Origin of the sequence: Erwinia pyrifoliae DSM 12163, assembly GCF_000026985.1 — a bacterium.
Classification (GTDB): domain Bacteria; phylum Pseudomonadota; class Gammaproteobacteria; order Enterobacterales; family Enterobacteriaceae; genus Erwinia; species Erwinia pyrifoliae.
This window is the reverse complement of record NC_017390.1, coordinates 3,232,947-3,289,875: the sequence shown is the minus strand read 5'-3', so window position 1 is coordinate 3,289,875 and position 56,929 is coordinate 3,232,947. Positions and strand designations below refer to the sequence as shown.

Below are 56,929 nucleotides of genomic sequence, written 5' to 3'. Positions count from 1 at the left end.
TACCAGGGAGAACTGCTAAATGCGGAACAACCAGTATGGTTCACCAGCAGCGATCCAGAGCTAAAAATTGAGCATATGCAGGCATTCAGTCTTGCCACTTTTATGAAAAAAGACGAAGCAACGGGTGTGGTTAAAGAAGATAAAACCAGGAAAATGAAAATCTGGTTGCAAAATGAGTGTGGGGAGTACTCCATTGATCAAAAGCCCGTTTGTGAAATCCCCGGAAAAACCCGCCTTATGTATTCAGTAAATATGAGTCAACAGAGTGATGCTACCCCGTCAACGAAAAGGTACTGGCTGATTCTAACCCAGCATAATGAGCAGGGGTTGAAAGAGGAAGAGGTGATCACCTTCTTTGAAAGCACGGGTCAATAAACTTTGCTGTAAAGCCAGGCAGGAAAGGCCTGGCCAACCAGAGGAGGGCGCTTTTTCTGTGTCCTCCTCTGAATCTACTGCATCTATTCAGCCAGGAACAGCTCCAGCAGCGAGTTCAGGAACAGTTTGCCTTTCTCGGTGACCTGCCAGTGTTCAGCCGTTTCCGTCAGATAGCCTTTGACCAGCGCCGTGTCGATCTGCGCCCGGATGCTGTGCTCTGGCAGGCCGGTATAGCGCGTAAATTCGGCGCGCGGCGCGGCTTCCAGCAGGCGAAAGCGGTTCATAAAGAACTCGAATGGCTTCTCTGCATCGGCCACCTCAACACGTTTATCCAGATAATTACCGGCCATAAAGCCACGCGGATGGCGGGTTTTGCTGGTGCGGATTATCGTCCCGTCTGGCTGAGTCAGCTTACCGTGTGCGCCGCAGCCAATGCCGAGGTAATCACCGAAACGCCAGTAGTTCAAATTGTGCTCGCAGCGATAGCCGGGTTTCGCATAGGCGGAAGTTTCATACTGCTGATAACCAGCGGCGCTCAGTAACTGATGGCCCTGCTCGAAAATATCCCACAGGTCGTCTTCATCAGGTAAGCGAGGCGGCCTTGAGGCAAACAGCGTGTTCGGCTCGATAGTCAGCTGATACCACGACAGATGCGGCGGGTTCAGGGCAATCGCCTGGCGTAAATCGTCCAGCGCTTCTGCCAGCGACTGATCGGGCAGGCCGTGCATCAGATCAAGGTTAAAGCTGCGCAGGCCGAGGCCGGCGGCAAGCTCCGCCGCGCGGCGGGCTTCATCCGGGCCGTGAATGCGCCCGAGACGTTGCAGTTTGGCCGGGTTAAAGCTCTGTACGCCGATGGAAATACGGTTAATCCCGGCACGTTGATAGCCGCTAAAGCGATCGGCCTCGACCGCGCCGGGGTTGGCTTCCATCGTGATTTCGGCGTTGTGCGCCAGCGTCAGCCTTGCGCGCACGCCGTCCAGCAGCATCTGCATCGCCTCACTGCTTAGCAGGCTGGGCGTACCGCCACCGATAAAGACAGTACTGACATCGCGACCAGAGGTCAGGGGCAGGTCAATATCCAGATCGTTCAGCAGATGCTGCACGTACTCTTCGTGCGGCACCTCGCCTTTTAAGGCGTGTGAATTGAAATCACAATACGGGCATTTCTGTACGCACCAGGGAATATGGATATACAGGCTTAAAGCGGGCAGATTAACCATGTTTCATCGCGCTCAGCAGCAGGTTCAGCGCTTTCCCGCGATGGGATACGGCCAGCTTCTCACTTTTGCTCAGTTCGGCCGCCGTTTTGCCCAGATCCGGGACAAAGAAGATCGGATCATAGCCGAAACCGCCAACGCCAGACGTGGTGCGCGCAATCACACCCGTCCAGCTGCCGTGGAACACCAGCGGCGTGGGGTCGGCGGCATGGCGCAGATACACCAGCACGCAATGAAAATGCGCCTGGCGTTCGCCGTCCGCTACGGCATCCAGCGCCGCCAGAAGTTTGTCCAGATTCTGCTGGTCAGAGGCATTTTCACCCGCATAGCGAGCCGAATAAATACCCGGCGCTCCGCCGAGTATATCTACCGCCAGGCCAGAATCATCGGCAATCGCCGGTAGCCCGGTCATCGCCGAGGCGTGACGCGCTTTCAGGATGGCATTCTCGATAAAGGTCAAACCGGTCTCTTCGGCTGACTCCACGCCGAGTTCCGTCTGCGCCACGATATCAAGACCAGAGGCCGCCAGCAGGTCGGCCAGCTCACGCACCTTACCGGGGTTGCCGGTGGCGAGTACAACTTTTTGCATAGTAAATCCAGAATGTTTTCATGTGATCGACCGCCTACATCATTGCAGCAGCAGGGCGGAAAATAAATCAGCCCCGGAGGCTGGTAAAAATCAGTGACCGGGGCGCTGCAGTGACAGGGTTAAAGGGGATTTTAGAATTGCGCCCAGCCTGGAATATATTCCAGCCCCAGGAAATTAAGCATATACAGGACGAGGATCACCGCCATCGCCGAGAAGTCGATGCCGCCCATCGCCGGGATAATACGGCGGATCGGTGCCATTAACGGTTCTGTCAGCTGTAGCAGCACGTAATCAACCGGGTTACGTCCCTGGCTTATCCAGCTCATCAACGAGCGTACGATGATAACCCAGAATACCAGTACGCCCGCTGCCTTAACCAGCAGCACCAGGCCCAGATAGAGGAAAGTCGGGTCCGGGATAAACAGACGCAGCATAACCGGGACTGAAAGAACGCTGACGATAAACGCAATCAGCAGAGAGGCAGTATCAAGCGGCCCGATGGAAGGGATGATACGCCGCAACGGCTTGACGATGGGCTGGGTGATTTTCACCACGAACTGCGAAAACGGATTATAGAAGTCGCAACGCGCCCACTGCATCCAGATGCGCAATAACAGCACCTTGATGTAAATCGCCATCACCGTTGTTACCAGAAAGATCAACGCTAGCATGAGGTTCCTCAGTTGTTGTGTGTAGCGGCGGCGCTAACGTCGTCGCGCGCGCCGAAAATTGCGGTGCCAATACGCACCATGGTACTGCCTGCCGCAATCGCGGCGTCCATGTCGTCGCTCATTCCCAGCGAGAGGGTGTCCACACCGGGATAATCCTGTTGCAAATGTTCAAATGCTGTCGCCATCTGCTGACACACCGCCAGCTGACTATCATAGTTGTCTTGCGGTGCCGGGATGGCCATTAAGCCGCGCAGCTTCAGGCGCGGCAGCGCAGCTATCTGCAGCGCCAGCGCTGGCAGCTCTGCCAGCATAATGCCTGATTTGCTCGGCTCTGCACTGATATTTATCTGAATCAGAACATTGAGCGGAGCCAGAGTATCAGGTCGCTGCTGGCTAAGACGGCTGGCAATGCGCAAGCGGTCGACGGTATGACACCAGTCAAAGTGCTCCGCCACCAGACGACTCTTATTAGATTGCAGCGGCCCGATAAAGTGCCAGACAAGGGAAGGGTTCGCCAGCAGCTGGATTTTGTCTACCCCTTCCTGCACGTAGTTTTCACCGAAGCAGCATTGTCCGGCGGCGACCGCTTCTTCGATGGCGCTCGCAGTTTTGGTTTTGCTCACTGCAAGCAGCGTAATCTCTTGTGAAGCGCGGCCGCACTTAGCTGCTGCTGCTGAGATCCGCTGCCGTACTTGCTGTAAGTTGTGCTTAATCGAAGTCATAGTCAGGGAAAAAATATGGATATCGAGGACATGGTGGCCCTTAGTGTAAAGCATAATGCGGGGGATCTGCACCTCTGCAGTGGACATTCGCCATTCTGGCGCTGTGATGGGCGCCTGGAGGCGATGGCCGATCGGCCCGTCATACAGGATAAATGGCTGGAAAGCGTTGCTGCGCGCTGGCTAAGTTCCGCTCAACATCAGGAATTGACGCTGAACGGCCAGGTGGATTTTGCCCTTACGCTGGGCGACGGCGTGCGTCTGCGCGCCCATCTTTTTCGCCAGCGGTACGGGCTGTCGCTGGCGCTGCGTCTGATTGCCAGCCAGTGCCCGCCGCTGGCATCATTGCACCTACCGCAAGTCACTCAATCTCTGTTACAGGTGGAAGAGGGGCTTATTCTGATTACCGGCGCGACCGGCAGCGGCAAGTCGACCACGCTGGCCGCGCTGATCGACGAGATCAACCAGCGGCAGCGGCGGCATATTCTGACGCTGGAAGACCCGGTGGAATTTCTCCATCACAGCGCGCAGTCGCTGATCCAGCAGCGTGAGAAAGGCCAGCATTTTACCCGCTTTGAAGCTGGATTGCGTGCGGCGTTGCGCGAAGATCCCGATGTGATCCTGCTGGGGGAGCTGCGCGATGCGGAAACCATCCGGCTGGCGTTGACGGCCGCCGAGACCGGGCATCTGGTGCTGGCAACGCTGCATACCCGTGGTGCCGCGCAGGCGGTGGATCGGCTGGTAGATGTTTTTCCGGGCGATGAAAAAAATTTGGTACGCAGCCAGCTGGCGGGAAGCTTACAGGCGGTGATTGCCCAACGCCTGGTGGCAGCCGTTCAGGGCAGGGTGGCGCTGTTTGAAGTGCTGGTGAACGGCCCGGCGGTGGCTAATTTAATCCGCGAAGGGAAAACCCATCAGCTGCCCGGCCTGATGCAGACCGGCTGCCAGCAGGGGATGCAGACCTTCGAGCAAAGCCTGGCCGGGCGGCAAAAGATGGGGATGGTAGCTATCTCGCCGTCGGCCTGACCAGCCGCGTTACTGATCCAGGCGAATCCATCTGCGCCCGGTCAGCATGGTGAAAGCAATAATGGTTATGCCTGCCGCAAGGTGCATGGCGAAATCGAACAGATGCAGGTTAACCCCGTGACATAAAGACAGCAGCACAGATGACATAAATGCTGCGCTGCAGCCAGCCAGTGCCAGACTCCGGACGGGGCAGAGCGATCGGGTACGATAAAGGCACACAATGGAAATCACCATCATCGGCAGGCTGGCACTTAGCATAAACAGATAGCAGTGCACCCCCTCGCCGAACCTGCCCGTCGCTGCCGGATCGTTGGTTGACGAAGCGTTTAGCAGGTTTACAGCCAGCCAGAGGACGGCAAGCAGGGCGGCCCACCTGAGACCAGGCGGCTTGCGACCGGCAATGCTAAGACTAAACGCACCGGCAATGGTGCCGACACCGATGATAAACGAAATCAGCAGCGCGATCAGCGCGGGCAAAGCTCCCGGCTGCGACCAGTCGGTAAATTTGCTGTGAAATGCCCAGCTGCTGAGCATGCCGCAGGGAAGCACTGCGATAATCCAGGCGGCAACGCGCCAGCCTGTTGGCCAGGTGCGTTTTACCGGGCTTGCCCTGTTGCTGAGCTGGTCGATCAGCCGATCATGATTTCTCATGGTTACCCTTGCCGTACTTACGAAGATTGAGCATTGCGCGATACAATAACGATTTAACTGCAGAAACGGACAGATTACTTTGTGCCGCAGCCTGCACCAGGCTTTGTTGGCGCAGATGCACCATTTCCACCATCTGGCGCTGACGCAGCGGAAGGCTATCGAGACACCCACTTAACGCTTCACTTTCTTCGCTCTCCGCAAACTCACAACCGTCTGGATAAGCAGGCTGGTTAAGCAGCGCATCATCGTCCTGCACCTCCTGACGGCGACCAGACTGGCGCAGTGCGTCAATCGCCCGCGCCGAAGAGATGGCCGCCACCCATGGCAGAATGGGGCGCTGCGGATCGTAGGTATGGCGCACGCGGTGGATCGCCAGCAATGTCTCCTGAACCACGTCTTCAACCAGCGCCTCATTGCGAATTTTTTTACGCACGAAGGCCCGAATGGCGGGAACCATCGCTTTCAGCAGGCGGTTGTAGGCTTTTCTGTCGCCCGCCTGTGCGCGGGCCATCAGCGTGGGCCACGCCTGTATCTGGTTTTCAGCCTCTGCCATTGCCAACCCTGTAAAGCCTGAGACGCGCCGGGTGCCGACGTTAAGGTTAGGGTACATGGCGATGGTGATCCGCCCGCCGGCTCACGCTTTCTTTCCGCCAGCAGCAGCGTGTTCGAGCGCGGAGATAACAATCCGTGGCGTCAGTACCTGCGGCAGCACCACCGGTTTGCCCCCGTCGGCCGGATAAACTACATACAGCGGCAGGCCGCCACGGCCGAAATCACTGAGCGCCAGTTCGACATCGGGATTATATTTTGTTGAGTCGGCGACCATATAAATGGTGCCCGTGCGCGCCATTGCGGCCTTTACCGCCGGAGTCGACAGCGAGGAACGATCGTTCACCTGACAGGTGATGCACCATGATGCGGTAAAATTGACCAGAACGGGCTGACCCTGGCCTTTTACCGCGTCTACCTTCTGCGGCGACCAGACGACCGTGGCTGCGGCTTCAGCGGTCTCAGTCTGGCTAACCGGGCGTGAAAACGCCTCAATGTGTGCCAGCGGCGGTACAGTCAGCAAAATGAACGCTGCGCTGGCAATATGCATTGCCCAGTGGCGTTTTCCCATCATACGCCGCTGCTGCGCCTTGCCGTACAGCCAGGCGGCAAAACTTAGCGCGATGCAGCAGGCCAAAATTGCCGCCAGTGCCAGGGAACCCGCCTGGCGCTCCAGCACCCATATGAGCTAGGCCACCGCCGCCAGCATGGGAAACGCGAGCCCCTGTTTCAGCGTTAACATCCAGGCGCCAGGCGCGGGTAATACGCCTGCCAGTAGCGGGAAAAAGGAGATAAGCGTAAACGGCGCGGCGAAGCCAAACGCCAGTGCAAGAAAGATAACCAGGCTGATTAACGGCGGCTGAGTCAGCGCATAGCCGATGGCGCTGGCCATAAACGGTGCGCTGCAGGGCGTGGCGACGATAATGGCCAAAGCCCCGGTCAAGGCAGAACCCGTCAGACCGCCGCGAGTACCGCCCACTTCGCCTACGCGCTGCAACGAAAGGCCAATCTCAAACAGGCCGAACAGATTGAGCGCTGACGCCAGCATGACCAGTGCCAGGAGGGCAATCACCAGCGGTGACTGCAACTGAAACCCCCAGCCCACTGCCGAACCGCCGGAACGGGCCAGCAGCAGCGCGCCAGCCAGTGCAAGCATGGTCACCACCACACCAACCAGAAAAGCCAGGCCTTCTGCTCTGGCCTGGGCTGGCTTGTCGTGGTGACGGATCAGGCTAAGCGCCTTGAGCGAAATGACCGGAAATACGCACGGCATCAGATTGAGGATAATACCGCCCAACAGGGCGGCAGCGATGGCAGTCAGCATGATAAACCTACTCAGACAGGGGAGTTAAGCCGGATTGGCCTGACGGTATGTTTTGACCGCGTCGATCGCTTTCTGGATGTGCGCTTCCGGGTTTTTATCGCTATAGTTCAGCAAAATTTTGCCGCCAGGCGCAATCACATACGAAATGCGGTCGGACAGCGTTTTCCCATTGAACCGCATGGTACTCTGATATTCTCCGGCCACTTTTGCACCCGGATCGGCGGCCACCGTGAATTTGTCACGGCACTCCAGCTGGGAAAATTGAGCGATTTGGTCAACATTACCGGCGGTAACACCGATGACGGTCGCCCCCTGCTTTTTGAACTCATCGGTCGCCTCGGCGAAAGCGTGCGCTTCCAGCGTGCAGCCGGCGCTGAATGCTGCCGGGAAGAAGTAGAGCACCACCGGGCCTTTCTGCAATGACTGCCGTAGCGAGAATGTGGTCGGCTTCCCAGCCAGTGCGGCCTTCAACTGAAAATCGGGGGCTTTCTCACCCACCTGCAGGGCGGCGAGCGCAGAGGTGACGGGCAGAGTAAGGCTGAGAATGGCTGCGGCAGCCAGCGCGCCCAGGTTTTTTTTCATATGCATGACGATTTCTCCGGTTTGGGCCAGGCATGAGCGCCTGATGAACTTAACCTTAGTTTCGCTGATGCCACCGCAAAGGTTGCGGTCAGGAGAAAATATTTTTTTGCAGTCTAACCCAGGCTGTTTGCCACCGTCCTGCCATCCTTACTCATAGTGATTCTCAAACCAGCTTTCCAATATGATTACCGCAGAAAGCGAGTCGACGTTGCCTTTGCTAAGCGCACGAAAACCGCCGCGTTCAAACAGCTCTGCCCGTGCTTCTACGGTGCTCAGACGTTCATCGTGCAGGTCAACCTGTACGCCGAAGCGCCCGTGCAGGCGGTTGGCAAATTTACGCGCCCGTACCGTCAGCGGCTGTTCGCTACCGTCCATATTGAGGGGAAGGCCGACGACAACCCGGTCTGGCTGCCACTCTTTCAGCAGGGCTTCGATCCTGTTCCAGTCCGGAATGCCGTCCTGTGCTTTCAGCGCGTTCATTGGGCGGGCTGTGCCAGTTAACTGTTGGCCGATGGCAACGCCGATGCTTTTAGTGCCGAAATCAAAGGCCATTAAGGTTTGATGACTCATCATGCATGCCCTGCTTCACTGGCAATGTTATGAATATCGACGCCGATACTTTTTGCTGCCTCGCGCCAACGTTCAGCTATTGGGGTATGAAACAGGATATTGCTGTTAGCAGGCGTAGTTAACCAGGCATTCTCCAGCAGTTCCTGTTCAAGCTGGCCCTTTTCCCAGGCGCAATAGCCCAGCGCAACCAGCACGTTATCAGGCTGTTCGGGCGTGCCGAGGGTTTCCAGCACGTCACGCGAGGTGGTGATCACCGTGTTATCCGACACGCGAATACTGGAGGTAAACAACGTCTGTGCCGAGTGCAGAATGAAACCGCGATCCTCTGCCAGCGGGCCGCCTGCAAATACCGGCTTGTCCAGTTTTATGGCTGGATCGCGCGCGTCAGGTGAAATGTTGAGTTTTTTCAGAATGCCTTCGACCGTCAGATTTTCCATGGGTTTATTGACGATCAACCCCATTGCACCGTCAGTACCGTGCTCACAAATATAAACTACCGAACGCTTGAACAGCGGGTCCTGCAGCGTTGGCATGGCAATCAAAAAATGATGCTGTAAATTCATACTTAATAGTTCTGTAGTCTGGTTAACGCCCGCGCTAAACCGGCGGGCGTTAAAGGGTTAGCCGTGGGGCCATTGGCCCCCGCAGTAACAATCAGGCGAGGCGTTTCTCAATCGCATCCATCAGCATAGCGGTAACAGAGATCGGAAACGCGGCTTCAATCTCACGGATGCAGGTTGGGCTGGTCACGTTAATTTCTGTCAGCTTATCGCCAATAATATCCAGGCCGACAAAAATCAAACCTTTCTGCTTCAGGATCGGGGCGACGCGACGGGCAATTTCCCAGTCACTAGCGGTCAGAGGTCGCGCTTCACCACGGCCGCCGGCCGCCAGGTTGCCACGCGTTTCACCGGATTTCGGGATGCGTGCCAGGCAATACGGCACCGGCTCACCGTCTACCACCAGCACGCGCTTGTCGCCGTCTTTGATCGCCGGCAGGTAGTTTTGCGCCATGCAGTAGAAGCTGCCATGCCCGGTCAGGGTTTCAACAATGACCGACAAATTCGGGTCTTCCTGCTTGATACGGAAAATCGACGCGCCGCCCATGCCGTCCAGCGGTTTAAGTATGATGTCATGATGCTGTTGCCAGAATTTACGGATCTGGCTGGCATTGCGGGTAACCAGCGTATCCGGGGTCAGATCGGCAAACCATGCGGTGAACAGCTTCTCGTTACAGTCGCGCAGGCTCTGCGGCTTGTTAACAATCAGCGTGCCTTTTTCTTCAGCACGCTCAAGAATGTAGGTGGCGTAGATAAACTCGGTATCAAATGGGGGATCTTTACGCATCAGCACCACGTTCAGGCCGGACAGCGCAATATCCTGCTCATCGCCGAACGCAAACCATTGGCTATCGTTTTGCTCAACGCTTAGCAGGCGCGTACGCGCCCGCCCTTCACCACCGCGCAGATAGAGATCGTTCATCTCCATATAGTGAATTTCGTAACCACGGCTTTGTGCTTCCAGCAACATAGCAAAGCTGGAATCTTTTTTGATATTGATGGAGGTTATTGGATCCATCACTATGCCAAGCTTAATCATTCTTTTCTCCGCTTTGAGCTAAACCCGTTACAATTCAAGCTGCAGGTGCGTTGGCTGCATGGTCTGGCCCTTGCCACTGACGGGGACGCCGTCTACGGCGTTTAAATCTGCTCACGGCAGATTTGTGATTCACCCGAATGACTTACCAAAGGAAGTGGCCGGAATTCATGGGTTTGTCGCCTGGCTGCCACCCGAACTATCAAGGGTAAATTGTTAAGACATTTCAAATGCACGCAGTATTCAGATAAGTTATTCATCACCTTAGCACTCATCCGATGATCCGATCAGCGAATAAAATGCAGCATATCAGGCACGCCGTTCGCGTTGGCGTGCCTGCAACGCTATGACTGATGCTAAATGGGGTGGTTTCAGCCCAAATCGCCAAAGCGCACCTGCAGGGCAGTGATTGCCGTTAGTGCGGTTGTTTCGGTCCGCAGCACGCGTGGACCCAGCAGAATATCAGTAAAACCATGTTGCGCCGTCATGGTAATCTCATCGGCAGATAGCCCACCCTCCGGGCCAATCAGCAGACGCACACGTTCTACCGGAAGCGGCAGGGTATTAATGCTGTGTTTGGCACGCGGATGCAGGTTGAGCTTTAGCCCCGGCTCCGGTTCAGCGCACCAGGCGTCCAGTGCCATCGCGTTACGCACCTCGGGAATGCCGTTGCGCCCACACTGTTCACAGGCGGCGATGGCAATCTTTTGCCACTGCTGAATTTTTTTCGCCAGCCGTTCTGCGTCCAGCTTCACGCCACAGCGCTCAGAAAACAAGGGGGTAATCACATTTACTCCCAGTTCGACGGCTTTTTGAATGGTAAATTCCATTTTTTCGCCGCGCGACATCACCTGGCCCAGGTGCAGATGAAGCGGTGACTCGCGGCTGTCCTCGCGGCTGGCGTTGATTTTGACACAAACATTTTTTTTATCGGCCTGAATGATTTCCGCAGCAAATACCAGACCGGTGCCATCGAACAATTCCAGCATCTGGCCTGTACCCATGCGCAGCACGCGGCCAACATGATGAGCAGCCTCTTCGCTAAGGGCTATATCGTTGCCGGTCTGTAACGGTTCGGGCTGATAAATGCGGGGTATACGCATGGAAATCCTGTCAAAGTTAACACAACAATGCTGTGCAGTTTAGGCCAGCGATTTTACCGCTGGCAAGCCTGCTGTACATAAGGATTATGATTTCCCTGTACGCGGGCAATGCGCCGATCGCGTTCGCACTCCCACGGCGTGACCGGATAGAGCTTGCTCCAGGCGGTCATCAACTGCGTCTGCTGTTTTGACATGCTTAGCTGATACTGGTCACGCATATAAAACCATGTTCGGGCGATGGCGCCGCGCGCGCGGGCGGGCGGTTCGGCCAGCTTATTTTTGAAATCAACCTTCATGGCGCACTGGCCATACTGCTGCTCGCCGCCGCTCCACTGACCGTACATGAAGTTACCGCGATCGCCGTTCACCTCCCCAATGGCCGGTTGCAGGTTATGCAGGTCGCTTTCCATTCGGCGATAAACAGGGTCTTTGGCGCAGTTTTTGCGCCCGCCGTCCTGCCAGCACAGGCGCTGGTGGCCAAAGCTCCACGCCGGGACAATATGCTCCCATTCGATGCGGCTGGCGCGTTCGCTATTTTTGCGTACCTGATAACCGCAGGATGCCAGATCCGGCACGCCTTTTTTACCCTGCCAGTCAATTTTGCAGCCGCAATAAAACGTGCCGGGTGCATCGTGATGAATTTGCGCAGCCCAGGCCTTAGCCTGGCTAAAGTTATTCTGGTGGTAGTTGCCCTGGCTAAGAGCATGGCCAAAAAGGGGGGGGAGCAGCAGGGAAAGAGCCATTAAGCTCAAATTTTTGCGAGACATATTCGAGTAAATCTGTATTCCATGAAACGGTCGTGGAGAGTAACAGATGTGCCGCTGATAACGAATAATGGCTTGAAATATAAGTCTTATATTGTCTTATTTTTAATCATTAGCGGGGGGTTTTAAGATTTCTGGAAGCTGCCGGGCTGCAGAGGGTCACCACAATGCAGGCAGCGATATTGGCTCTCGCCCCTTATCACCCGGTTATGGCGGCGCACGCTTAACTGATGCTGCTGGCAGCGGCAGCGGTACGGGAAAGCGCGGCTGCACACTGAGGTTATCGCAAACTGGTGGGTACGGCGTGCTTGTACACCCAGCACGCTTTCCATCATCCATTTCCACTCTTTACCGTGTGGTGCAACGCGGCCAAAATGTTTCCAAACCAGCAGGTGCGCCAGTTCGTGCGGCACCACTTCATCAATGAACGCCTGCTGGTTTTCTAATAGCAGTACCGGATTCAGGCGGATTTGCCAACTTTGCAGCCAGGCCGTTCCCGCCGCCGTGCCACGCTGTGTGTAGTACAGCGCGGGTTGCGGATAGTTGCGCTCCAGCCGCAGATTAGCCTGCTGCAGTTTATCGCGCAGCCTTTGCATAACGGCCTGCTGCAGGGAAATGGGGATTCTTTCAGGTTTCATAAGCGCAAGAATACGGCGTGCTGCGGGGCAATTCAAGCCGTCCGCTACTGCCTTTCAAGGCGTGAAAACCGGGGTTGCGCGATCGGGAGAATGGGAGCAGATGCCAGGGTAATAGCGCGTTCGTTAAGTCGGCGGTTGGCGCAGCAGACGGCACGGAAAAAGCAACAGGCCGGCATAATGCCGGCCTGTTGTGAACACGGGAAGAACGCAACAAACGTGGTTAGTCACGCTGACCGATTTCGCGCAGTCTCTTACCGCTCAACAGGTTACGCTCGATGTGCTCCAGCGAAACGTTTTTGGTTTCTGGAATAAGCCACAGGGTCAGAACAATAAAGAACAGGTTGAGCGCCGCGTAAACCCAGAAGGTGTTCGCATTGCCGAGGTTGTTCAGCATGGTCAGGAAGGTCGCCCCGACAATCATGTTCGCAATCCAGTTAGTGGCGGTAGAGACGGTGATGCCGAAATCACGCCCTTTCAGCGGCTGGATCTCTGAACAAAGTACCCAAATCAGCGGCCCGGCACTCATCGCGAAACCGACGATAAACATCAGCAGCATGGCAATAGCGAAGTACTGCGCGCCGACTGAATGAATGCCGACATGTAGCATGGTGCCCAGAACGCCCATACCCAGCGCCATCACCATAAAGCCGAGGATAAGCGTAGGTTTACGCCCCCAACGGTCAACCAGACCAATTGCAATAAAGGTTGCCAGCACGTTAATCAGACCGACAATGACCGTGCCCCACATCTGCTGGGTGGTATTGGCAAAGCCGGCAATTTCGAAAATTTTCGGTGCGTAATACATGATCACGTTCATGCCGGTGAACTGCTGCATGACCTGCAACAATACGCCAAGATAAACCGCACGACGGAAGTGACTGTTGTCTTTGAACAGCGCCCAGCCGGACTGTTTAATCTTCAGGCTTTCGCGGATCTCATCCAGCTCGCGTTTAGCCTGTTCGCTGGTATCGCGCAAGCGATCCAGAACCCGTTGTGCGCTGCGGAAATCGCCTTTTGCTGCCAGCCAGCGCGGGCTGTTGGGCAGAAAGAAGACGCCAACCAGCAATAGCAGGGCGGGAATAGTGATAACGCCCAGCATCCAGCGCCATTCGCCGGTATAGCTGAAAGCCGTGTCGGAAAGGTAAGCCCCAAGAATACCGATGGTAATCATCAGCTGATAGAGCGAAATCATGCTACCGCGAATTTTTTCCGGCGCAATCTCAGACAGATACAGCGGAGCCGTGTAAGACGCCACGCCAACGGCCAGGCCCAGCAATACGCGGGCGATAATCAGCATTTCCGGGTTAGGTGAGAGCGCTGACCACAGGGAGCCGATAACAAACAGCACGGCACCGATCATCAGGCTCTTTTTACGCCCGAGAGAAGAAGACAGCCAGCCGCTGCCGACGGCACCCATGGCGGCACCAAACATCATGGAGCTGACGATCCACTCCTGTTGATGAGGAGTGACGCTAAAATCCTTGGCGATAAAGGGAAGTGCTCCGGCAATCACCCCGATATCCAGCCCGAACAGCAGGCCAGCCAGTGCCGCAAGGAAACAGACGAACAGGGTCATAGCCTTGTTTGAAGTTCTGCTTCTTTTTTTCTTATCAGGCATAACGCCTCCGTTTAGTAGTACTGCATATTGTTGTTATAAAACGTCATTATTCAAACCACAGACGCGTTGGCCGCCTTCTGCAACTCGAATTATTGAGGTGTCAGATATCAGATAGTAGAAAACTCAGCCATGCAAGACTGTGCGACAGATTACATCAGTGTAACCGGTTACAGATATTTTCTTACAGAAAATAGCGTCTTTATCCCTATTTCAGGAGGTTTAACCAGTAATCTATAGCAGATTAGAGTGTGTATTAACTCTTCGCCCGAAAAATATCAGACAGTGCTGAAAATAACTCATACGGTGTCAGGTTTTAAACATCATTAGCGATCTAATTGCCTGAAAATTAGCCTTCTCACACATGTAATCGTTAACAATCAAGGCATAAAAAAAGGGCACCCGCGTTCGGATGCCCCTGAAGCGCTTAGAGTGGGGTTATTTCAGACCGGCGGCTTCACGCAGCTGCGCAGCTTTGTCGGTTTTTTCCCACGGGAAGTGTTCACGACCAAAGTGACCATAGGCGGCGGTTTCGCGATAAATCGGGTGCAGCAGATCCAGCATCTGGATCAGACCGTAAGGGCGCAGGTCGAAGAATTCGCGCACCAACAGGGTCAGCGTTTCGGTAGAGATTTTCTCAGTACCGAAGGTTTCCACCATGATTGAGGTCGGCTCTGCCACGCCGATAGCGTAGGAAACCTGGATCTCACAGCGATCGGCCAGGCCAGCAGCAACGATATTTTTTGCCACATAACGGGCTGCGTAGGCCGCAGAGCGGTCAACTTTCGACGGGTCTTTACCCGAGAAAGCGCCGCCGCCGTGACGGGCCATACCGCCATAAGTATCAACGATGATCTTACGGCCGGTCAGGCCGCAGTCGCCCATTGGGCCACCAATAACGAAACGTCCGGTGGGGTTGATATGGTACTTGGTGTTGGCGTTGATCCATTCAGTCGGCAGCACCGGCTTGATAATCTCTTCCATCACCGCTTCCTGCAGCTCTTTTTGCGAGATCTCCTCAGCATGCTGGGTAGACAGTACTACCGCATCAATGCCCACGATCTTGCCATCGTCGTACTGGAAGGTAATCTGACTTTTTGCATCCGGGCGCAGCCACGGCAACGTGCCGCTTTTACGTACTTCTGACTGGCGCTGTACCAAACGGTGCGCATAGGTCACTGGCGCAGGCATCAGTACATCCGTTTCGTTGCTGGCATAGCCAAACATAATGCCCTGGTCGCCCGCTCCCTGTTCCAGCGGATCGGTGCGGTCAACTCCCTGGTTGATGTCCGGTGACTGCTTACCAATAGCGCTCAGTACCGCGCAGGAATTGGCATCAAAGCCCATATCGGAATGGACATAGCCGATATCACGCACGGTCTGGCGAGTGATCTCTTCGATATCCACCCATGCGCTGGTGGTAATTTCACCGCCAACCAGCACCATACCGGTTTTCACATAGGTTTCGCAGGCTACGCGGGCTTTAGGATCCTGCTCGAGGATAGCATCCAGCACGGCATCAGAAATCTGATCGGCGATTTTATCGGGATGTCCTTCTGATACGGACTCGGATGTAAAAAGGTGTTTAGCCATTTTATTCTTTACCTTGAATCTAACGGGTTAAAAATCAACTGCATAGCGCGAAGACTGGCCACGAGTCCGCAAACTCAGACTTAGCGCCCCCACAGGCAAAGCCATGAGCAGTAGTAAGACGCTTAGAAGTTAACCAGTATAGATGGATTAACATCTGGACGTCTATTTTAGGTTACTCGTTAAGCGGATTGCCAGCATTTTTTGCCTGATAGAATGTCACTCAAGGCAATGAGCAATAAAATATCCTGTCACAGCACCTGTTTAGCTCATTTAGATTTTGCATTTTAACCTTCAGAGCTGTATAAAACGCCGCTAAAGACCCCATCAGTGGCGATGGTCATGTGCTGGCTTTTAGCCTCATGTTCAGCTTTATCCGCGTGCCGAGAAGGCAGGTGTGGAGGTGATAACGGTAATGAACCACCAGTTCGCTTTATCCGCCCAATTACGCCATCCTGGCGTGTTCATTTTCCCTGATTTCATCATCCATGCCAGTCAATCGCAGCGAAGTTATCCGCGTATTGGTCATGATGCTGACAGCATCGCTGGTTAACCTTGTCCTTGCCATAGTTCGACTGCAGATGAGATGAATACAGCCTGTTTACTCTGCTGCATTGCGATCGGTAAATCCGGGTCCCCACATCTGCTGCCTTGCTATAATTTGCATGAGATAACGTATAAATTGGGTGCGGTTCTCTCAGATTATCCTGAGAGTTTTCTTCATAAGTTCTCTGGCCCGCTACACGGAGTCTGCGACTTGTCTTACAATGTAACACTGCAAAAAACGATTTCAGCACCGTTTTCGCGTGCGTGGCCGAACAGGCCGCTAATCGATAAATTCTTGCCGCAGGGTGCTCCTGCAGCTGACATATGTTTTGCTTCATTACAACTTGAGGTTTGCGATGTCTGACGACATGAAGAAAATAATGGGTTCGTCAGCAGGCGAACAGGGTGTACTGCGTTCCATGCAGGAGGTCGCCATCAGCGACCAGGATGCCAGCAGAATGCTGCGCACCTACAATATTGCCTGGTGGGGTAATAACTACTATGACGTGAACGAGCTGGGTCATATCAGCGTCTGCCCTGATCCTGACGTGCCGGAAGCCCGCGTCGATTTGGCTAAACTGGTGAAAGAACGCGAGGCTGAAGGCCAGCGTCTGCCGGCCCTGTTCTGCTTTCCTCAAATTTTGCAGCACCGCCTGCGTTCAATTAATGCCGCCTTTAAACGTGCGTGCGAATCCTACGGCTACAACGGCGACTACTTCCTGGTTTATCCGATCAAGGTCAACCAGCATAAGCGTGTGATTGAGTCGCTAATCAACTCTGGCGAACCGCTGGGACTGGAAGCCGGTTCCAAAGCCGAGCTGATGGCCGTGCTGGCGCATGCTGGTATGACGCGTTCGGTGATTGTCTGTAACGGCTATAAGGACCGTGAATATATCCGCCTTGCCCTGATTGGCGAGAAGATGGGCCACAAGGTCTATCTGGTGCTGGAAAAGATGACGGAAGTGAAGCTGGTACTTGAAGAAGCCGAGCGCCTCAACGTAATACCTCGTCTCGGCATCCGCGCGCGCCTTGCCTCCCAGGGTTCTGGTAAATGGCAGTCCAGCGGCGGTGAAAAATCGAAGTTTGGCCTGTCTGCAACCCAGGTATTGAAGCTGGTAGAAATTATGCGTGAAGCGGGCCGGGTGGAAAGCCTGCAGCTGCTGCATTTCCACCTCGGTTCACAGATGGCGAATATTCGTGATATCGCCACTGGCGTGCGTGAGTCGGCGCGTTTCTACGTCGAACTGGCAAAGCTGGGCGTTAATATCCAGTGTTTTGACGTTGGCGGCGGTCTGGGCGTGGACTACGAAGGCACACGTTCACAAAGCGACTGCTCGGTAAACTATGGCCTGAACGAATACGCTAACAATGTGATCTGGGCGATTGGTGCGGCCTGTGATGAGCACGATCTGCCGCATCCGACGGTCATCACCGAATCCGGGCGCGCCGTGACCGCGCACCATACGGTGCTGGTCTCCAACATTATTGGCGTGGAGCGTAACGAATTCAGTGAGCCCCAACCGCCGGTTGAAGACGCGCCGCGTCCGATTGTCAGCATGTGGGATACCTGGCAGGAGATGCACGAGCCGAATAACCGCCGTTCGCTGCGTGAATGGCTGCACGACAGCCAGATGGACCTGTTCGATATCCATACCGGCTACTCGCAGGGAACCTATGACCTGACCCAGCGCGCCTGGGCCGAACAGCTTTATTTGAGCATCTGCCACTATATTCAGCTGCATCTGGACCCGAGCAACCGTGCGCATCGCCCGATTATCGACGAGCTGCAGGAGCGTATGGCGGATAAAATCTACGTCAACTTCTCGCTGTTCCAGTCGATGCCGGATGCCTGGGGTATCGATCAGCTATTCCCGGTGCTGCCGCTGGAAGGATTGAACAAAGTTCCGGAGCGCCGGGCGGTACTGCTGGATATCACCTGCGACTCCGACGGCACCATCGATCATTACATCGACGGCGACGGCATTGCCACCACCATGCCGATGCCGCAGTACGATGTGGATAATCCCCCGATGCTTGGCTTCTTTATGGTCGGCGCTTACCAGGAGATCCTTGGCAACATGCACAACCTGTTTGGTGATACCGAAGCGGTGGATGTATTTGCCTTTGCTGACGGTAGCGTTGAGGTTCAGCTGTCGGATGAAGGGGATACCGTAGCGGATATGTTGGAGTATGTGCAGCTCAATCCGGCGGAGCTGCTGACGCACTTCCGCAACCAGATCAAGCAGAGCGATCTGGACGAAGAGCTGCGTGCGCAGTTCCTTGAAGAGTTTGAAGCGGGACTGTACGGCTATACTTATCTGGAAGATGAGTAACGTTAAAGCCTGATGGCTATGTTTTACGAATGGTAATCCCTGAAATGGAAGATTAAGGAGCGATACATGGGTTTATTAGACAGCTTAATTAATAATGCGCTCGGCGGCGGTGACAAAGAGCAGAACTCCGGCAGCGAGTCGGGCATGGGCGGTAAGTTAGGCAGCCTGGCGATGATGGCGATCCTGCAGTGGGTACAATCGCAGGGTGGTTTTCAGGCGGTGCTGGCCAGGCTGCAGCAGGGCGGACTGGGCGGTCTGGCAGAAAGCTGGCTCGGCAGCGGCGAGAATCAGCCGGTTGCCACCAGCCAGTTACAGTCTGCCTTTGGTCACAGCGAGCTGCAATCGCTGGCGGACAAACTGGGCACCACCCCGGAAGATGCGGTGAGCAAGCTGCAACAGTTTTTACCGCAGTTCATCGATCACGCTTCGCCGGAAGGCCAGCTGAAGCCGGATGCGGAGCAAAGCCTGAACAATGCCGATGGTAACGATTTGGGTAAATTCGTTGACGGTATTTTTGCTAAAAAGTAACGCTGTTACGATGCATTAATTTCCGATCCCTTCTGCGTCAGGTACGGCGCAGAAGGGATTTTTCTTTACCGGGTAAACGGGCAGGGCTGCGTTCAGATGCCGCCGTTTAACGAGGATTTGATATGAACAACACCTTAAACCACGAGTACGATAACTCTCTGGTCTCCAATGCTTTTGGTTTTATGCGTTTCCCGCTTAACTTCCAGCCCTACGACAGCGATGCCGAATGGGTGATCACCGGCGTGCCTTTTGATGCTGCCACTTCTGGCCGCCCCGGCAGCCGTCTCGGCCCCGGGGCAATCCGACAGATCTCCACCAATCTGGCCTGGGAAGGCTGTCGCTGGCCGTGGCAGTTCGATCTGCGCCAGCAGCTGAAGGTGATTGACTGTGGCGATCTGGTGTATGCCTTTGGTGACGCGCAGGATTTCAGTGACAAACTACAGGCACATGCTGAAAAGCTGCTGGCGAAGGGTAAGCGCATGCTCACCTTTGGCGGCGATCACTATATCAGCCTGCCGCTGCTGCGTGCGCATGCGAAAACTTTCGGTAAGATGGCGCTGGTGCATTTTGATGCGCACACGGACACCTATTCCAATGGCCCTACCTTCGATCACGGCACCATGTTCTATACGGCACCAAAAGAAGGGTTGATCTCTCCTGAACACTCCGTGCAGATTGGTATCCGTACCGAATTTGATCCTTCGCTGGGCTTTAACGTGCTGGATGCGGCGCAGGTTAACGATCGTAGCGTGGACGATATCCTGGCGCAGGTGAAAAAGATCGTCGGCGATCTGCCCATCTATCTGACCTTTGATATTGACTGCCTTGATCCGGCCCATGCACCGGGCACCGGCACGCCGGTGATCGGCGGGCTGACCAGCGACAAAGCCAGCAAGCTGATCCGTGGCCTGCAGGGCATGAACATCGTGGGGATGGATCTGGTTGAAGTGGCTCCGGGTTATGACCAGTCTGATATAACTGCGCTGGCGGCTGCCAGCCTGGCGTTAGATATGCTGCACGTCCAGGCTGCCAACAAGATCAAATAAGTTATAAGGGCGGGGAAACCCGCCCGAACCAATTTTAATCAGGCTGATAAAAAACAATGCGGGCAGATATTCTCTGCCGTCCGTTAATTATTGAATTCTAATTCTTTTAGAATGAATTTTATTGCTGTTTATAAGTGTTTTTTCATCTTTTAAGAATATTAATTCGCGCCCTAAGCCATCTTCATGTAACCAGTATTTTTCAAGTTGTGCGTGGGTGTAATTTATCCCGCCCCACCCAGGATCATCGATTTTCGCCCATGAGTCATCAATGCCTTTTAATTTGACAAAATGAGCACTCCCAAACCGGTTATTATGTAATATGGTGAGTGAATTATTTTAAGTTGTTGAATGGTTATCTTTACCCCCGATAACATAATGTTCACGCCTGTGGTATCAAAAAAACCATCATTGCTTTGTAGTAAGAAAACATGTTTGGCTGTAATCGCTATTCGCCTGATGTCTCTGGATTGAAATGGGCGATCTCCTCAGGGGACATAAACAGTATGTCGGAAAATCTCTAAAAGTGAACGGCACTATTGTGCGGGATGCTCACAAAGCAGGAGAAAAAAGGTGTTATCTTCCAATCTAAGTGTTATGTATCTCTCGAATCGGGTGATTTACTGATTATTGATAATAACAGAGCAATACCTGGAAGAACCGGGTTTACACCTCGATATGATGGCTTTGATCGTTGGCTGCTCCGGGCATGTGTTTTAGAAGATAGGGTGAAATTAGAATCTGTTTCAACGGAAGATAATCCAAGAATGATCTGCAGGGAATTTTAAAAAGAGGGTTGAGTATGTCTGATTATCTTTTTTATATTTTCGTGGCTTTATTGTCTTACGTGACACCTGGCCCTCATTGGTTGATAATATCTAAGAATACATTCAGAAGTAAAAGAGAGGGTATGCTTTCAGCATTGGGAGTTCAGTGTGGTCTCTTTTTTCACATGATTCTGGCTGTCATTGGTGCTTCAGCTATTTTTCTTGCATCGAAGAATGCATTTTATATTATCCAGATTCTTGGCGGGATATATGTTGCATGGATTGGCTTTTGATCTTTAAAAGAATTATATTTTAATGGTGATAGTAACGTTGACGGAGATTCTCTGCAAAAAGCTAACAAAGGGGCTTTTATTAGTGGGCTGACTGCGAATATTTTAAATCCCAAAGTGGCTATTTTCTTTATTAGTATACTCCCCCAATTTGTCAGTGAAAAAGGCAACGTTATCTCTCAGGTTATTACTTTAGGTATCATTGATATCTTGGTTGGTGTTGTTTGGTGGGTCGCGTTTGTTAGTTTGATTGGAAAACTATACAAATTAGCCAAAGATGAAAGTATTCGCAACAGGATTGAGTTTTTAACCGGTTCTTTGCTTTTAGTTATAGGTGTTATTTTTATTGTTAAGTCAATGTTTTCAATGTTTGGTTAGTGTATGAGTCAAATATTTTTCGAAAACGCATTTATTATTTTAAATGACTATACGGGGCGTTTTTACCCGCCCCTGACCGATCTTACTTGCCAGCGGCGATACGCTGCTTAATATGGTCAGCACGCGCCTGTGAGGACGGGTGCGAGTCAAACATGCTGCTGGCGTGGGTGCCTTCCAGCTTCGCCAGTTTATCAAAGCTGGTGACCAGCCCCTGTGGATTGATATTGCGTTTTTTCAGCAGGTCGAAAGAGTAGTCATCAGCCTGGGATTCCTGGCCCTGTGAGAACTGAGCGTTTACCAGCTTCTCACCCAGATCGCCCAGCTGTGACTGCGACAGCGAAGCGGTAACCCCGCCAACGGAGGCGGCAGCGCTGCGCACGGCAGTGGTAGCCCAGGCCAGCTGCATGGCTTTACGTGAGTGACCCAGCGCAACGTGGCCCATTTCGTGGCCCAGCACACCTTCAACTTCGTTATCGCTCATCAAATCCATCAGGCCGCTATATACGCGGATGCAGCCGTTCGCCATCGCCCATGCGTTGACGTCCTTAGTCAGATAAACTTTATAGTTGGCCGGGGTGCCGTTGATGTTATCCCCGAGCGCTGCGGAGATTTTTTTCAGGCGTTGTGCATAGGGGCTGCTGTCAGGGGCAATTTGTGCCTCGCTATCCATCTGCTGGCAGGACTTGTCGCTCAACTCTTTAACCTGCGCATCGCTAAGGGTAGCGGCCTGCCAGGCCTGGCTGCCAGACTGCATCAGGGCATTGCTGTCAAAATTTTGACAGCCGGAAAGTAAGCCAGTCAGCGCCAGCGCGATACAAGTGATACGTTTCTTCATTCCAGTTTATCCATTAAGGTAACAAATGAGTAAAAACACAATGTTGTTATGTCTCGTCGGCGGATTAGCCCCGGCGAAAGGCGGTTATAACGTTTGTTGCCCTGATTGCATAGTCGTCTTGTAGCCAAACGGCAAGTTATGTGATTTTTTTTACCGCCAGCGCCATGTACATGTTACCCGTATTTCATGTACATTGATGGTCGACTTCCCTTCGGCTTTGCCCTATAACTCATTAATTACAATAGGTTAAGGAGGCGAAGCGTTAAATCCGACCTGGAGTAGAAAATGTCTTCTCGCAAAGAGCTTGCCAACGCCATTCGCGCATTGAGTATGGATGCGGTGCAAAAAGCCAAATCCGGCCACCCTGGCGCGCCAATGGGCATGGCTGATATCGCCGAAGTGCTGTGGCGTGAATTCCTCAATCATAACCCAACCAACCCGCAGTGGGCTGACCGCGACCGCTTCGTGCTGTCAAACGGCCACGGCTCTATGCTGATCTACAGCCTGTTGCATCTCAGCGGCTACGATCTGCCGATTAGCGAACTGGCTAACTTCCGTCAGCTGCATTCCAAAACCCCTGGCCACCCGGAATACGGTTATACCGTGGGCGTTGAAACCACCACCGGGCCTCTGGGCCAGGGCATCGCTAACGCGGTCGGTATGGCGATTGCGGAACGCACGCTGGCGGCACAGTTTAATCGTCCGGGCCATGACGTGGTTGACCATAACACTTACGTGTTTATGGGTGACGGCTGCATGATGGAAGGCATCTCCCACGAAGTCTGCTCGCTGGCGGGAACGCTCAAGCTGGGCAAGCTGGTGGCTTTCTATGACGACAACGGTATCTCCATTGATGGCCATATTGACGGCTGGTTCACCGACGATACGGCGCAACGCTTCGAGTCTTACGGCTGGCACGTTGTGCGCGGCGTGGACGGCCACGATGCGGATGAGATCAAAAAAGCGATTGAAGAAGCCAAAGCGGTTAGCGATAAGCCTTCCCTGCTGATGTGCAAAACCGTTATCGGTTTTGGTTCGCCGAATAAAGCCGGTACGCATGATTCTCACGGTGCACCGCTGGGAGACGAAGAAATTGCCCTGACCCGTAAGCAGCTGGGCTGGAACCACGCGCCGTTTGAGATCCCTCAGAATATCTACACGCAGTGGGATGCGAAAGAAGCCGGTCAGGCCAAAGAAGCGACCTGGAACGACAAGTTTGCAGCCTATGCTCAGGCTTTCCCGGAGCTGGCTGAAGAGTTTAAACGCCGTATCAAAAACGAATTGCCGGCTAACTGGGCTGCTGAATCGCAGAAGTTCGTTGAGCAACTGCAGGCTAATCCGGCGAAAATCGCCAGCCGTAAAGCCTCGCAGAACGCTATCGAAGCTTTTGGTAAACTGCTGCCAGAGTACCTGGGCGGTTCCGCTGACCTGGCCCCAAGTAATCTGACTATGTGGTCCGGCTCCAGGCCTGTCAACGAAGACGCAGCGGGTAACTATATTCACTACGGCGTGCGCGAATTCGGTATGACCGCTATCGCTAACGGCATTACTCTGCACGGTGGTTTCCTGCCTTATACGGCGACCTTCCTGATGTTTGTTGAGTATGCGCGAAACGCGGTGCGTATGGCCGCACTGATGAAAATTCGTCAGATAATGGTTTATACCCATGACTCAATCGGGCTGGGTGAGGATGGCCCGACACACCAGCCGGTTGAACAGCTGGCAAGCCTGCGCGTGACGCCAAACATGAGCACCTGGCGTCCGTGCGACCAGGTTGAATCCGCGATTGCGTGGAAATATGCCATTGAACGCCATGACGGCCCAACGGCGCTGATCCTTTCGCGCCAGAACCTGACGCAGCAGGAACGTACCGCTGAACAGCTGGCGAACGTAGCCCGTGGTGCCTATGTACTGAAAGATTGTGCGGGAACACCGGAAGTGATCTTTATCGCTACCGGTTCTGAAGTGGAACTGGCGGTTGCGGCTTATGACAAACTGACTGCTGAAGGGCGTAAAGCGCGTGTGGTTTCCATGCCGTCTACCGACGCCTTCGATAAGCAGGATGCGGCTTATCGTGAATCGGTGTTGCCGAAAGCTGTCAGCGCCCGCGTGGCGATTGAGGCAGGTATCGCTGATTACTGGTTCAAATATACCGGTCTGAACGGGGCTATCGTTGCCATGACCGGCTTCGGCGAGTCGGCCCCGGCAGAGAAGCTGTTTGAACTGTTCGGCTTCACCGTGGATAACGTGGTCGCCAAAGCGAAAGAACTGCTGTAACGCTGTATGAGCGGGCGGATCGACGATCCGCCCGTTTCCGCGCTGTAAGAGCTAATTTTGTGACGTAGATCCAAAGTTACGCGCCACAATTGACCCCAGTCGTTCCCATTATTCCTCACTTCTATTACTCTGGCTGAAGCGTTTCAGTTTGCTTTTGTACGTCGGTCATTGACGTCAGTGCTCAATGCCTTAGCGCAAAAATTTTCTGTACAAATTCTGACTGCTGGCTCAGGCTAATTGTCCGATTTCAAGATGAATTCAGATTTGGAGTGTTATGACCGTTCGCATTGCCATTAATGGTTTTGGTCGTATTGGCCGCAATGTTTTACGTGCGCTATATGAAACCGGGCGACGGGCTGAGATTACGGTGGTGGCTATCAACGAACTGGCTGATGCGGCCGGGATGGCGCATCTGTTGAAATACGATACCAGCCACGGGCGTTTTGCCTGGGACGTCCGCCAGGAGCGCGACCTGCTGACGGTCGGTGATGACACTATTCGTCTGCTGCATGTTCCGGAGATTCACCACCTGCCGTGGCGCGAGCTGAATGTCGATATCGTGCTCGACTGCACCGGAGTGTACGGCAGCCGTGCCGACGGAGAGGCCCATCTGCAGGCGGGTGCACGTAAAGTGTTGTTTTCGCACCCGGGCGACCACGATCTGGATGCGACGGTGGTGTATGGCGTCAATGAAAAAGAGCTGCTGCCAGAGCATCTGCTGGTATCAAATGCCTCCTGTACCACCAACTGCATTATTCCGATAATCAAACTGCTGGATGATGCCTGGGGAATAGTATCGGGTACGGTCACCACCATTCATTCGGCGATGCACGACCAGCAGGTGATAGATGCTTATCACCCGGATTTGCGCCGTACCCGCGCCGCCAGCCAGTCGATTATTCCGGTCGACACGCGTCTGGCCGCCGGCATAACCCGAATATTTCCAAAATTTAACGATCGCTTTGAAGCGATCGCGGTGCGCGTACCGACGATCAACGTGACGGCGATCGATCTCAGCGTCAGCGTACGTGATGCGGTGAAAGCCTGCGAGGTCAACGCCCTGCTGCACAGTGCGTCGGTGGGGGCATTTAGTGGTATAGTTGACTACACGGAATTACCGTTAGTCTCTATTGATTTTAATCACGATCCGCACAGTGCCATCGTTGATGGCACCCAGACCCGGGTCAGCGGTCAGCACCTGATTAAAACTTTAGTCTGGTGTGACAACGAATGGGGCTTTGCTAACCGCATGATCGATACTACGTTAGCGATGGCCACCAGCGGTTTCAGCCAGGACGCGGCTGCGTCAATAAAACTTTGAGAATCAACGAGAGGGTTCACCATGTCTGTAATTAAGATGACCGATCTGGATCTTGCGGGTAAACGTGTTCTGATCCGTGCCGATCTGAACGTGCCGGTAAAAGAAGGGAAAGTGACGTCAGATGCACGTATTCGCGCTTCTCTGCCGACTATTGAAGCGGCGCTGAAGCAGGGCGCTAAAGTGATGGTGACTTCCCACCTGGGCCGCCCGACCGAAGGCGAATACAGCGAAGAGTTCTCTCTGCTGCCAGTAGTTAACTACCTGAAAGAAAAGCTGGGTGCAGATAACGTCTCACTGGCAAAAGACTACCTTGATGGCGTTGAGCTGGCTGTCGGCAAGCTGGTGGTGCTGGAGAACGTGCGCTTTAACAAAGGCGAAAAGAAAGACGACGAAACCCTCTCTAAAAAATATGCCGCGCTGTGCGACATCTTTGTGATGGATGCTTTCGGCACCGCGCATCGCGCGCAGGCTTCTACCCACGGCGTGGGCAAGTTTGCTCCGGTCGCCTGTGCAGGGCCGCTGCTATCGGCTGAGCTGGAAGCCTTAGGTAAAGCGCTGAAAAGCCCGGCACGCCCGATGGTGGCAGTAGTGGGGGGCTCGAAAGTTTCTACCAAGTTCGACGTGCTCAACTCACTGGTCAAGATTGCCGACACCGTGATTGTCGGCGGCGGCATCGCTAATACCTTCGTTGCCATTGAGAACAACGTCGGTAAATCCCTCTATGAGCCAGATTTTGTTGATGCGGCGAAAAAACTGCGTGATGAATACGGTATTCCGGTTCCGGTTGATTCACGCGTAGGCACGGAATTCTCTGAAACTGCGCCATCTACCGTGAAGAAAGTCTCTGAAGTTCAGGATAACGAAGAGATTATGGACTTCGGTGACGAAACCGCACTGGCAATGGCTAACCTGCTGAAAAATGCTAAAACTATTCTGTGGAACGGTCCGGTAGGCGTATTTGAATTCCCTAACTTCCGTAAAGGGACTGAAATCGTCGCCAATGCGATTGCAGACAGCGATGCATTTTCCATTGCTGGCGGTGGTGATACGCTGGCAGCCATTGACCTGTTTGGTATCGAAGATAAAATCTCCTATATCTCTACCGGTGGCGGTGCCTTCCTCGAATTTGTAGAAGGTAAAGTTCTGCCGGCGGTTGCCATGCTGGAAGAGCGTGCAAAACAGTAAACCCTGTGGCGGGGCGAATTTCCCCGCCTGATTGATTTCACAGACTCCATTTAAACGACCGACAAAAACAGGACAAGCTAACATGTCTAAAATTTTCGATTTCGTAAAACCAGGCGTTGTCACCGGTGACGACGTGCAGAAGATCTTCAAAGTGGCGAAAGAAAATAAATTCGCCCTGCCTGCTGTTAACTGTGTAGGTACTGACTCCATCAATGCCGTGCTGGAAACCGCTGCGAAAGTAAAATCGCCGGTCATCATCCAGTTCTCTAACGGCGGTGCAGGCTTTATTGCCGGCAAAGGTTTGAAATCAGACCAGCCACAGGCTGCTGCCATTTTCGGTGCCATCTCTGGTGCACATCACGTACACCTGATGGCCGGGCACTACGGTGTGCCGGTGATCCTGCATACTGACCACTGCGCGAAGAAACTACTGCCGTGGATCGACGGTCTGCTGGACGCGGGTGAAGAACACTTCGCCAAAACCGGTAAGCCACTGTTCTCTTCTCACATGATTGACCTGTCTGAAGAGTCTCTGGAAGAGAACATCGAGATTTCCAGTAAGTACCTGGCGCGCATGGCGAAAATCGACATGACCCTGGAAATCGAACTGGGCTGCACCGGTGGGGAAGAAGACGGCGTTGACAACAGCCATATGGACGCTTCTGCACTCTACACCCAGCCAGAAGACGTGGACTACGCTTACACCGAACTGAGCAAAATCAGCCCGCGTTTCACCATTGCAGCGTCTTTCGGTAACGTACACGGCGTATACAAGCCAGGCAACGTGAAACTGACCCCGACCATCCTGCGCGACTCTCAGGAGTTCGTCAGCAAGAAACACAACCTTGAGCATAACGCGCTGGACTTCGTGTTCCACGGTGGTTCAGGTTCATCAGCCGCTGAGATTCAGGAATCAATCAGCTACGGCGTGATCAAAATGAACATCGATACCGATACCCAGTGGGCAACCTGGGACGGCATCCTGCAGTACTATAAAAAGAACGAAGGCTATCTTCAGGCGCAGCTGGGTAACCCGGAAGGCGTTGATAAGCCGAACAAGAAGTTTTACGACCCGCGCGTATGGCTGCGCGCTTCCCAGGCTTCAATGATCGTTCGTCTGGAACAGGCATTTAAAGAACTGAATGCTATCGACGTGCTGTAATTAGCTTATCCTGCAAAAAAGGCCCATACGGGCCTTTTTTTTCGCCTTTTAGCAGAAAATACAATCAATCTCGCTACTTACTTGGCACTTCTCACTTTATTGTTTTACCCTTACTCCAGCGTTTGTCGCGATCGCGGCAAGAATTTGAACGCCCTTATTGGGCTAACAACAGGACAGGGAAATGGATAATTTGAATGTGGTAGACGGTATCAATAACGCCGGGAGCTGGCTGGTGAGGAACCAGGCGCAACTGCTTGGCTATGTCGTGAATATTGTCGCGGCGATTGTTATCGTCATTGTTGGCATGATGGCGGCGCGTTTTATTGCCAAAACCGTTAATAAACTGCTGATCGCACGCCATATCGACCCCACCGTAGCTGATTTCCTTTCCGGTCTGGTACGTTATGGCATTATTGCTTTTACCCTGATCGCGGCCTTAGGGCGTGTGGGTGTACAAACCGCATCGGTGATTGCGGCGCTGGCTGCCGCTGGTTTTGCCTTTGCGCTGGCCCTGCAGGGTTCGCTGTCTAACCTGGCGGCTGGCGTGCTGCTGGTGACCTTCCGCCCGTTCCGCGCGGGCGAGTTTGTCGATCTCGGTGGCGTGAGCGGTACGGTACTGCAGGTGCAGATCTTCTCTACCACCCTGAGAAGCGCCGATGGCAAAATTGTCGTGGTGCCAAACGGTAAAATTATCGGCGGCAATATCATCAACTATTCGCGCGAGCCTGAGCGGCGCAACGAATTCATTATTGGTGTTGCTTATGATGCGGATCTCGATCGGGTATTTAAGGTGCTGCGCAAGGTGGTGGATGCCGAGCCGCGTGTGGTACAGGAACGTGGGGTTCAGATCGGCGTTAATGAACTTGCCGGTTCATCCGTCAACGTGGTGGTGCGCTGCTGGAGCAAGGTAGATGATTTGCAAAGCGTCTACTGGGATTTGATGAAAAACTTCAAGATTGCTCTGGATGCCAACAAAATTGGTATCCCTTATCCGCAGATGGATGTGCATTTTCATCAGAGCAAATCCGCCGAAGCTACGGAAAAAACCGTGCAGCCAGAATAACCTGATGGCTGGAGTAGCAGGCTGTTCAGCGCAGTGGCTACTGTTTTTTAGCCGGGGCTGGCCTTTACGGGTCAGCCCCGGCTGATCCCCTCCTGCTATTAGCCTTTCTTATTGGCTATTAAATTTTAGAATTTCTCCTGATAATCCCATCGCTATACACTTACCGAATCTATTAATCGGTGAGGTTTTCTTATGTTATCCGTTTACTTTCAGGGCGTTGCCTTGGGGGCGACTCTGATTTTGCCACTGGGGCCGCAGAACGCATTCGTATTAAATCAGGGGGTACGTCGCCAGTACCATCTGATGACCGCTGCGCTCTGTACTCTAAGTGATATCTTACTGATTTTCTTCGGTATTTTTGGCGGTAGCGCGCTGTTGAATCAGTCGGTGCTGCTGCTTAGCCTGGTCACCTGGGGCGGCGTGGCTTTTCTGCTGTGGTATGGCTGGGGAGCGCTGCGTAACGCCTGCTGTGGCGATATCCAACTGGCATCAGCGGCGGCGTTACAGCACACCCGCTGGCGCATTATGGCCACTATGATGGCGGTGACCTGGCTGAATCCGCACGTCTATCTTGATACCTTTGTTATTTTAGGCAGCCTCGGTGGCCAGCTGCCGCCAGAAGCACGCCGCTGGTTCGCTCTTGGTACTGCCAGCGCCTCGCTACTGTGGTTTTTCGGTCTGGCCATTCTGGCAGCCTGGCTGGCTCCTTTACTCAGTACNACCCGCGCTCAGCGCGTTATCAATCTGCTGGTGGGGCTGGTGATGTGGGCGATTGCCAGCAAACTGGCATGGCAGGCTATCTCCGTCTGGTAGCGAGAACTCGCTGGCGAAGCCGGAGTCCTGGTATGACGTGCACTTGCACAGCGAAGCAGGTTGGCGGCATTCTGGCGGTGTTCGCCTGTCGCACATACCATGCCTGAATATTTCCGGGTGCCAGCGGCAAAAACAGGGGATTGAACGGGCGCATTCGCTGGGTAAATACCGGGGAAAACAGGCCGATCTTGAGCGGCATCAGAAAGTCCTGTACTACCGACTGGTTAAAAACCTGTGTATCCGGGAAATTGCGGATGCACCAGGTTACAGTGCTCCACAGGTTTGCCGGATACAGGTTTTTTTTATAAAGGTGGAGCCTGAGAAAAAATAGTTTTACGCACAGTAATTCCGCTCTCTTAATGAGACCTTATTTTGGAAACGTATATGAAATTAATAGAAAGTGAAGTTCGCGACGTGATTTCAGGGAAAAACGTCACCATAATCAGACCTGTCAATGTTTATGAATGTGAACTCAGGGATAATGTATTTATTGGTCCTTTCGTTGAGATACAGAAAGGGTGTGTGATCGGCAGTGGTAGTCGGATCCAGTCACACACATTTATTTGTGAAAACGTAACAATAGGTCAGAACTGCTTCATTGGTCATAACGTGACGTTCGCTAACGATCTTTTTCATTCCGGTTCGCCGGATCCGTCTTCGAATAACTGGATCACCATTTCCCTCGCAGACTCAGTATCTGTGGGCAGCGGAGCCACCATTCTGTCACCCTATATATGTAGTGGTTCGGTAATTGGTGCTGGTTGCGTGGTGGTTAAACCGATTGAGGTAAAGGGAATTTATGCAGGAAACCCGGCAAGATTAATCCGGACATTATGAGAAAAGAGCCTTTACGGCCATTTTATCAGAGATATATTTGCGAATACGGCAAGTACGCGGAAATGGATTCCTGGGGATCTGTCGCAAATGCCGCCCTGTATTCAGCGTCAGTAATATCACCTTTTCTAAGTAAATGACTGAGAGCGTCTTTCCTTTAAATTTCTCCGGCTCCTGGTACTCCCGTGATGAGATCAGCGTTCCGCAGAAGTGTTCAGCTCCGGATAAGGCAGGTAAACTTGGTTGCCAGAGTTCACCGGTTGCAATGATGGCCCTGTCAAAAACATCCTCCCTGAGTCGGCCTTTAGAGACACTGCCGATCAACCAGTTCTCTGATGTTTTCCGCAATGAAATCACTTCAGTATTCAACCGGGTAGTCTCACGAATATCATCTGTTCCGGCCAGCGCCGAAAGATATTTGAACACCTGATCCACACCGGGAAAAACATCGGTAGATCCCGGAGGGAAGTCTGTATAATGAAACGCATACCGAGAGTTTTGCATACGGGCGTTACGATAAGCACCACCGCTCCAGGGGTTCCACCCCCCCCCCNTGTAAGGGCATTTTTTTCAAACAATACAAAGGAATGACCTGCCTTAACCGCGTTGCGGGCTGATATTAATCCGGCAGGACCCGCACCGATGATGGCAATATTCATAGGTTTTTTTTTCTGCGGTTGAGCAGTGTCATTATCAGCACCGGCGCTGCCAGAAACAATGTGACAATATTTGCGGCCAGCACAGCAAAATCAGAGCGCTGGATGCCATAAACAATCCATGAAATAACCCCGATGAGGAACATCATATACATGACAACGGAAATGCCTTCGGTATTGCGCGTCCGGAGCGTTTTAATACTTTGAGGGACAAACGCAAACGTCGTAAAAAATGCGGCAAACAGCCCAGTAAAAAGAATAGTGTCCATTTTCTTTCAGAATGCCTCGATAATTTCCTGTATATGAAGACCTGACGACAGATCCGCCAGCATCGGGGCTGATGTGCCATGTTTAATCAGGCCACACCAGTCGTTATGAAGATGAATAAACGAATCTGACCAGAACGGAAGCTCCCGTGGAGGATCAGGTAATCGCTTCATCCCGTCGAAAGCAATCGTTTCAGTAGCTGTGTCATTAAACAGGCTCAGGAGCAGACTGTTTTCATGATGAGTGGAATATCCGATCTCTCCCTTCTCTAATACGATCTGCATGTGCAGCCCCAGATCCTTCCCTGTTTCCGATTTACTGGCATGAATTCTGAAATAGGCTCCCTTTTCTGAACAGCCCATCACATACCCGTTATCATCCACTTCAACCAGACCGTCCGATTTTTCAGCCACGCGTGTTCCCTTTACCGTCCTGATCCCGTTAAGAGCAACCGGACTTTCGCCCATCAAACAAAACAGATCCAGGAGATGGCAGGAGAGATCGCCGAGTGCACCATTGCTCTTGCTCTTGCTCTGCCGGGCGGAGTCACGCCAGGTCAGGTGATGGCGGGTCAGTGCCGAATTTTTATTAAACTCCGCAGAGAAGAAATGCAGGTCCCCTAATTCACGGTCTTTTATCAGTTGCATAATCGTGGCGATAACCCGGTTATACCGGTAATTAAAGGACACAATACTGCCTTCCGGCGCGATTGATTGGAGATACCGGGCAGAGTTGAGATCTGTTGACAGCGGTTTTTCGCATACAAACGGGATCGGTTTATAGCGGAGAACCTCTTCCGCCACACTGACGTGGAGATGATTTGGTGTGCAAATGACGAAACCCTGACTCATATCAGCTAGCTGCTTCAGGTTCTGGCAACGAATCACCGGCAGGGTGCCGATCTCGCTGAGCTGTCGCATGCTATCTTCATTGACATCATACAGGGCCAGCCCGGTTACCAGCGTATTGAGGGAAAGGGCGCAGACATGGGCGCGTGCAATACCACCACAACCGACAATTCCAATAATCATCCCTGTAACTCCTTAAGCACTTTGAGTATCCCGTGGCAATAAGCCCTGTCCAGGCTGCTGCCGTACTGCTTAATAGCGAACGGGTCTGCATTACCCACCAGATAGCCTTTCCCGGCCTGAGCAAACATGGCGAAATCATTCGTGCTGTCACCAAAGGCAATAACGGCTTCTTTCGGCAGAGTGAGTTCTTGCATCAGAAAAGACACCGCCTGATCCTTGCCACAGCAAAGAGGGATAAATTCAACATCATAACAGTCAGGTGGATCACCGGCAGCCGGGTTGCATCGGGTAAAGACGACACGAACCCGTCGCTCGTCAGCCAGTGCCTGTATGCAGGCAAAATCACGGGCCAATGCAGGACCTTCAGGATAGTAATAACTGACTTTATAGGGGCCTTGGTAGTCTTCCGGTTGTTTCCGCAGGGGCATACCTTTTTCCAACAGAATACTGACTATGCCTTCAACATTTTCACGGCTATAACCTGAATGGCGTATCCGTTCAGCCCAGGTTTCCGATGGGCAAAGCATGCCATTTCTGACCCAGTAAAATTCTGTACCAAGACTGCAACAGATAAAATGGGGGCTACGTGAAATATAACCTCTGGACTTGCGCCTGGCCGAAACCAAATTTGTTCCGGTGACCCAGCCTGCGAGTATCCCTTTTTCTTTTGCGCAGGACTCAAGATAAGCTTCCAGCAGATCAACGCCCCCCAGTGCCTTTTTATCACTGACTGATGGAATGTATGTTTCGTCAAGATCGCAACACACAATAGTACTAATCACTGTCGGGAGAGGAAATTCAACAGGCCATTTTTCATTTAAAATAGTCATGCAATACCCCGACAACGCTGTCCTGCTCCTGAAGCGACATATGGTTATGCAGCGGAAGATGAAACAATGCAGAATGAATGATTTCAGAGGGGATGAACTGCTCAGGACGTGAATAACCTGTTGCCAGTGGATGTTCCCCGCAATGAGAAAGTATTGGGTAGTAAATATCTAACTCAACCCCTCTTTCACGCGCAAAGGAAAATAAAGCATCACGCTCCCCCTGACAGAAAAGCACGGGGAAAAGATGCCAGGTATTCTGGAATTTCTCAAGCGGTAGCGTTATTTTATGCGCCAGAAACTCCAGCAGCAGATGGTAGCGGGCTGCAAGCAGACAGCGTTTTTTTTCATTATTTTTAAAGTGCCTGAGTTTGATACTGAGCGTGGCGGCCTGCATGTTATCCATGCGGCTGTTTAACCCCCAATTCTGGGCTTTTATATTCTTTTTACCTACAGTAAATCCATGGTAAGAATATTGCCTTGCTATGAGCGCCCGCTCAGGAGATTGCGTCAGTATCGCACCGGATTTGCCGAAGGAACCGATATTTTTGAACGGATTAAAGCTTAGAGTCAGCAGATCACAGCAATTCATGAGTGACCAAATCCCGAAGCACTGTGCCGCATCCACAATAACCGGGATATCGGCCTCGCGGGCTATGCGGTGAATGGCACCAATATAACGGCACGAGCCATAAAGACAGACCGGTAATACCGCTTTTGTTCTGGATGTCCTTAGGCGCAGCACTTCATCCGGATGCATATTGAAAGAGGCATCAATATTTGCGAACACAGGTATGGCTCCGACAGCCATTACCGCATTCTCCGTTGCGGCAAAGGAATTCAGAGGGACAATGACCTCATCACCCGGACTCACACCGACTGATTTCAGTGCGATCATTAATGCATCAGTTCCACTACTGGTGGCAATGCAAGTATGCGCACCATAATACGATCTTATTGTTTCTTCTATTTTCGCAGTATAAGGTCCGTTGGTAAAATATCCGCTTTCAATGATTTCTGAAATGATGTGCCGGCATTCCTGCCGCTCCAGACGCGAGTTCAGTCTGGAGAGAGGGAAAAATGCTATATGTCCGGACTCATCATATTCGTTTTCATCATTAATCTTGTGGTAAATATCTTTAAATCGCTCCTGTAGTTCATTTTCCGTTAATGCGCTGAAAACCATTTCATTTAAAACGCTGATATCCTCAACCCTTTCCATAAACACCTCCATTTGATGTGGGTAAAAAAGTCAAGCACGCCAGGAGAATATCTCACATTAATCTTGAAAATAGGTGATGGCAGTCACGAACATACAATATTTCTAGTGATTTATGTCATATTTAAAATTATTGCTACAATAAATTGACCTGCTTTAATCGATAAGTGAAAATCATGGTCTTTTGAATACTGTAAAGATGATCACACGATCTGACATGTGACCTGTAGGAAGATCTGTTGGCGGTGAGTTTGTAGGGAGACCGATACCGTCACCTTAGTGCTTTTACATTGCGCAAGAGGTATTATTCTGCTTTGGCAATTGTAATGGATTTAACGACCGGACAGTTTCACTTCTTATTGCCAGTCAAATCCCAAAGTACAAAACAGCCTGAACGTAAAATCATTTTCGATATCCAAACTGCCCCCTATCCAACTGGCATCATCTGCTGCGTTACAGCACACCCGCTGGCGCATTGTTGCCACTATAATGGCGGTGGCCTGGCTGGCTCCTTTACTCAGTACNACCCGCGCTCAGCGCGTTATCAATCTGCTGGTGGGGCTGGTGATGTGGGCGATTGCCAGCAAACTGGCATGGCAGGCCGTCTCCGTCTGGTAGCGGGAACTCGCTGGCGAAGCCGGAGTCACTAAATAGCTGCGTCTAATAGCGCTCCACTTTTGCCAGTCCGTGTTTACCGCCCGGGAACGGGCTGACCGTTTTCATAAAGTGGCGTACTTTTTTCAACAGTTGCCACATTGACCGGCACTGATGATTGCGTGTAATGGTATCGTGCAGCGCCTGCCACAGGCGCTCAACATGATTGACCCACGGCGAGTAAACCGGCTGGTAAATCACCCTGAACTTTGGATTCTGTTTCAGCCAGCTCAGCGTTTCACGGCTTTTGTGGATGATATAGTTATCGACAATCAGCGTGATCGTTTTTGCCCGGCGGTAACTCGCTTTCAGGTGCTTAAGCAGGCTGATAAACAGCACCGAACTTTTGCTGTTACCGCCAACGTAACTGACTTTGCCCGTTCCGCTGTGCAGCGCACCCGCCAGGTAATATTTTTCATTTTGACCCGGTGTTACCACGCGTCTTTGCTGCCCGCGCAGTTGCCAGTCAGCACCGATTTTTGGATTGAGGTGGATATCCACTTCATCTTCATAAAATACCGGATGCTCTGCGCTGCATTTGTCCAACGCCTGGCGGATCACCGCCATCTTTTCATCTTTGTGCGGGTCACGGATCCGCAGGGTTGGCGCAGCTCTGCGCCACACCAGCCCGGCAGCGGGCAACCAGCGACGGACGGTTCCTGCATGCAACCGGCAGCCGGTTATGTCTTTAATTTTTATAGCCAACAATTCCGTACTCCAGCGTGAACGCTGATAACCAAAATCGCCGGGAGAGTGCTTTATCAGTTCACGTAACAGAGTGCAGATATGCTCAAATGGCCATCGGCGGGAGCGCCCTGCGGGCAACGATTTCAGACCTTCAACACCGGACAACGTAAACCAGTTAATCCAGCGCCCGACGGATGAACGGGCGCAACAGAGCGTTCTGGCGACGTGGCTGACACGGTTTCCCCGGTGCAACATCAGTATGGCCGTCAGCCTGCGGGCATGATTTTTATCGCGCGTTTTATGGATAGCTTTTCGCATCAGGCGTCGTTCTTCACGGGAAATGGGTGCTATGATCGGCATTGCTCAGTCCGGTTGGTGATTTGTTTTGATTTGGCGATTGATCAGATCGCACAATCCGGGCTGAGTTCCCTCAAAGTGATCTACTATTCCGCGCAGCTATTTAGTATGACGTGCACTTGCACAGTAAAGCAGGTTGGCATCATACTTACGGTGTTCACCAACTATTTGACAGAAACTGATAACAGAATGCATGGAGAACGCAGTGAAGCTGACTAAACTGGCTCTTGCCGCCGTATTGGGATTAGGTACTTTGCCACTGGCAGTACAGGCGGATGAACTACCCAACGGGCCGCATATCGTTACCTCCGGGAAATCCAGCGTGGATGCAACGCCTGATATTGCCACTCTTGCTATTGAAGTGAATGTGTCTGCCAAAGATGCCGTGGAAGCTAAAAAGCAGGCTGACTCCCGCGTACAACAATATTTTGATTTTCTGAATAAAAATGGCATTGATAAGAAGGACGTCAATGCTGCTAATTTGCGCACCCAGCCTGAATACGACTACCAGAAGGACGGTAAGTCGGTGCTGAAAGGTTATCGTGCGGTGCGCCAGGTACAGGTTACGCTGCGTCACCTGGATAAACTTAACGAGCTGCTGGACGGGGCGCTGAAATCAGGCCTGAATGAGATCAGTGGGGTTGAACTGGGCGTGGCTAATCCCGGGCAATATCGTGATAAGGCGCGTCAGGCGGCGATTGAAGATGCGACGAAACAGGCTGGCGAACTGGCGCAGGGCTTTGGCACCAGGTTGGGGCAGATCTACAGTATTCGCTATCACGTAGCCAACTATCAGCCGATGCCGATGGCGCGGATGTATAAAACCGCTGATGCCGCCGTAATGACCTCTGCTGCTCAAACTTACGAGCAGCAGAGTATTCATTTTGACGACCAGGTTGACGTGGTGTTTGAACTGCAACGCAATCCCTGACCGGTAATTCAGGGGCGGCCCTATATCAGCCGGTCGCCCCGTGTTAGCGCGTTAAAACATATCCTGACGCAGCACGCGGTGACCGTGTGCGAGCAGGGCATCGGTGACGTTACGCATCAGACGGCTCTCCGGGGCAAAACGGTGCCAGTAGAGCATACGGCGCTGTAACAGCCCCGGCGTTAAATCAATTAACTCCCCCTCCGCCAGCTCACGCTCAATCTGCAAATGCGGGATCATACAGCAGGTGGTTCCCTGCCGCGCCAGCTGCACAAAGGCTTCCGACGAGTTAACGATATGGCAGGGTACGCTACCCGGCGATAAATCAAAATTTTGCTGTAAAAAGGCCTGATGCATATCATCCAGATGGTCAAATGCGACCGCCGGCGCTTTCAGCAATGCGGATCGCGTCACGCCATTCGGGAAATAGCGGTCAGCAAACTCTTTCGAGCCAACAAACAGATAATCAAGCGCTCCCAGACGGTCAACCAGACAGCTGGGCAGCGGCTGTGGCTGGATACTGACCGCGCCGACCACTTCACCACGGCGCAGGCGTTCCTGAGTGCGGGTTTCATCTTCCACCTGAATATTCAAACGCACCGGCGAATCGGCCAGTACCGTTTTCAGTGCTGGCAGTAGCCAGGTGGCAAGACTGTCGGCGTTGACCGCCAGCGACAGCAGCAGTGGCGTGGTGCCGCCGTTATCATCACCCAGCCACTCCTCTTCCAGCAGTTCAACCTGATGTAACAGTGCCAGCAGCTTTTGTCCCTGCTCCGTCGGGCGTGGCGGTACCGTACGCACCAGCAGCGGCTGGCCGAACATATTCTCCAGTTGTTTAATGCGCTGTGAAACCGCAGACTGGGTAATACACAGTTTTTGCGCCGCACGCTCAAAGCCGCGTTCACGTATTACTGCGTCCAGCGCCTGAAGCGTGCGGTAATCCGGGCGTTTCATTGGTCTTTGTACTCTCTTTCAGGTGTGGTGGGTCACTATGCCATATTTTCTGCCCTTTACGTTGTGCTAATGCCCCTTCAGGAATTAAGCACTTTGTGGGTCAGGTTCCATTACTGCCAACCAAAGAGGCAACTGAACGGTTTTTTTTGCCGGGCTTGCTTTATACTACGCGCACCAAGTTGCAGCACAGGTTTTAAACATATCATGACGCAGGATGAACTGAAAAAGGCCGTAGGCTGGGCCGCGCTTGATTACGTCACGCCGGGCACTGTCGTTGGGGTTGGCACTGGCTCGACGGCCGCGCACTTTATTGATGCACTGGCGTCGATGAAACATCAAATCGAAGGAACGGTCTCCAGCTCGGAGCTGTCTACCGCCAGGCTAAAAGCCTATGGTATTCCCGTCTTTGACCTTAATGAAATTGACGTCCTTTCGCTCTATGTTGACGGTGCCGATGAGATTAACGGCCAGATGCAAATGATCAAAGGCGGCGGCGCGGCGCTAACGCGCGAGAAGATCATTGCTGCGGTAGCCGATCGCTTTATTTGTATTGCTGATGAGTCCAAGCAGGTTGATGTGCTGGGGCATTTTCCGCTGCCGGTGGAAGTGATCCCGATGGCGCGTTCCTACGTTGCGCGCGAACTGGTGAAGCTTGGCGGGCTGCCGGAGTACCGCCAGGATGTGGTGACTGATAACGGCAATATCATTCTCGATGTGCATAACCTCAACATTATTGACCCGATCCGGTTGGAAACGGCGATCAATGCGCTGACCGGCGTGGTCACCGTTGGGCTGTTTGCTGCCCGTGGTGCCGATGTGGCGTTGATTGGCACCGCAAACGGTGTGCAGACCATCAAAAAGTGATCTCTCAGGTGCCGCGTTGGCACCTTCTGTTTCGCTACAAAACAGACAATTTCTTTCAGGGCTAAAATTTAGTGACTTATATCACATTGTGCCCGTCCGCTGCGCGATCCTCCTGATGCAAGGTGTTGCGCCACGATTTTCTGCCGCTTTGTACTGACGCACAGGCTAGCCGTGCTGAAGGCAAGGCAATCGTTTGTATTGCTGCTGGCGTAAATTTTGTTATTTTGGCAGAAGGCTATCTTAATATCCTCACCGGATTTCCTGGTGCAGCAAGGCGACAAGCCAGCGTTTTTCCCAAATCACTGAAGTGAGCGGGGCGGCCAGCGCATCTGTAACAGGAAAAATGAGGGGTATTCAGCCACATCTGAAGTCTGCTAAATAAGGTCGGGAACGGGAAATGGCAAAAGTATCACTGGAGAAAGACAAGATTAAATTCCTGCTGGTGGAAGGCGTGCATCAAAGTGCAATTGATAATCTGCGCTCGGCGGGCTACACCAATATCGAATTTCATAAGGGCGCGCTGGATAGCAATGCACTGAAAGAATCCATCCGCGACGCGCACTTTATCGGACTGCGTTCGCGTACTCATCTCACTGAAGAGATCTTCGCTGCGGCGGAGAAACTGGTGGCCGTTGGCTGCTTCTGCATCGGTACTAACCAGGTGGATCTTGATGCAGCGGCGAAGCGCGGTATTCCGGTGTTTAACGCGCCTTTCTCCAATACCCGATCCGTCGCTGAACTGGTTATCGGCGAGCTGTTGCTGATGCTGCGCGGCGTTCCGGCGGCAAATGCCAAAGCGCACCGTGGACAGTGGCACAAGCTGGCGGTGGGATCCTATGAAGCGCGTGGCAAGAAGCTGGGTATCATTGGCTATGGCCATATTGGCATGCAGCTGGGGGTACTGGCTGAAAGTCTCGGTATGCACGTATTCTTCTATGATATCGAAAGCAAGCTGCCGCTGGGTAATGCCACCCAGGTGCAACAGCTTTCTGATCTGCTGAATATGAGCGATGTGGTAAGCCTGCACGTACCGGAAACCCCGTCCACCCAGAATATGATGGCGGCGGAACAGCTGGCGCAGATGAAGCCAGGCGCGCTGCTGATCAACGCCTCACGCGGTACGGTGGTGGATATTCCTGCTTTATGCAATGCTCTGGCGGAAAAGCACCTGGCGGGCGCGGCAATTGACGTGTTCCCGATGGAACCGGCAACCAACAGCGATCCGTTCAATTCACCGCTGTGTGAGTTTGATAACGTGATCCTGACGCCTCATATCGGTGGATCCACTCAGGAAGCGCAGGAAAATATTGGTATTGAAGTAGCAGGCAAGCTGGCGAAATACTCGGATAACGGCTCTACGCTGTCAGCGGTGAATTTCCCTGAAGCCTCCCTGCCGATGCACGGTGCTAACGCCAGTCGTCTGATGCACATTCATGAAAACCGTCCCGGCGTACTGACGGCGATCAACCAGATTTTTGCCGAGCAGGGCATCAATATCTCCGCTCAATATCTGCAAACCACGCCGCAGATGGGATATGTGGTGATTGATGTGGAAGCGCCGCAGGAGACCGCCGATAAAGCGCTGCAGTTAATGAAGGCGATTCCGGGGACCGTTCGCGCCCGTCTGCTGTACTAAAATGGCATGACAGAGAGGCTGAATCCGCGGCCCTTACCTTCGAGGTAAAGGTCGGGGATCCACTTCGGCGGTTTGAGGGCTACGCATGATAAGGGTTACCATTGCCAAATTTTCGACGGCGTGATCAATGCAGGCAGGGGAACATCCCATTCCGCCACCGGCAGTTTCTCCACCTGCTGACAGTCATGCGCCAGCCCCACCGGTAAAAAACCGTGCTGCTGCCAGTGCTGCAACGTCCTGTCGTAAAACCCTCCGCCCATGCCTAAGCGCTGTCCAGCGCTATCAAACGCCACCAGCGGCACCATCACCACGTCCAGCTCGCTCAGCGGCAACAGGTGACGAATATCCAGCGGCGGCTCCGGGATGCGCAGACGGTTAATTTTCAGTTCGGTCTGACGGTCGTAGTGCATAAACAGCAGGTTACCCCGCGAGAACGGATGCAGCACCGGCAAATAAACATGCTGCTGACGCTGCCAGAGCCGGGCTATCAGCGGGTGTGTATTGAGTTCACCATCGACGGAAAGAAACAGCGCAATGTTTTTCGCCTGTCGTATTGGGGAAAAATTCAACGCCTTTTCAGCTGCCTGCACGGCGGCAAGCTGTTGCTGTTCATTACTAAGCAGGCGGCGCAGGCGGCGGATGTGGTGACGGATATCCTGACGGTCGCGCATATCGGGCTTCATATAAAGGGGGCATCTCCGGTACGGGACTGTCCACGTTGATGGCAGAGCCGGCGGATTCGGTGTGCCGTGCAGGCTTAACGCGGATTATTTTACAGAGAGTGCAGATTGCCGGGTGGTGCAGAACCTGTCAATGACTGGGTAGAGCAGAAATAAAATGGAATCTCCGAGATGCCGCCGCAGGCTGTAACCCTTGAACCCTTGGTTCAAGGTGAGCATGCCGTCGCAACCATCAGGTTTCTCGGACGGACCGAGCATACACACAGGTTACAGAGCACCACACTCTGTTTGGTATGAAATATCGGCTCAGGGGACTGGCCCGCTTGCAAACACCTCAGAGAAATTTTGTGCTTCAACGTCACTCTATCACAGCTAACGCTAAAGTGTTATTCGAAGTTCGTTCCGGTACGTTCAGTAATACGACCCTGTTCAAGCAACGCCTGTTCAATGGTCTGTTGCAGCATGCGAATACGCTGTTCCATATTTGACGCATAGTCACGGGTTTTGACTTTTTCCTGCGCCAGTTCATGGCAAACGTTCAGTGCAGCAATAAACACTAATTGCTCGGTATTAGTGACTCTAGTGCGAACTTTTAAGTCCTGCAACCGTTGATTGAGGTCTTCAGCAGCCAGGTTCAGCGCATCTTGCTGTTCCGGCGGACAATTTACTCGTAATGAACGGCCAAAAATTTGAAGATCTACCGGTTGTGCAGACATGCCACCTTCCTGACTGATTACTGTACCCGCAATCATCCTTACCGCTCAAGGGTTTGGAACGGGAGTCACTATAACTACCCCAAATATAAGAAACAACCCCTTTCTGGAATCATCGAGGCACCTGGTGGTAGCATAACACGAACTTATCCAGCCAACGACGGCCAAAACGTATGTCACTAACCAATACCACGCCGGGTTACAACGCTCTGGCCGCAGTACTCACACAGCAGGGAGTCGGCATGACTCCTGCAGAAATGCATGGCCTGATCAGCGGCTTAATCTGCGGCGGCAGCGCCGGGCGCTGGCAAACTCTGGCGCACGATCTGACCAATGAAGGCATGGCCTGGCCACAGACGCTGGCTCAGCCTTTGCAGCAGTTGCACGATGCAACAGCTGATTCGTTGGACGATGATGGTTTTCTTTTCCAGCTTTTGCTGCCGGAAGACGATGACATCAGCGTATTCGACCGCGCCGATGCGCTTGCCGGCTGGGTAAATCACTTCCTGTTGGGGTTAGGCGTTACGCAGCTAAAACTCGACAAAGTGAAGGGTGAAACCGGAGAAGCGATCGACGATCTACGCACTATTGCCCAGCTCGGTTATGATGAAGATGAAGACCAGGAAGAGCTGGAGCAGTCGCTGGAAGAGGTCATTGAGTATGTGCGCGTGGCGGCATTACTGTGCCACGATACCTTTACCCGGGTGGTCGCACCCACCAACGTCGAGATGAAAAAACCGACGCTGCATTAAGCGCAACCCGCCGTCAGTGGTGATTTAACGAATTTGCATTCAGGAGGTTGAATGACCCAGCAAGAGTTTTTGCGCCGCCGCCAGGCGCTGTTAGCGAAAATGGCTCCGGCCAGCGCGGCATTGATTTTTGCCGCCCCGGAAGTGACTCGCAGCAACGACAGTGAGTACCCTTACCGGCAGAACAGTGATTTCTGGTACTTCACCGGTTTTAACGAACCAGACGCATTGCTATTGCTGATAAAAAGCGCAGACAATCATCATCACAACGTGTTGTTTAACCGCCAGCGTGACCTCAAGGCGGAAATCTGGTTTGGACGCCGCCTTGGGCAGGAGGCTGCACCCGCAAAGCTGGCGGTTGACCGTGCGTTGCCCTGGGATGATATCGCAAACCAGATCCACCTGTTGCTGAATGGACTGGACGTTATCTATCACGCACAGGGGCAGTACGCTTTTGCTGACGGCATCGTCTTCAGCGCGCTGGAGAAACTGCGTCGGGGTTCACGCCAGAATCTCTCTGCCCCCGCCACGCTCACCGACTGGCGTCCATGGGTACATGAACAGCGTTTGATTAAGTCCGCTGAAGAGCAGGCCGTATTGCGTGAGGCCGGGCGCATCAGCGCGCTGGCCCATACGCGAGCCATGCAGCAGTCGCGCCCCGGTATGTACGAGTATCAGCTGGAGGGGGAAATCCAGCACGAATTCAACCGCCACGGCGCGCGTTTCCCCTCCTATAACACCATTGTCGGCGCGGGTGAAAATGCCTGCATCCTGCACTACACCGAAAACGAAAGCCAGATGCATGATGGTCAGCTGGTACTGATAGACGCCGGCTGTGAACTTAAAGGTTACGCCGGGGATATCACGCGTACTTTCCCGGTAGGCGGCAAGTTCAGCGCTCCGCAGCGCGCCGTCTACGATATCGTGCTGGCTTCCCTTAACCGCGCGCTGGAACTGTACCGTCCTGGCACCAGCATCCGCGAGGTGACGGCGGAAGTGGTGGAAATGATGGTCAGCGGACTGGTTAAACTGGGGATCATGCAGGGCGACGTTGATACGCTGATTGCTGAAAATGCCCATCGTCAGTTCTTTATGCACGGCCTGAGCCACTGGCTCGGGCTGGACGTGCATGACGTTGGGCACTACGGAGTTGACCGTGACCGCATTCTGCAACCGGGGATGGTGCTGACTATTGAACCCGGTTTATATATCGCCCCGGACGCTGATGTACCGGCAGAGTATCGCGGTATTGGTATTCGTATCGAAGATGACATCCTTATTACCGCCGACGGTAATGAAAACCTGACGGCCTCGGTGGTAAAAGATGCCGATGAAATCGAAGCACTGATGGCGGCAGCGAAACAGCCATGAGCATCATTATTGCAGGGGGGGGGATGGCCGGAGCCACGCTGGCGCTGGCTATTTCTCATCTAACCCAGGGAGAGCTGGCGGTAACGCTGGTTGAAGCTACCGCTCCTGCCAGTCGCGCCCATCCGGGCTACGACGGGCGCGCAATCGCGCTGGCTGAAGGCACCTGTCAGCAGCTGGCCGCGATTGACCTCTGGCCGTTACTGGCCCCCGTAGCCACCGCCATTACTCACGTTCACGTCAGCGATTGCGGCCATGCCAGCTTTGTTTCGCTCGACGCTGCCGACTATGGCGTAGCGGCGTTAGGCCAGGTAGTGGAACTGCATGAGGCCGGGCAACGGCTGTTTGACCGTCTTCAGCAGGCACCTGGTATAACGCTGCGCTGTCCGGATAAGGTCGCCCGGGTTGAACGCTCACAGAATGGCGTCAGTGTGGTACTGTCCAGCGGCGAACGGCTCGATGGTGAATTGCTGGTAGCGGCGGACGGAGCACGTTCTCAGGTTGCAGCGAATTGCGGTATGCAGTGGCAAAACGCGAATTACCAGCAGGTGGCGGTCATTGCCAACGTATCTACCGAGCTGGCGCATCAGGGGCGGGCTTTTGAGCGCTTTACCGCTCACGGCCCGCTGGCGCTGCTGCCAATGTCGGACGGCCGCAGTTCGCTGGTATGGTGCCATCCGCTGGCAGAGAAAGCGCGGGTGGATAGCTGGAGCGATGATGAATTCCTTACGCGCCTGCAGCGCGTCTTTGGCTGGCGGCTTGGGCGGTTGACTCAGGTGGGGCAACGGCACAGTTATCCGCTGCAGTTGCAGACCGCAACTCAGCATGTTTCTCATCGTCTGGCGCTGGTCGGTAATGCCGCTCAGACCCTGCATCCCATCGCCGGCCAGGGGTTTAACCTGGGGATGCGTGACGTGATGTCGCTGGCAGAAACGCTGGCGACGTCCTGGCACAGCGGGCAGGGCGTGGGTGACTATGCCACGCTACAACATTACCAGCAGCGCCGTCAGCCGGACGCCCGGGCCACCATCGGCATTACCGATGGGCTGGTGAGAATTTTTGCTAACCGCTATGCGCCGCTGGTGATCGGGCGCAATCTGGGACTGATGGCGATGGATAATATGCCGTCGTTACGAAATTTGCTTGCCGAGCGAACGCTGGGCTGGGTTAAGCGTTGAGGAGAAAGCAGTAATGCAAAGCTATGATGTGATCGTCGCCGGAGGCGGTATGGTCGGGCTGGCGGTGGCCTGTGGTTTACAGGGCAGCGGACTGCGCGTGGCGGTGCTGGAGCGTGAGCAGCCGGCCGCGCCCGCCAGCGATGCGCCGCCCGCACTGCGTGTATCTGCGATAAATGCCGCCAGTGAACGTTTACTCCAGCATCTTGGCGTCTGGAGCCAGGTTCTGAGCATGCGCGCCAGCGCTTATCACGGGATGGAAGTCTGGGATCGCGACAGTTTCGGTCATATCGCCTTTGACGATGAGCAGCAGGGGCTGGCGCATCTCGGCCATATCGTCGAAAACCGGGTTGTCCATCAGGCGCTGTGGCAACGAGCACAAAGCCTGAGCGATATCACGCTGATTGCCCCGGGCGAGCTGCAACAGGTGGCCTTTGGCGATAACGAAGCTTTCGTGACCTTGCAGGATGGCAGCATGATGACCGCCCGCCTGCTGGTGGCGGCAGACGGGGCTAACTCCTGGCTGCGTAACAAAGCCGATATTCCACTTGCCTTCTGGGACTATCAGCACCATGCGCTGGTAGCCAATATCCGCACGGAAAATCCCCATCAGTCGGTGGCGCGTCAGGTGTTTCACGGTGACGGCATTCTGGCCTTTTTACCGCTCAGCGATCCGCACCTTAGCTCCATCGTCTGGTCGTTGTCGCCACAGGAATCTTCACGCCTGAAGGAGATGCCGGAGGCGCTGTTTAATCAGCAGCTGTCGGTGGCTTTCGATCTGCGCCTTGGCCTGTGCGAGCTGGCCAGCGAGCGCGAAACTTTCCCGTTAATGGGGCGTTACGCGCGCAGCTTTGCTGCCCATCGTCTGGCGCTGGTCGGCGATGCTGCCCACACCATTCATCCGCTGGCCGGGCAGGGGGTTAACCTTGGCTTTATGGATGCGGCGGAACTGATTGGCGAAGTGCGCCGCCTGCACCAGCAGGGCAAAGATATCGGTCAGCACCTTTATCTGCGCCGCTACGAACGCAGCCGCAAACACAGCGCCGCAGTCATGCTGGCCAGCATGCAGGGGTTCCGCGAACTGTTTGACGGCAACAATCCGGCGAAAAAATGGCTGCGTGATATTGGCCTGGCGCTGGCTGATAACCTGCCGGGAGTTAAGCCACGGTTGTTGAAACAGGCGATGGGCCTGCACGATTTGCCCGACTGGCTGCGCTAGCGCCGTGTGCTTGCAGGGGGGCTTCTGCCTGATGCCTTTCATTTAAGATGATCGGCATTGTGTGCAAAAGAGGGACGTTTTCATGTGCAGGCGGTCGTCTCCGCATCCTGCATTGCGCCTGATAAGCAACGAGTACTTTATGAAGGAGATGAACGGGATCGGTGTGATAATGCAGCGGCTTTTCTCGATCCTTTCGATTGTGTGATGACTGAAACGAGAAAAGCCACCGCGAGGGTGGCTTTTCCGGTACTAACTGTACGCTCAGGTCCGAAGAAATCTGAGCCTTGATAAAAATATACTAACAAGTATTGACGATAGGGTCAATAGCCTCGGCTATTGGCACCGGAGCCTTTCATGAACGTCGAAGACTATATTTCCGCCGATCGCCTGAAAGTTTACATTGACGTGCTTAAATTGAAGCCGGACGAAGCGCTGGGCGGGTACAACTGGAACAAGGCGCTGTGCAGTGCGATGCAGCCCCTGATGCACTGCCTTGAGATTACGCTGCGTAACAGTATAGATTATGCCATCCGTCATAACCCACCTCCCGGTGCGGTAAACCTGTGGCGCACTGATGCCAACTGGATATTTGACTTGCCGCGTTATATGGGTGACAAAGCCTGGATCCGTCAGGGAAAGCGATACGCGCTGGATCGGCAAGGCAACATCCGCTACCGCCGCGGCATGCCGGTTTACGACAGGACCGCCTGGGAAGAGGACTGTATACGGAAAGTCTCGAAACGCATAACGGATGCAGGAAAGGCGGTGACGGCTGAGCGCGTCATCTCCGGGCTGGACTTCGGCTTCTGGACCAAGTTTCTGACGCCGGAATATGACGAGCCCCGCAACCGCAGCCTGCTGTGGCCGCACCTGATCGCAGATGTCTTTTCCGGCAAGCCGCCGGGCACGCCACACCATATCATCGCGCGTAAGTTCAGCCGTATCCGCGAGCTGCGTAATCGTCTGGCACATCATGAAGCCATTTGGAAATTTCAGTATGCAGATCCTTCTACAGGAAAACCGGACTATCGTCGCCCCGTGTACGGTACTAACGCTTCACTTCACCTTCTTCTGATGGCCTGGCGTGACACGCTGGAAGCCTTATCCTGGGTGAGTCCGGCACGTTATGCCGCATTTCTGGCGGAGGGACATCACCGGCGCTTCGAAACGCTGGCCACCGCAGACGGTCTGTACAGTTTTACCGGCAGGGAACAGATAAGCAGCAGCCTGGACGTCAGTGGTAGCCGGGAAATCAGGTCGCTGCTTTCCGGCTTGCGGCAGCAGAGGGTCATCCGCCTTACGGATCGGGGCTGCATTGTGGCAGTGATCGGCCCGGATTTCATTCGTCTTTGAGTCACAGAGTTGATATTCAGATAGCAGTTATATTGACGCCCCATTTTCGCACATCGTTTGAAATATTCTAATTCCACGCAATCATTCGCATTAGTTTAAATAATGCTACTGGCGCATCTGCCCAGTCATTTTTTATTAAATATGCGCCTGTCATCTATTTTTAAACTGCATTTTAGACGGTTATTTACCATTTATGTGCGTCAATTCGCGTTTTCCCAGTGCAAAAAGCTGGAAGCTCAACGGCGGTGCATTTTGCCTTAGCCCGGACTCGGCCTCGTTTACCTTATGGTTAATGGGCAAATTCAATGATAAGTTCGGAACAAGGATAACGTTTGCGTCAGGCCGCTGGTGGCGGCAACAGGCGCTATCAGCAACCGGAAATCAGCGACAGGAATAATATGACTCAGCAAACCCCGTTATTCGCACAGCACCAGGCCAGCGGCGCAAGGATGGTGGATTTTCACGGATGGATGATGCCGCTGCACTACGGTTCGCAAATGGATGAACACCATGCGGTACGCCGCGATGCCGGTATGTTCGACGTCTCTCATATGACCATTGTCGATCTTCGTGGCGCACGCACGCGCGAATTTCTGCGCTATCTGCTGGCAAATGATGTCGCCAAACTGACCCGGCCGGGCAAAGCCCTGTATACCGCGATGCTGAACGCCTCCGCCGGGGTGATCGACGATCTGATCGTCTACTTTATCAGCGAAGATTTTTTCCGCCTGGTGGTGAACTCGGCAACCCGCGAGAAGGATCTGGCGTGGGTAGCAGAGCATGCGGCCGTGTACGGCGTGGAGTTGACCGAGCGTGACGATCTGTCGCTGATCGCCGTGCAGGGGCCGAACGCGCAGTGCAAAGCGCAACGCGTATTTGATGATGCCCAGCGTGATGCTGTCAGCGCGATGAAACCCTTCTTTGGCGTGCAGGCGGGTGAACTGTTTATCGCCACCACCGGCTATACCGGCGAACCGGGTTATGAAATCGCTTTGCCGAATGAACAGGCGGCTGAACTCTGGCAGCAGCTGCTGGCCGCCGGAGTTCAGCCTGCCGGCCTTGGCGCACGCGATACGCTGCGCCTGGAGGCCGGTATGAACCTGTACGGACAGGAGATGGACGAGACGGTTTCCCCGCTGGCCGCCAATATGGGCTGGACCATCGGTTGGGAACCGTCAGACCGCCAGTTTATCGGGCGCGAGATGCTGGAGCTGCAGCGCGCCAAAGGCACGGAGCGGCTGGTCGGTCTGATCATGACCGAAAAAGGCGTGCTGCGCAACGAACTCCCGGTGCGCTTCAGCGATGCCGACGGCAACATGCTTGAAGGCGTTATCACCAGCGGTTCGTTCTCTCCGACGCTGGGGTGCAGCATTGCCCTGGCCCGCGTCCCGGCCGGCATTGGCGACCAGGCGGTGGTGCAAATCCGCAACCGCGCCATGCCGGTCACCGTGACCAAACCTGTTTTTGTCCGCGCCGGAAAACCGGTAACGAACTAATTTTGTCTCCCGGAGATATGTCAATGAGCAATGTACCGAATGAACTGAAATACCGCGACAGCCATGAATGGGTGCGCCAGGAAGCGGATGGCAGCTACCGCGTGGGGATCACCGAGCATGCACAGGAGCTGCTTGGCGACATGGTGTTTGTCGATTTGCCTGAAGTGGGTAATCACTATAGCCAGGGCGATGACTGCGCCGTGGCGGAATCGGTAAAAGCCGCTTCGGATATTTATGCTCCGCTCAGTGGCGAAATTATCGAAGTCAACAGCGCGCTGGCATCAGAGCCGGAGCGCGTCAACAGCGGCCCGTACGGTGACGGCTGGCTGTTCCGCATTAAAGCGAGCGACGAGAGCGAGCTGGCAACCCTGCTTAACGCTGCGGCTTACCGGGCAGCGATCGCCGAATAGCTTTTGTCACCACCGGCGCGGGGTGAACTCCCGCGCTCCGTCTTACCCGTCCGATGCAGGATTTACCGCCCATGACCCAGAAACTCAGCCAGCTTGAACATCACGGTGCCTTTATTGAGCGCCATATCGGACCGTCGCAGGAGCAGCAGCAAGCCATGTTGCACGCCATTGGCGCTGCGTCTCTGACCGATCTGATTGCCTCGATTGTGCCCGCCGACATCCAGCTTCCCGGCCCGCCGCCGATTGGCGAAGCGCTGACCGAGCATCTGGCGCTGGCCGAGTTAAAGGCGATTGCGGCACAAAATCAGCGCTACAAATCCTGTATTGGCATGGGTTACACCCCGGTTCTGACGCCGCCGGTTATCTTGCGCAACATGCTGGAAAATCCCGGCTGGTACACCGCCTATACCCCTTATCAACCTGAAGTTTCCCAGGGGCGTCTTGAGGCGTTGCTTAACTTTCAGCAGCTAACCCTGGATCTGACCGGGCTGGATATTGCCTCCGCCTCACTGCTGGACGAAGCGACCGCTGCCGCCGAAGCGATGGCGATGGCGAAGCGGGTCAGCAGGCTGAAAAACGCCAACCGCTTCTTTGTGGCCGATGATGTTCATCCGCAGACGCTGGACGTGGTGCGTACCCGTGCGCAAACCTTCGGTTTTGACGTGCTGGTGGATAAAGCGGAGAAAGTGCTGGAGCTGGAAGATATTTTCGGCGTGCTGTTGCAGCAGGTGGGAACCGGTGGCGAAGTCCATGACTACGGTGCGCTGATTGCCGCGCTGAAGAGCCGCAAAGTGGTGGTGAGCGTGGCCGCCGACCTGATGACGCTGGTTCTGCTGCAGTCGCCGGGTAAGCAGGGGGCTGATATTGTCTTTGGTTCCGCACAGCGCTTCGGCGTACCGATGGGCTACGGCGGCCCGCACGCGGCCTTCTTTGCCGCGCGTGATGAACACAAACGCTCGATGCCGGGGCGCATTATCGGCGTCTCGCGTGATGCGGCGGGCAACAGCGCACTGCGCATGGCGATGCAGACGCGTGAACAGCATATCCGCCGTGAAAAAGCCAATTCCAACATCTGTACCTCACAGGTGCTGCTGGCCAATATCGCCAGCCTGTACGCGGTGTTTCATGGCCCGGCTGGCCTGAAGCGTATTGCCAGCCGCATCCACCGTCTGACCGATATCCTCGCCTCCGGCTTACAGCAGGGCGGCTTGAAGCTGCGTCATTCCAGCTGGTTTGACACTCTGACGGTGGAAGTAGCGGATAAAGCGGCAGTGCTCGACCGCGCACTGAGTTTTGGCGTCAATCTGCGTAGCGACCTGTTGAACGCGGTCGGCATCACGCTGGATGAAACCACCACCTGTGAGGATGTGATGGCGCTGTTCTCAATCCTGCTCGGCGCGCAGCACGGGTTAAGCATTGAGGCGCTGGATGCCGACGCAAACGCCATCCCTGCCGCCATGCTGCGCCAGGACGCTATCCTCACCCATCCGGTGTTTAACCGTCATCACAGTGAAACCGCGATGATGCGTTATATGCACAGCCTGGAACGCAAAGACCTGGCGCTGAATCAGGCGATGATCCCGCTGGGGTCCTGCACCATGAAACTGAACGCGGCAGCAGAGATGATCCCGATCACCTGGCCGGAATTCGCCGAGCTGCACCCGTTCTGCCCGACAGAGCAGGCGGCGGGATATCTGCACATGATCGGCCAGCTCTCACAGTGGCTGGTGCAGCTGACCGGCTACGATGCGCTCTGTATGCAGCCAAACTCCGGTGCACAGGGCGAATATGCCGGGCTGCTGGCCATCCGGCGTTATCACGAAAGCCGTAATGAATCTTCTCGCCATATCTGCCTGATCCCCGCTTCGGCACACGGGACAAACCCGGCTTCGGCGCAGATGGCAGGGATGACGGTGGTGGTGGTCGCCTGTGATAAACAGGGCAATATTGACCTGCACGACTTACGCAATAAGGCCGCACAGGCGGCGGACGCGCTCTCCTGCATCATGGTCACCTACCCGTCAACTCACGGCGTGTACGAAGAGACCATTCGTGAAGTCTGCCAGATCGTCCACCAATTCGGTGGCCAGGTTTATCTCGACGGTGCCAATATGAACGCCCAGGTGGGCATCACCACGCCGGGTTATATCGGCGCGGATGTGTCGCACCTTAACCTGCATAAGACCTTCTGCATTCCCCACGGCGGCGGTGGGCCGGGCATGGGGCCGATCGGCGTTAAGGCGCACCTGGCACCGTTTGTGCCGGGGCACAGCGTTGTGCCGCTTGCAGGGGTACTGACCACCCAGGGAGCCGTTTCCGCCGCGCCGTTCGGTAGCGCCTCGATACTGCCTATCAGCTGGATGTATATCCGCATGATGGGCGCGGAAGGGTTGAAGCAGGCCAGCTCGGTGGCGATCCTCAACGCCAACTATATTGCCCGCCGCCTGCGGTCGGCGTATCCGATTCTGTATGCCGGGCGCGATGGCCGCGTGGCGCACGAATGTATTCTGGATATCCGTCCGATCAAAGAGCAGACCGGTATCAGCGAGCTGGATATCGCCAAGCGCCTGATCGACTACGGTTTCCATGCGCCCACCATGTCATTCCCGGTAGCGGGCACCCTGATGGTGGAACCAACCGAATCCGAAAGCAAAGTTGAACTGGACCGCTTTATTGATGCGATGCTGGCGATCCGCAATGAAATCGACCGCGTGGCAAACGGCGAATGGCCCGCTGCCGATAACCCGCTGGTCAATGCACCGCATACCCAGATGGATATTGTCGGCGAGTGGAGTCACCCCTATACGCGTGAGCTGGCGGTGTTCCCGGCCGGTAGTGCAAATAAATACTGGCCAACGGTGAAACGCCTGGATGATGTATACGGTGACCGCAATCTGTTCTGCTCCTGCGTACCGTTAAGCGAATACCAGTAACCCTTGCCGATGCAAACTGCTGTATAAGGGTTGAGCCGTTTTTACGCTCAACCCTTTTCTCATTGAGGCCACACTATGCATATTGCTTTGGTCACCGGAGCCAGTCGCGGCACAGGCCGGGCGACCGCGTTACTGCTGGCACGTTGCGGCTGCCATTCCGATGCAGCGTGGTGGTCAGCCGTCAGAGATCGCCCACGCCATCGCCTGGCTGCTTAGTGATGACGCCTCGCATATTACCGGGTCGATCGTTGATGCAGCGGGAGGACGATGAAAGGCAGCGCCGGTGAGCACCGCTGTTCAGGATAAGCTATGCCAGCAGATAAAGGGCTGAACGCAGCCAGCTCTCTGTCTGACAGGAAGCATGCTACAGCAACCAGCCCTTAGCCTGCGCGTCATCCAGATGCTTTTTCAGGTGGCACCATAATTCCGGCCACTGGCTGGCCAGCTGCACATTTCGCGCTTCGACCTGTTGCAGACGGATGCCATTTTCGCGCCAGCTCTGGCCCTCATTATGCAGGTTAAGCATAATCGGTAGCGCACGGTCAAGCATATTGGCAAAGCGTGCATCAATGCTTTCTCCCGCTTCATACTCATCCCATAACGCGCGAAAGCGCTGCTTCAGCCCATCGGGCAGCAGGCCAAATATGCGCTCTGCGGCAGCCACTTCCTGCTGCTGAATCGCCTCGCGCGCGGCGATGTCGTAAACCATCACGTCACCGGCATCAATTTCCACCACGTCATGCAGCAGCGCCAGCTGTATCACATGCGGGAGATCCACGGCTTCCGGAGCAAAGGGCGCGAGGCTCATCGCCGCCATTGCCAGATGCCAGCTATGCTCGGCGGAGTTTTCCTGGCGGGCGTTGTTTAGCAGGCAGGTACGACGCTCCACGGCTTTCAGCTTATCCAGCTCTATCAGGAACTGCACTACCTCTGTCATCGCGCCAAAATCTAAGGGTGTTGCCCTGTCAGACATTTACCGATCTCACTTATGTTCCGGAAAAAGTGGTCAATATTGTAGGGTAAACGATTGCGTAATTCTCGTGAGAATTTGTACAGAAAAGTGAAATGCTATATTTTAGCGTACAAGTGTACCCTGAAGATATTCTCACCCAGGATAGACGTGATGCATTTTCCGTTGCGGCATGCTGCGGTGACGAAGCCTGCTAAGTAAGGATGTGGGAAATGATGGCTAAAGAGAAAGTTGTGACGACGGATTATTCGCTGGCGGAAGAAGTTGCCAACAGCATCACCCATGCGGTCGGCTGCCTGCTGGGTATCATCGGTTTAGTCTTCATGTTGAGACAGGCGCTTGATGCCGGCGCTGACACACTGGCCATCGCCAGCTACAGCCTGTATGGCGGCACGATTATCCTGCTGTTTCTGGCTTCTACGCTGTATCACGCCATCCCGGGAGAACGGGCAAAGTTTTGGCTTAAAAAACTCGACCATTCGGCCATTTATCTGTTGATTGCCGGAACCTATACGCCGTTTCTGCTGGTTGGGCTGAAGTCGCCGCTGGCACACTGGCTGATGGCGATAATCTGGGGGCTGGCGCTGATTGGGGTCATCTTTAAGCTGGCGTTTGCCCACCGTTTTGCGGCGCTTTCCCTGGTCACCTATATCCTGATGGGCTGGCTGTCGGTGATCGTGCTGTATCAGATGGTGATGCGCCTGCCGGCAGGCAGCGTCTGGCTGCTGGCTGCCGGCGGGATAATTTATTCTCTCGGGGTGATTTTCTATGTCGCCAGGCGCATCCCTTTCAACCATGCAATCTGGCATGTTTTTGTACTCGGTGGCTCGCTTTGCCATTTTTTCGCTATCTATTTGTATCTCACGCCGCAGTGATCATCCTGCGGTGATCTCGTAGGGCAGAGGCTGGATCGCCAGCTGGCCGCCCTCATCCCCCTGCACGCGCAGCACGGTATCGGCAGCCAGATCGTTGTTCAGCACCGCCTGTACCCAGACGTCACCATTGTCGAGCTGGCAGGCGGCAAGAATGGTGCCGGTGCGCCGCCAGTTTTCGCCCATTTTCATCTCCAGCGCCTCGTTTGCCAGCGGCACGACGCCAGCTTTACCGGCCAGCCAATAGAGCGCGCGTTTATTGGCACCACGGAATTTGGCACGCGCTACCATCTCCTGCCCGGTGTAACAGCCTTTTTTGAAGCTGATCGCCTCCAGCGCCTGCAGGTTGGTGGCCTGCGGGATAAACTGGGCGCTGGTAGCCGCGTCGATAATCGGCAAACCGGCTTCGATATCCAACGCCCGCCACTGGGCGCTGTCGTTAAACCGGGCTTCACCCGCCAGCGTGTCAGCGATGCCGGCGGCTTTTTCTGCCGTTGTTACCAGCAGAAAGCGCTCGGCAGGCAGGCTGAACCACAGTAGCGTGCTGTTATCCTGCTGTACCACCGGAGATGCCGCATCCGGCAGCGTGCTGAACAGGTTCGCCAGCGCGGCACGCGCCTGGAAACCCGCCACGCCAAGCAGCACGGATTCATCATCGGCGGTAAGGGAAATTTTGGCAAACACCGCATACTTTTTCAGCTCGCTCAGTTGGTTATCAAGCAGGCTGCGGCGCTCAATGTAGGCCAGGCCGTCGGCGCGGTGGAACAGACGCAGATTGCTCCACATCTTGCCTTTGGCATCACAGTGCGCGGCAGGGCTATGCTGGTTGGGGGGCAGGGCGGCGACATCCAGCGTCACCTGGCCTTGCAGATAGCTGATATGGTCCGCACCGCTGGCATTCACCAGCGCCCATTCTTCCAGTGAAATCAGCGTCAGCGGCAGACGAGTCGATGCCACCGGTTGACGAGGCGGGAAAGAAATAGTTGGCATGATTCAGTCCTGAATTAATCAATGTAGTGAAATCTGCTACTCATGTTAAAAGAGCGGCTCCGCTTTGCAACCGGTTTCCGGGTGCTGTGGCACAAATCGCGCGATAATCCGACAACCGCTTACGCGGTTTGCGTGGCATCTCGCACGCTGATGAATAGCGCATCAACAGCGTAGCAAAAAAGCGCTACACTACGTGCCATGTTTGGTTAACCGTTGCTGAGTGACATGGATATTACAAATAAATCACGTATTCACTGGGCATGCCGTCGCGGCATGCGCGAACTGGATATCTCGATCATGCCGTTTTTTCAGTACGAATTTGACTCGCTGAACGATGGCGATAAGCGTCTGTTTGTCCGCCTGTTAGAGAGCGACGATCCGGATCTGTTTAACTGGCTGATGAATCACGGAGAGCCGGCAGATGCGGAGCTGAAAAGGATGGTGTTGCTTATCCAGCAGAGAAATAAACAACGTGGTCCTGTGGCAATGTGAACTGCGTCAGTCAAAGCTGGCACAGCGGCTTTCGCTGCTGCTGCATGGGGCAGTGATGCTGGCGCTGCTACTGCCTGCATGGCCCGCCAGCGCTGGCCTGGTACGGATGCTGTTGCTGGTTTTGGTACTGCTGGAGTGCATACGCAGCCGGCGGCGCATCCGCCGCCGCCAGGGTGATGTCGCCCTGTTGGGCGGACATGCGCTACGCTGGCGGCAGCGCGAGTGGCGCATCCTTTCCCGCCCGTGGCTTACCCGGCAGGCGATCCTGCTGTCACTGCGTGATGCCAAAGGGGAGCGTGAACGGCTGTGGCTGTTCGCCGACGGCATGGCAGACAGTCACTGGCGTCGGTTACGTATGCAGTTGCTGAACAATAAGGAGCAGGGGAATGGATAGCGCCGGCCGCTGGTTGGTTCTGCCAGGCCTGCTTTCCGGCCAGGCAGAACCAACCGTGAACGCTTCACCGATCGCCTGGTG

At 54.1% G+C, this 56,929-nt stretch carries 55 protein-coding genes, 1 other RNA gene and 6 pseudogenes (1 of these 62 running past the window's edge); 32 read left to right on the top strand and 30 right to left on the bottom strand.

Translation table 11 applies throughout. The annotated features are described in order from the left end of the window. Positions 1-375: the final stretch of a trypsin-like serine peptidase gene (locus EPYR_RS14995; RefSeq protein ID WP_012669230.1), read on the top strand. It extends 855 nt beyond the left edge of the window; the window shows 375 of its 1,230 coding nt (coding positions 856-1,230); the start codon falls outside the window, past its left edge; it ends in the stop codon at positions 373-375. An 83-nt stretch (positions 376-458) separates the two neighbouring features. Here EPYR_RS14995 and hemW read toward each other — a convergent pair whose 3' ends face one another. From hemW to EPYR_RS14975, 4 genes are all read right to left on the bottom strand, one after another. After that, positions 459-1,595, bottom strand: coding sequence for a radical SAM family heme chaperone HemW (hemW, locus tag EPYR_RS14990; protein ID WP_012669229.1), 1,137 nt, complete (start codon positions 1,593-1,595; stop codon positions 459-461). Beyond that, positions 1,588-2,181: an RdgB/HAM1 family non-canonical purine NTP pyrophosphatase gene (rdgB, locus tag EPYR_RS14985; protein ID WP_012669228.1), complete on the bottom strand. Its 594-nt coding sequence runs from the start codon at positions 2,179-2,181 to the stop codon at positions 1,588-1,590. The genes hemW and rdgB overlap by 8 nt, the downstream gene beginning before the upstream one ends. A gap of 131 nt (positions 2,182-2,312) precedes the next feature. After that, entirely contained in the window at positions 2,313-2,852 is a 540-nt protein-coding gene (locus EPYR_RS14980) for a YggT family protein (RefSeq protein WP_012669227.1), read from the bottom strand. A gap of 8 nt (positions 2,853-2,860) precedes the next feature. Then, the gene (locus EPYR_RS14975) at positions 2,861-3,574 is read right to left on the bottom strand and encodes a YggS family pyridoxal phosphate-dependent enzyme (RefSeq protein ID WP_012669226.1); all 714 of its coding nucleotides are present in this window, start codon (positions 3,572-3,574) and stop codon (positions 2,861-2,863) included. A gap of 15 nt (positions 3,575-3,589) precedes the next feature. Between EPYR_RS14975 and EPYR_RS14970 the strand changes: the two genes are divergently transcribed. Further along, entirely contained in the window at positions 3,590-4,597 is a 1,008-nt protein-coding gene (locus tag EPYR_RS14970; RefSeq protein ID WP_012669225.1) for a type IV pilus twitching motility protein PilT, read from the top strand. Positions 4,598-4,606: 9 nt separating this feature from the next. On the opposite strand, the gene EPYR_RS14965 is transcribed toward EPYR_RS14970, so the two are convergent. The 12 genes and pseudogenes from EPYR_RS14965 to metK all read right to left on the bottom strand — a co-directional run bounded on the left by EPYR_RS14965 (position 4,607) and on the right by metK (position 15,582). Further along, complete coding sequence (locus tag EPYR_RS14965; protein ID WP_012669224.1) at positions 4,607-5,248, bottom strand: NrsF family protein; 642 nt, start codon at positions 5,246-5,248, stop codon at positions 4,607-4,609. Then, a complete protein-coding gene (locus EPYR_RS14960) occupies positions 5,235-5,801 on the bottom strand; it encodes a sigma-70 family RNA polymerase sigma factor (RefSeq protein ID WP_012669223.1) in 567 nt (188 codons plus the stop codon). Before EPYR_RS14960 ends, EPYR_RS14965 begins: the two co-directional genes overlap by 14 nt. 81 nt (positions 5,802-5,882) lie before the next feature. Next, positions 5,883-7,121, bottom strand: a pseudogene (locus tag EPYR_RS14955) (protein-disulfide reductase DsbD family protein). Positions 7,122-7,145: 24 nt separating this feature from the next. After that, positions 7,146-7,709, bottom strand: coding sequence for a peroxiredoxin (locus tag EPYR_RS14950; protein WP_012669220.1), 564 nt, complete (start codon positions 7,707-7,709; stop codon positions 7,146-7,148). A gap of 141 nt (positions 7,710-7,850) precedes the next feature. Further along, a complete protein-coding gene (ruvX, locus tag EPYR_RS14945; RefSeq protein ID WP_014539434.1) occupies positions 7,851-8,276 on the bottom strand; it encodes a Holliday junction resolvase RuvX in 426 nt (141 codons plus the stop codon). Beyond that, positions 8,273-8,836, bottom strand: a complete 564-nt coding sequence (locus EPYR_RS14940) for a YqgE/AlgH family protein (RefSeq protein ID WP_012669218.1) — start codon at positions 8,834-8,836, stop codon at positions 8,273-8,275. The genes ruvX and EPYR_RS14940 overlap by 4 nt, the downstream gene beginning before the upstream one ends. A gap of 91 nt (positions 8,837-8,927) precedes the next feature. Further along, positions 8,928-9,872, bottom strand: a complete 945-nt coding sequence (gene gshB, locus EPYR_RS14935; RefSeq protein WP_012669217.1) for a glutathione synthase — start codon at positions 9,870-9,872, stop codon at positions 8,928-8,930. A 368-nt stretch (positions 9,873-10,240) separates the two neighbouring features. Further along, positions 10,241-10,972: a 16S rRNA (uracil(1498)-N(3))-methyltransferase gene (gene rsmE, locus EPYR_RS14930; RefSeq protein WP_012669216.1), complete on the bottom strand. Its 732-nt coding sequence runs from the start codon at positions 10,970-10,972 to the stop codon at positions 10,241-10,243. A 53-nt stretch (positions 10,973-11,025) separates the two neighbouring features. Continuing rightward, a complete protein-coding gene (endA, locus tag EPYR_RS14925) occupies positions 11,026-11,739 on the bottom strand; it encodes a deoxyribonuclease I (protein ID WP_014539432.1) in 714 nt (237 codons plus the stop codon). Positions 11,740-11,861: 122 nt separating this feature from the next. Then, complete coding sequence (locus EPYR_RS14920; RefSeq protein WP_012669214.1) at positions 11,862-12,374, bottom strand: SprT family zinc-dependent metalloprotease; 513 nt, start codon at positions 12,372-12,374, stop codon at positions 11,862-11,864. Between the two features lie 220 nt (positions 12,375-12,594). Continuing rightward, positions 12,595-13,992 carry a sugar porter family MFS transporter gene (locus EPYR_RS14915; RefSeq protein WP_012669213.1) on the bottom strand — a complete coding sequence of 466 codons (1,398 nt, stop codon included), beginning with the start codon at positions 13,990-13,992 and terminating at the stop codon, positions 12,595-12,597. 435 nt (positions 13,993-14,427) lie between these two features. Continuing rightward, a complete protein-coding gene (gene metK, locus EPYR_RS14910; protein WP_012669212.1) occupies positions 14,428-15,582 on the bottom strand; it encodes a methionine adenosyltransferase in 1,155 nt (384 codons plus the stop codon). 412 nt (positions 15,583-15,994) lie between these two features. Between metK and EPYR_RS20610 the strand changes: the two genes are divergently transcribed. The 5 genes and pseudogenes from EPYR_RS20610 to EPYR_RS21170 all read left to right on the top strand — a co-directional run bounded on the left by EPYR_RS20610 (position 15,995) and on the right by EPYR_RS21170 (position 21,464). Further along, positions 15,995-16,132, top strand: a complete 138-nt coding sequence (locus EPYR_RS20610; RefSeq protein ID WP_157861018.1) for a hypothetical protein — start codon at positions 15,995-15,997, stop codon at positions 16,130-16,132. Between the two features lie 349 nt (positions 16,133-16,481). After that, positions 16,482-18,458, top strand: a complete 1,977-nt coding sequence (gene speA, locus EPYR_RS14905; protein ID WP_012669210.1) for a biosynthetic arginine decarboxylase — start codon at positions 16,482-16,484, stop codon at positions 18,456-18,458. A 66-nt stretch (positions 18,459-18,524) separates the two neighbouring features. After that, entirely contained in the window at positions 18,525-18,986 is a 462-nt protein-coding gene (locus EPYR_RS14900; protein WP_012669209.1) for a YidB family protein, read from the top strand. Between the two features lie 122 nt (positions 18,987-19,108). After that, complete coding sequence (gene speB / locus EPYR_RS14895) at positions 19,109-20,032, top strand: agmatinase (RefSeq protein WP_012669208.1); 924 nt, start codon at positions 19,109-19,111, stop codon at positions 20,030-20,032. A 799-nt stretch (positions 20,033-20,831) separates the two neighbouring features. Further along, a pseudogene (locus tag EPYR_RS21170) lies at positions 20,832-21,464 on the top strand (LysE family translocator). An 82-nt stretch (positions 21,465-21,546) separates the two neighbouring features. Here the strand turns inward: EPYR_RS21170 and loiP are convergent. After that, positions 21,547-22,299: a metalloprotease LoiP gene (gene loiP / locus EPYR_RS14885; protein WP_012669205.1), complete on the bottom strand. Its 753-nt coding sequence runs from the start codon at positions 22,297-22,299 to the stop codon at positions 21,547-21,549. Positions 22,300-22,584: 285 nt separating this feature from the next. On the opposite strand from loiP, the gene tkt reads away from it, so the two are divergent. The 8 genes and pseudogenes from tkt (at position 22,585) to EPYR_RS19550 (ending at position 30,957) form a co-directional block, all read left to right on the top strand. Further along, on the top strand, positions 22,585-24,576 hold the full coding sequence (tkt, locus tag EPYR_RS14880) for a transketolase (RefSeq protein WP_012669204.1): 1,992 nt from the start codon (positions 22,585-22,587) through the stop codon (positions 24,574-24,576). Between the two features lie 274 nt (positions 24,577-24,850). Continuing rightward, the gene (gene epd, locus EPYR_RS20805; protein WP_012669203.1) at positions 24,851-25,897 is read left to right on the top strand and encodes an erythrose-4-phosphate dehydrogenase; all 1,047 of its coding nucleotides are present in this window, start codon (positions 24,851-24,853) and stop codon (positions 25,895-25,897) included. A gap of 21 nt (positions 25,898-25,918) precedes the next feature. Then, entirely contained in the window at positions 25,919-27,082 is a 1,164-nt protein-coding gene (gene pgk, locus EPYR_RS20800; protein ID WP_012669202.1) for a phosphoglycerate kinase, read from the top strand. A gap of 82 nt (positions 27,083-27,164) precedes the next feature. After that, on the top strand, positions 27,165-28,244 hold the full coding sequence (gene fbaA / locus EPYR_RS14865; protein WP_012669201.1) for a class II fructose-bisphosphate aldolase: 1,080 nt from the start codon (positions 27,165-27,167) through the stop codon (positions 28,242-28,244). Between the two features lie 181 nt (positions 28,245-28,425). Then, positions 28,426-29,307 (top strand): small-conductance mechanosensitive channel MscS, encoded by an 882-nt coding sequence (mscS, locus tag EPYR_RS14860; protein WP_012669200.1) that lies wholly within the window; start codon positions 28,426-28,428, stop codon positions 29,305-29,307. A gap of 192 nt (positions 29,308-29,499) precedes the next feature. Next, positions 29,500-30,120 carry an arginine exporter ArgO gene (argO, locus tag EPYR_RS14855; protein ID WP_012669199.1) on the top strand — a complete coding sequence of 207 codons (621 nt, stop codon included), beginning with the start codon at positions 29,500-29,502 and terminating at the stop codon, positions 30,118-30,120. 109 nt (positions 30,121-30,229) lie between these two features. After that, a pseudogene (locus EPYR_RS21165) lies at positions 30,230-30,451 on the top strand (hypothetical protein); the annotation flags it as partial. Between the two features lie 53 nt (positions 30,452-30,504). Beyond that, positions 30,505-30,957, top strand: coding sequence for an acyltransferase (locus EPYR_RS19550; protein WP_012669197.1), 453 nt, complete (start codon positions 30,505-30,507; stop codon positions 30,955-30,957). On the opposite strand, the gene EPYR_RS14845 is transcribed toward EPYR_RS19550, so the two are convergent. The 6 genes and pseudogenes from EPYR_RS14845 to EPYR_RS14825 all read right to left on the bottom strand — a co-directional run bounded on the left by EPYR_RS14845 (position 30,952) and on the right by EPYR_RS14825 (position 34,957). Beyond that, entirely contained in the window at positions 30,952-31,458 is a 507-nt protein-coding gene (locus EPYR_RS14845) for an NAD(P)/FAD-dependent oxidoreductase (RefSeq protein ID WP_071819846.1), read from the bottom strand. The two genes, EPYR_RS19550 and EPYR_RS14845, sit on opposite strands and share 6 nt — an antisense overlap. Before the next feature lie 95 nt (positions 31,459-31,553). Then, positions 31,554-31,613: pseudogene (locus EPYR_RS21430) on the bottom strand (FAD-dependent oxidoreductase); the annotation flags it as partial. Continuing rightward, on the bottom strand, positions 31,610-31,879 hold the full coding sequence (locus tag EPYR_RS14840; protein WP_012669195.1) for a SemiSWEET family sugar transporter: 270 nt from the start codon (positions 31,877-31,879) through the stop codon (positions 31,610-31,612). The pseudogene EPYR_RS21430 and the gene EPYR_RS14840, both read right to left, overlap by 4 nt. 6 nt (positions 31,880-31,885) lie before the next feature. Continuing rightward, entirely contained in the window at positions 31,886-32,908 is a 1,023-nt protein-coding gene (locus EPYR_RS14835; RefSeq protein ID WP_012669194.1) for a Gfo/Idh/MocA family protein, read from the bottom strand. Further along, complete coding sequence (locus EPYR_RS14830) at positions 32,905-33,738, bottom strand: HAD-IIB family hydrolase (protein WP_012669193.1); 834 nt, start codon at positions 33,736-33,738, stop codon at positions 32,905-32,907. The genes EPYR_RS14835 and EPYR_RS14830 overlap by 4 nt, the downstream gene beginning before the upstream one ends. After that, positions 33,722-34,957, bottom strand: coding sequence for a DegT/DnrJ/EryC1/StrS family aminotransferase (locus EPYR_RS14825; protein WP_012669192.1), 1,236 nt, complete (start codon positions 34,955-34,957; stop codon positions 33,722-33,724). Before EPYR_RS14825 ends, EPYR_RS14830 begins: the two co-directional genes overlap by 17 nt. Before the next feature lie 426 nt (positions 34,958-35,383). Between EPYR_RS14825 and EPYR_RS20885 the strand changes: the two are divergent. Then, positions 35,384-35,572 (top strand): annotated as a pseudogene (locus EPYR_RS20885) (arginine transporter); the annotation flags it as partial. 42 nt (positions 35,573-35,614) lie between these two features. On the opposite strand, the gene EPYR_RS14820 reads toward EPYR_RS20885, so the two are convergent. After that, entirely contained in the window at positions 35,615-36,655 is a 1,041-nt protein-coding gene (locus tag EPYR_RS14820) for an IS630 family transposase (protein ID WP_012666458.1), read from the bottom strand. A 190-nt stretch (positions 36,656-36,845) separates the two neighbouring features. Here EPYR_RS14820 and EPYR_RS14815 point away from each other — a divergent pair, with 190 nt between their 5' ends. After that, positions 36,846-37,583: an oxidative stress defense protein gene (locus EPYR_RS14815; protein WP_014539423.1), complete on the top strand. Its 738-nt coding sequence runs from the start codon at positions 36,846-36,848 to the stop codon at positions 37,581-37,583. 51 nt (positions 37,584-37,634) lie between these two features. Here EPYR_RS14815 and EPYR_RS14810 read toward each other — a convergent pair whose 3' ends face one another. Beyond that, a complete protein-coding gene (locus EPYR_RS14810; RefSeq protein WP_012669190.1) occupies positions 37,635-38,534 on the bottom strand; it encodes a LysR family transcriptional regulator ArgP in 900 nt (299 codons plus the stop codon). 204 nt (positions 38,535-38,738) lie between these two features. Here EPYR_RS14810 and rpiA point away from each other — a divergent pair, with 204 nt between their 5' ends. From rpiA to serA, 3 genes are all read left to right on the top strand, one after another. Beyond that, positions 38,739-39,398, top strand: coding sequence for a ribose-5-phosphate isomerase RpiA (gene rpiA / locus EPYR_RS14805; RefSeq protein ID WP_012669189.1), 660 nt, complete (start codon positions 38,739-38,741; stop codon positions 39,396-39,398). Between the two features lie 122 nt (positions 39,399-39,520). Beyond that, a complete protein-coding gene (locus EPYR_RS19545) occupies positions 39,521-39,709 on the top strand; it encodes a hypothetical protein (protein WP_012669188.1) in 189 nt (62 codons plus the stop codon). An 86-nt stretch (positions 39,710-39,795) separates the two neighbouring features. Further along, positions 39,796-41,034: a phosphoglycerate dehydrogenase gene (gene serA, locus EPYR_RS14800; RefSeq protein ID WP_012669187.1), complete on the top strand. Its 1,239-nt coding sequence runs from the start codon at positions 39,796-39,798 to the stop codon at positions 41,032-41,034. A gap of 95 nt (positions 41,035-41,129) precedes the next feature. Here the strand turns inward: serA and EPYR_RS14795 are convergent, their stop codons facing one another. The 3 genes from EPYR_RS14795 to zapA all read right to left on the bottom strand — a co-directional run bounded on the left by EPYR_RS14795 (position 41,130) and on the right by zapA (position 42,430). Next, positions 41,130-41,717, bottom strand: coding sequence for a 5-formyltetrahydrofolate cyclo-ligase (locus EPYR_RS14795; protein ID WP_012669186.1), 588 nt, complete (start codon positions 41,715-41,717; stop codon positions 41,130-41,132). 156 nt (positions 41,718-41,873) lie between these two features. Beyond that, positions 41,874-42,058, bottom strand: a non-coding RNA gene (gene ssrS, locus EPYR_RS19540) — 6S RNA. Positions 42,059-42,100: 42 nt separating this feature from the next. Then, on the bottom strand, positions 42,101-42,430 hold the full coding sequence (gene zapA / locus EPYR_RS14790) for a cell division protein ZapA (protein WP_012669185.1): 330 nt from the start codon (positions 42,428-42,430) through the stop codon (positions 42,101-42,103). Positions 42,431-42,600: 170 nt separating this feature from the next. On the opposite strand from zapA, the gene EPYR_RS14785 reads away from it, so the two are divergent. The 9 genes and pseudogenes from EPYR_RS14785 to EPYR_RS19530 form a co-directional block, all read left to right on the top strand. Then, positions 42,601-43,179 carry a YecA/YgfB family protein gene (locus EPYR_RS14785; protein ID WP_012669184.1) on the top strand — a complete coding sequence of 193 codons (579 nt, stop codon included), beginning with the start codon at positions 42,601-42,603 and terminating at the stop codon, positions 43,177-43,179. A gap of 51 nt (positions 43,180-43,230) precedes the next feature. Further along, on the top strand, positions 43,231-44,547 hold the full coding sequence (gene pepP, locus EPYR_RS14780) for a Xaa-Pro aminopeptidase (protein ID WP_012669183.1): 1,317 nt from the start codon (positions 43,231-43,233) through the stop codon (positions 44,545-44,547). After that, positions 44,544-45,722: a 2-octaprenyl-6-methoxyphenyl hydroxylase gene (gene ubiH, locus EPYR_RS14775; protein ID WP_012669182.1), complete on the top strand. Its 1,179-nt coding sequence runs from the start codon at positions 44,544-44,546 to the stop codon at positions 45,720-45,722. The genes pepP and ubiH overlap by 4 nt, the downstream gene beginning before the upstream one ends. A 13-nt stretch (positions 45,723-45,735) precedes the next feature. Continuing rightward, positions 45,736-46,938, top strand: a complete 1,203-nt coding sequence (gene ubiI / locus EPYR_RS14770; protein WP_012669181.1) for an FAD-dependent 2-octaprenylphenol hydroxylase — start codon at positions 45,736-45,738, stop codon at positions 46,936-46,938. Positions 46,939-47,292: 354 nt separating this feature from the next. After that, a complete protein-coding gene (locus EPYR_RS14765) occupies positions 47,293-48,291 on the top strand; it encodes an Abi family protein (protein ID WP_012669180.1) in 999 nt (332 codons plus the stop codon). A 398-nt stretch (positions 48,292-48,689) separates the two neighbouring features. Further along, positions 48,690-49,787 carry a glycine cleavage system aminomethyltransferase GcvT gene (gene gcvT, locus EPYR_RS14760; protein WP_012669178.1) on the top strand — a complete coding sequence of 366 codons (1,098 nt, stop codon included), beginning with the start codon at positions 48,690-48,692 and terminating at the stop codon, positions 49,785-49,787. A 23-nt stretch (positions 49,788-49,810) separates the two neighbouring features. Beyond that, positions 49,811-50,197: a glycine cleavage system protein GcvH gene (gene gcvH / locus EPYR_RS14755; RefSeq protein ID WP_012669177.1), complete on the top strand. Its 387-nt coding sequence runs from the start codon at positions 49,811-49,813 to the stop codon at positions 50,195-50,197. 71 nt (positions 50,198-50,268) lie between these two features. After that, positions 50,269-53,130: an aminomethyl-transferring glycine dehydrogenase gene (gene gcvP, locus EPYR_RS14750; RefSeq protein WP_014539418.1), complete on the top strand. Its 2,862-nt coding sequence runs from the start codon at positions 50,269-50,271 to the stop codon at positions 53,128-53,130. A 142-nt stretch (positions 53,131-53,272) separates the two neighbouring features. Beyond that, positions 53,273-53,401 (top strand): annotated as a pseudogene (locus EPYR_RS19530) (SDR family oxidoreductase); the annotation flags it as partial. Between the two features lie 93 nt (positions 53,402-53,494). Here EPYR_RS19530 and EPYR_RS14745 read toward each other — a convergent pair. Continuing rightward, complete coding sequence (locus EPYR_RS14745; RefSeq protein ID WP_012669174.1) at positions 53,495-54,103, bottom strand: HD domain-containing protein; 609 nt, start codon at positions 54,101-54,103, stop codon at positions 53,495-53,497. Between the two features lie 212 nt (positions 54,104-54,315). Here EPYR_RS14745 and trhA point away from each other — a divergent pair, with 212 nt between their 5' ends. Beyond that, entirely contained in the window at positions 54,316-54,975 is a 660-nt protein-coding gene (trhA, locus tag EPYR_RS14740) for a PAQR family membrane homeostasis protein TrhA (protein WP_012669173.1), read from the top strand. On the opposite strand, the gene ygfZ is transcribed toward trhA, so the two are convergent. Continuing rightward, on the bottom strand, positions 54,976-55,962 hold the full coding sequence (gene ygfZ / locus EPYR_RS14735) for a tRNA-modifying protein YgfZ (protein ID WP_012669172.1): 987 nt from the start codon (positions 55,960-55,962) through the stop codon (positions 54,976-54,978). 225 nt (positions 55,963-56,187) lie between these two features. Between ygfZ and sdhE the strand changes: the two genes are divergently transcribed. Beyond that, a complete protein-coding gene (sdhE, locus tag EPYR_RS14730) occupies positions 56,188-56,454 on the top strand; it encodes an FAD assembly factor SdhE (protein ID WP_012669171.1) in 267 nt (88 codons plus the stop codon). After that, a complete protein-coding gene (locus EPYR_RS14725) occupies positions 56,435-56,848 on the top strand; it encodes a protein YgfX (protein WP_014539414.1) in 414 nt (137 codons plus the stop codon). The genes sdhE and EPYR_RS14725 overlap by 20 nt, the downstream gene beginning before the upstream one ends. Positions 56,849-56,929: the final 81 nt, after the last annotated feature.

Coding starts and splice junctions, on each gene's coding strand:
- hemW (WP_012669229.1), bottom strand. CDS start 1,595: ATGGTTAATCTGCCCGCTTTAAGCCTGTATATCCATATTCCCTGGTGC.
- rdgB (WP_012669228.1), bottom strand. CDS start 2,181: ATGCAAAAAGTTGTACTCGCCACCGGCAACCCCGGTAAGGTGCGTGAG.
- EPYR_RS14980 (WP_012669227.1), bottom strand. CDS start 2,852: ATGCTAGCGTTGATCTTTCTGGTAACAACGGTGATGGCGATTTACATC.
- EPYR_RS14975 (WP_012669226.1), bottom strand. CDS start 3,574: ATGACTTCGATTAAGCACAACTTACAGCAAGTACGGCAGCGGATCTCA.
- EPYR_RS14970 (WP_012669225.1), top strand. CDS start 3,590: ATGGATATCGAGGACATGGTGGCCCTTAGTGTAAAGCATAATGCGGGG.
- EPYR_RS14965 (WP_012669224.1), bottom strand. CDS start 5,248: ATGAGAAATCATGATCGGCTGATCGACCAGCTCAGCAACAGGGCAAGC.
- EPYR_RS14960 (WP_012669223.1), bottom strand. CDS start 5,801: ATGGCAGAGGCTGAAAACCAGATACAGGCGTGGCCCACGCTGATGGCC.
- EPYR_RS14950 (WP_012669220.1), bottom strand. CDS start 7,709: ATGCATATGAAAAAAAACCTGGGCGCGCTGGCTGCCGCAGCCATTCTC.
- ruvX (WP_014539434.1), bottom strand. CDS start 8,276: ATGATGAGTCATCAAACCTTAATGGCCTTTGATTTCGGCACTAAAAGC.
- EPYR_RS14940 (WP_012669218.1), bottom strand. CDS start 8,836: ATGAATTTACAGCATCATTTTTTGATTGCCATGCCAACGCTGCAGGAC.
- gshB (WP_012669217.1), bottom strand. CDS start 9,872: ATGATTAAGCTTGGCATAGTGATGGATCCAATAACCTCCATCAATATC.
- rsmE (WP_012669216.1), bottom strand. CDS start 10,972: ATGCGTATACCCCGCATTTATCAGCCCGAACCGTTACAGACCGGCAAC.
- endA (WP_014539432.1), bottom strand. CDS start 11,739: ATGTCTCGCAAAAATTTGAGCTTAATGGCTCTTTCCCTGCTGCTCCCC.
- EPYR_RS14920 (WP_012669214.1), bottom strand. CDS start 12,374: ATGAAACCTGAAAGAATCCCCATTTCCCTGCAGCAGGCCGTTATGCAA.
- EPYR_RS14915 (WP_012669213.1), bottom strand. CDS start 13,992: ATGCCTGATAAGAAAAAAAGAAGCAGAACTTCAAACAAGGCTATGACC.
- metK (WP_012669212.1), bottom strand. CDS start 15,582: ATGGCTAAACACCTTTTTACATCCGAGTCCGTATCAGAAGGACATCCC.
- EPYR_RS20610 (WP_157861018.1), top strand. CDS start 15,995: ATGAACCACCAGTTCGCTTTATCCGCCCAATTACGCCATCCTGGCGTG.
- speA (WP_012669210.1), top strand. CDS start 16,482: ATGTCTGACGACATGAAGAAAATAATGGGTTCGTCAGCAGGCGAACAG.
- EPYR_RS14900 (WP_012669209.1), top strand. CDS start 18,525: ATGGGTTTATTAGACAGCTTAATTAATAATGCGCTCGGCGGCGGTGAC.
- speB (WP_012669208.1), top strand. CDS start 19,109: ATGAACAACACCTTAAACCACGAGTACGATAACTCTCTGGTCTCCAAT.
- loiP (WP_012669205.1), bottom strand. CDS start 22,299: ATGAAGAAACGTATCACTTGTATCGCGCTGGCGCTGACTGGCTTACTT.
- tkt (WP_012669204.1), top strand. CDS start 22,585: ATGTCTTCTCGCAAAGAGCTTGCCAACGCCATTCGCGCATTGAGTATG.
- epd (WP_012669203.1), top strand. CDS start 24,851: ATGACCGTTCGCATTGCCATTAATGGTTTTGGTCGTATTGGCCGCAAT.
- pgk (WP_012669202.1), top strand. CDS start 25,919: ATGTCTGTAATTAAGATGACCGATCTGGATCTTGCGGGTAAACGTGTT.
- fbaA (WP_012669201.1), top strand. CDS start 27,165: ATGTCTAAAATTTTCGATTTCGTAAAACCAGGCGTTGTCACCGGTGAC.
- mscS (WP_012669200.1), top strand. CDS start 28,426: ATGGATAATTTGAATGTGGTAGACGGTATCAATAACGCCGGGAGCTGG.
- EPYR_RS19550 (WP_012669197.1), top strand. CDS start 30,505: ATGAAATTAATAGAAAGTGAAGTTCGCGACGTGATTTCAGGGAAAAAC.
- EPYR_RS14845 (WP_071819846.1), bottom strand. CDS start 31,458: ATGCAAAACTCTCGGTATGCGTTTCATTATACAGACTTCCCTCCGGGA.
- EPYR_RS14840 (WP_012669195.1), bottom strand. CDS start 31,879: ATGGACACTATTCTTTTTACTGGGCTGTTTGCCGCATTTTTTACGACG.
- EPYR_RS14835 (WP_012669194.1), bottom strand. CDS start 32,908: ATGATTATTGGAATTGTCGGTTGTGGTGGTATTGCACGCGCCCATGTC.
- EPYR_RS14830 (WP_012669193.1), bottom strand. CDS start 33,738: ATGACTATTTTAAATGAAAAATGGCCTGTTGAATTTCCTCTCCCGACA.
- EPYR_RS14825 (WP_012669192.1), bottom strand. CDS start 34,957: ATGGAAAGGGTTGAGGATATCAGCGTTTTAAATGAAATGGTTTTCAGC.
- EPYR_RS14820 (WP_012666458.1), bottom strand. CDS start 36,655: ATGCCGATCATAGCACCCATTTCCCGTGAAGAACGACGCCTGATGCGA.
- EPYR_RS14815 (WP_014539423.1), top strand. CDS start 36,846: ATGGAGAACGCAGTGAAGCTGACTAAACTGGCTCTTGCCGCCGTATTG.
- EPYR_RS14810 (WP_012669190.1), bottom strand. CDS start 38,534: ATGAAACGCCCGGATTACCGCACGCTTCAGGCGCTGGACGCAGTAATA.
- rpiA (WP_012669189.1), top strand. CDS start 38,739: ATGACGCAGGATGAACTGAAAAAGGCCGTAGGCTGGGCCGCGCTTGAT.
- serA (WP_012669187.1), top strand. CDS start 39,796: ATGGCAAAAGTATCACTGGAGAAAGACAAGATTAAATTCCTGCTGGTG.
- EPYR_RS14795 (WP_012669186.1), bottom strand. CDS start 41,717: ATGAAGCCCGATATGCGCGACCGTCAGGATATCCGTCACCACATCCGC.
- zapA (WP_012669185.1), bottom strand. CDS start 42,430: ATGTCTGCACAACCGGTAGATCTTCAAATTTTTGGCCGTTCATTACGA.
- EPYR_RS14785 (WP_012669184.1), top strand. CDS start 42,601: ATGTCACTAACCAATACCACGCCGGGTTACAACGCTCTGGCCGCAGTA.
- pepP (WP_012669183.1), top strand. CDS start 43,231: ATGACCCAGCAAGAGTTTTTGCGCCGCCGCCAGGCGCTGTTAGCGAAA.
- ubiH (WP_012669182.1), top strand. CDS start 44,544: ATGAGCATCATTATTGCAGGGGGGGGGATGGCCGGAGCCACGCTGGCG.
- ubiI (WP_012669181.1), top strand. CDS start 45,736: ATGCAAAGCTATGATGTGATCGTCGCCGGAGGCGGTATGGTCGGGCTG.
- EPYR_RS14765 (WP_012669180.1), top strand. CDS start 47,293: ATGAACGTCGAAGACTATATTTCCGCCGATCGCCTGAAAGTTTACATT.
- gcvT (WP_012669178.1), top strand. CDS start 48,690: ATGACTCAGCAAACCCCGTTATTCGCACAGCACCAGGCCAGCGGCGCA.
- gcvH (WP_012669177.1), top strand. CDS start 49,811: ATGAGCAATGTACCGAATGAACTGAAATACCGCGACAGCCATGAATGG.
- gcvP (WP_014539418.1), top strand. CDS start 50,269: ATGACCCAGAAACTCAGCCAGCTTGAACATCACGGTGCCTTTATTGAG.
- EPYR_RS14745 (WP_012669174.1), bottom strand. CDS start 54,103: ATGTCTGACAGGGCAACACCCTTAGATTTTGGCGCGATGACAGAGGTA.
- trhA (WP_012669173.1), top strand. CDS start 54,316: ATGGCTAAAGAGAAAGTTGTGACGACGGATTATTCGCTGGCGGAAGAA.
- ygfZ (WP_012669172.1), bottom strand. CDS start 55,962: ATGCCAACTATTTCTTTCCCGCCTCGTCAACCGGTGGCATCGACTCGT.
- sdhE (WP_012669171.1), top strand. CDS start 56,188: ATGGATATTACAAATAAATCACGTATTCACTGGGCATGCCGTCGCGGC.